The organism is Cryobacterium sp. CAN_C2 (assembly GCF_015751745.1).
GTDB lineage: Bacteria > Actinomycetota > Actinomycetes > Actinomycetales > Microbacteriaceae > Cryobacterium.
In genome coordinates this window covers 1-50,705 of record NZ_JADOUX010000022.1, presented here as the reverse complement: position 1 = coordinate 50,705, position 50,705 = coordinate 1, and the positions used below count along the sequence as shown (strand labels likewise).

The window sequence follows — 50,705 nt, the reverse complement described above, 5'->3', positions numbered from 1 at the left end:
CCGCCGAGAGATGCTCACGAGTCATGGGCCTTACCCTTTCCACACCCCGATTTGAGCTGTGTCCTCCAGACCTAACAGGCTTGGCGAGTTGTTGCGAGACCTCAACCCTACGTGTCAGGGTTGCCTGAAGCCAGCAGTTGATAGCAAGTTCGGCGTTTGACGTAGGGCGAGAATCAGGAATCATCACCATGCTCAGCCCGTCTGTGACCTGAGTGCTCGACGATAGTTTGGGCTGCTGGGTCGCCTCTGGTGACAGCGCGAAATCCTGCGCCATCACACCGGAATCGTAGGCCCGACAAAGGAACGACGAGAGCCCGCCCCCTCCAGGGCGAGCGCTCGTCGTTATGCCGTGCTGACCGCGCCCCATTCTGTCACCGTGACGATCCCCCCACAGATGAGGAAGACCATCACGATCAGCAGGGTGAGCGTCGCGAGGATACCGAGCTTGAGTCGCTTACGGCTCACGGCAAAGCGGATGACCACCATCGCCGCGTACAGCGCCACCACGATAACGAGTCCCGTCGTCGCGACCCCGGCTGGGCTGAGCCACTGCATAGCGAAGAGCAGGGCGCCGCAGAGGAGCGTGAGAGCGCCGCCCACCACAAGCCAGATAGCGCCCGTCGAGGTAGTCAGCGGTCGTTGATCGAATACTCGCTGTGACTCTGACACGATCGACACCCTCTCGTCTCGTCTTGCGCGTTATCCACGTTGCCACTCGCGAGAAGAAAGCGCCAGAGCCGAGAACGCATCCGCTCCATCTGCGCCCGTTCAAGTGCCACCCGGTTCTGGAGTAGTGCCCCGAACTGGGTCCAATCCAAAAAATAATAATTTGAATTTTCAACCCGGTTTGCCGTTGGCGTCACCGATGGTCCCAATCGACACCACGAGGCCCTCGTGGGCCACGGTCCCACGTGGCTTACGTCCGCGCACGAGGCCGTTCATACCCTCGAGGCGCATCAGCCGGTCGACCGAGACGGCGTCAAAAAGGGTGCGTTTGGGCGACAGCGCAGGTCGTCGAGGCACGAAGACCCAAGAAGTAACCAGGACACCCTGCGCGCGCAGGACCTCGCAGGTCACCTCGACTCCGTGGCCGTCGACTTTCATCCGAAAGATGAAAGCGACTATGGACGGTTTCGAGGATCAAGCTCCCCGTGCACGCCGCTCCCGGTTCGACCCGACAACGCCCGTTGCCCCCGGGCGGTGTCGTGTGCGGCCAACAACACCAGGTCGCGATTGCTGGATCGTTCGAGTGCTGCCGGGTCGAAGATCGCAGCAGGGCGGCCGAGCAGGTAGCCCTGCACCAGCGCGCAGCCCGATTCGGAGAGGGTGTCGAGCTGGTCAACGGTCTCCACGCCCTCGGCCACGACTTCGATATCGAGCTTCTGCGCAAGCGCGAGGATCCCCTGCACGAGGGCGACGGAGGACCGGGCAGGAATATCCATGATGAAGGTGCGATCGATCTTGATCTGATCGACCGGCAGGGAATTGAGCCACGCGAGCGTGGAAAACCCGGTTCCGAAATCATCGAGTGAGATCCGGATGCCGAGCTGGCGGAGCTCGGTGAGTCGTTCGACGACGCCGGGCAGGTCGATCAGTGCACGGCTCTCGACGACCTCGAGAATGAGGCGTCGGGGCGAGAGATGGTTTCTGGTGAGGGCGGCGCGCACCGTCGGCAGCAGCCGGGGGTCGACCAGCGTCGCGCTTGCGAGGTTGACGGCGACGTGCAACGGCTCGTCACCCGGTTGCGCCCAGCCTGCCAGCGCCGCGCACGCGTTCTCCATCGCCCACAGGTCCAGTTTGGTGATCATGCCGGTCTCTTCCGCGAGCGGAAGGAATGCGGCCGGCGCCAATAACCCCAGGCGCGGATGATTCCAGCGAATGAGTCCCTCGGCACCCACAACCCTGATGCCACCGGCGGCGGAAATATTGAGGACCGGCTGGAAGTGCAGGCGCATTTCGTTCCGGTCGATGGCGACCGAGAGCTCCGTCTCAAGCGACGGCTGTGACGAGGCGGATGCCGTTTCGCCGGAGACGGCGATCTGGTTGCGACCCGTCCTCTTCGCCTCGTACATCGCCGTGTCAGCCGAGGCGAGGAGCCGTTCACCGCGCCCGCCCTCACCCGTGTAGATGGCCACACCCACGCTCGTGGAGATACGCAGGTCCTGGCCGGCGAGATGAAAGGGCACATTGAGGCTGTCGACGATGCGTCCGGCCATTTCGAGCGCCGTCGACTGGCATGGCACATCGGTGGCGAGCACCGCGAATTCGTCCCCGCCGAGGCGGCCGATGGTATCCCCCGGGCGAACCTCGGAACGGAGGCGCGCGGCGACCTGGCGGAGCAGTTCGTCCCCAGCGCCGTGCCCGAGGTCGTCGTTGACCTTCTTGAAGTTGTCGAGGTCGCAGAACATCACCACGGTGCCCGTGCCGGCATGTGCCCGGTTCTCGCCGAGCGCCTGGTCCAGCCGCTCGGCGAACAGCACCCGGTTGGGTAAGCCGGTGAGAGAGTCGTGCAGGGACTGGTGCCGCACGGTTGCGAGCAATCTGGCATTTTGCAAGGCCGTTGCGCCCTGGCTGCTCACCCCGGCCATCCGGGTCAAGGCCGCCCGATGCACCTCTGGTGTGAGGTGACCCCGCCAAACGGCGGCCGCGATCCCCATCAGGAGATCGCCATCGAGCAATGGGACCACGACAACATTCGGGGCCCGAGTGGCGCCAAGTAACTGTACAAGGAGCGGGCTGGCCTCGTCCGCCCTGATGAGGACCGGTTCGTGGTTGGTCAGGAGTCCGATCAGCTCGGGAGTCGTCGAGGCCGGGATCGGCGTGGCGAGCAGCACCTGACGCTCATCCGGCTCAAAGCCGTCGCAGGCGACTGCCTGGAGCGACGCGAGGCCGGCGTCCCAGAGCAGGACCGCCGCGGCATCGCACTCGACGATAGTCGGCAGGGCGGCCGCAATGATGTCCGCAACGCCGCTCGTGCTGCCGGCGGTGGCCAGTTCGTTAGCCAGCGCGAGCAGCGCCGTCGAGCGGCTCTCTTCCCGGCGGCTGTCCTCGAGCGCAGTGAAGAGGTCCAGGGCTGCCGCCGCGTGGCTGGCGTAGGCCTCGAGCAGCGCCCGGTCCGCGTCCATGGGACGCTGCCCCCGCGGGTACAGGGCCGCGAGGCGCCCGTGAACCTGGCGAGTCGACGCCACGTCGACGACAACGGCGGAACTGCCGAGGCTGTCGCCCTCGAGCAGCCGCGGCGCGAGTTCCGCGGCTCGCTCATCGGTGAGACCCAAAAAATGCACGAGCGGCGCCCCGCCGTGAGTCGGCTTAACGACAAAGAGGTAGGACGGCGCGAGGACCGCTGCTGCCGCGCGACCCACGATTCTGGCGAGCACCTCGCCGATATCGTCGCTGCTGACGAGGTCCGCCTCAGCCAGCTGTATCCGCTGGACCTGTTCACGCAAGGCCGCGAATCCACGATCGGCCGCGCGCCTACCGCTGCGCCATGACCACCAGTGCAGTCGCCGGGACCACGTGAGGCGGTATACACAGGCCGGATTTCCATCCGACTGGCACTCGGCTTGAACGATATGCGCCGATTCCAGCCCGAAGATACGTGGCACGGCAGAGAACAGGCCCTGCGCATACTCGCAATCCAGCCTGGACGGAGCGTATCCGTCGTGGAGATGAAAGCTGAGCGTCGCATCCGTGGGACCGATGGTGACGAGCGCGAGCGAAGACGTCGTGCTGAATTTCGGGACCATCCTCGGGAGCTGGTAGTACACGGCGCGGGGTGATGCGAAAGCGCTCAGAAGTTGCGCAATAGCCGGATGGAACCTGTCCGCAGCGGCAGATTCGCCAATTTTGAACATTGTCCCCGGGCCGAGGGCATCCGTCACGGCCTCAAAAAGCCGGATGCGGGTGTCGTAGCCGATCCACATGGCTTCCTCTAACTCCTCGACCGACTGGGTGATCCCGGCCGCCGCGAGTACGTCAGCGACCGCTTGGACGCCACCGCGCTCACGGACGAAGCGCAGTACCAGCATCACCGTCGCGCTGGACGTCTCACGCGCTTCCGCAAGCATTGCAACCCCCATGTTGGTGACTATCGGCATCCCCGCCCGCGAGGTAACGAGCTAGTTTCGAGTTTCTTAAAGTGCGACCGCAAGATGGAACGAGTGAGGCAGGGAGAATCTCATTGCAGTTCTTGCCTTCCGCGCTGTACTTGATTCAGTATTTCATGGTCTCGGCGTCATCGTGGTGGTGATTGAAGGCAACGACCGAGATGTCGGCGCGGGAATCGCGCCGTACATGGCCGCCCAACCGGACTGGTTGTGGAGACTCACCTCCGCGGTGGTATGAGTCATCGGTGGCTGGCTGTTTGATAACAGTCCTCCTATTTCTTCCTTGCTGAGTGGGCCCCGTCTTTTTGCCAAGGCGATGCCGCCACGTTGACGTTCGCGGATCAGCGATCGCTCGAACTCAGCACATGCTCCCATGACGTTCAGGAGCAGGGTCGCCATCGGGTTGTCGTCTCCCGTGAAGGAGGGCTGCTCTTTCACGAATGCGACCCGGACCTTCTTGGAGGTGAGCGGCGCACGATCGAACGGAGGTCGTCGAGATTGCGAGCAAGGCGGTCCATTGAGTGCACGAAAACGGTGTCGACGTCTCTGGCGAACTTGATCATCTCGTCCAGCTCGGGTCGGTTTTTATCTTTGTCTGACGCCTCTTCCTCGAACACCCGGTCGACGTCGATGCCATCAAGCTGGCGGGTGGTGTTCTGATCGAGGGTGCTGACTCGTACGTATCCAACTCGTTGACCCGTCACGGGGCTCTCCTGCCTGTTACGTCAGGTTGGATTAAAAAAAGACGGCTCGGGCTTTCTACCAATAAAAAATGACCCTATCTTGACAGTTCCAAATGCTGCCTCTTGACGTCCAGTTGGGGTGTACCCACCAGACACCCCTGTGGAAAACGACCAGTGTCGACTCCATGTTCACCAGATTCGACTCCCCCATCACTGTGATCACCCCGAGGGTGTGCGCCTGACGGGTCAGGCCGAGCGGGGGACGGTTTTCATGATGCCAGTCGGGTTGGCGAGCCGGGCACCGCTACACCCGCTGATCGCGGGATGTTGGTCGGCATCAGCTGGGCTGACCCCGGCCAGAGCGCAGGTACTGCCAGTGCCGGAAGCGAGGCGAGTACGAGTGCGTCGGTGCCGGCGATGGCAAGGAGTAGGCCCGTCGGGCTGGCCGCGCAGAATGCCATGTTGCACCGGGAGGTGCCCGCTCACGCCGGCTCGGCGGCCGGTGTCGACTTTGAGATGAGCGTGAGGCGCGGCATCGATCGCCCCGCCGGCATCGACGATTACATCGTCGCAGAGCTCGACTGCCATTTGCAGTGAGTCGTGGCCTCCGACGAGTCCAAAGAGGCCATGGCCAACACCTCCCTGGGTCCGGTCAAACGCAAAACGACATCGTCCGTTATATCGACGGGTTTTACAACAGTCGCCGGCGGCAGTCCTCGATCGGGCAGGTCAGCCCCGTGGACTTCGAGATGCAATATTCATCACAGCTGGCGGAAGTTCGAATCGCCGCTTAACCCGTGTCCACGAACCGGGGTCAAGGCCAGACCCACCACGAATTAGACAAGCGCGACCACAAGGCTGGCCTCGAGAACTGCGATGTTCACCGGACGTGGCTCCGCAGTCCGATGCGACTGGTGCAGGCGTCCAAGCACCTCGGGGGCGTTGAACGGAGCCCACGATCACCGCTGTCAGAAAGATCACAACTATGACCGCCAGCACAACGACCAACCGCCAGGCGATGACGAGCACCGCGAACCCACCCGGCCGTCACGCGTAGTGGTAATAACCGTTCGAGTCCCGTTCGACTCAGGTCAGACGCGTTCAGTTCTTACGCTTGCCCTTCTTGATCTTCACCGTCTCCTGTACCCGCCTCCACAAATCGCCGTATGCCTGCGCAGCCGGTGAGCGGTTCGCGTAGACCGCCACGGGCGCCCGCTCGGCGCCCATCCGTTCGATCTGCACCGTGGCGGGAACGACGATGTCGGTCACTACCTTGCGCGTGAGGGGCAACTGCTCGACCGTGTCGCGGTGCGACCTCTTGCGGCGGTCAACCATCGAAAAGAACCCGATGATCGGCGCCTTCGAGACGGATGCGGCCACGAACTCCATCACCTGATCCAGCGACCGCATCGACAGGGGCGACGGCACCAGCGGCACTACGACGACGTCGGCGGAGTACACGGCGTTCTCCGCGACCAGCGAAGAACCTGGCGGGCAGTCGAGGATGACCACATCGTAGTCACGGTGGATCTGCTCGAGGATCTTCGCGATCCGCTGCTCCGACTTCTTCGCGTGGTCGAAGACGAGGTCGAGATCGCGGTAGCTCGCATCCGCCGGCAGCACATCGAGATTGTCATAGGTGGTCGACCGGATCGCGGCTGTCACCCGGCTCTGGCCAGCGACGAGCGAGCCCACTCCACCCTTGATCTTCGGCTTCACCTGCAGCAGGAACGTCGTGGCGCCCTGCGGATCGAGATCCCAGAGCAGAACCCGGAACTCTCTCGCCGCTTCAAACGCTAGGCTCACGGCTGCCGTGGTCTTGCCGACACCTCCTTTGGTGCTGAAGACCGCGACGACTTTCACGCCGGCTTCGACGAATTCAGTGCAGAGATCAATGCGGACTTGTTCAGGCGCGAATACCCGGCGATCCTCTGCGCCTTCGCTTTTTCACGCAACTCGATCAGAGTGGGCGCGGCGGGCCGGGGCGAGGGCAGCGGCGGGGTGAACGGAGACTTCTTCGCCACGGACTTCGCAGCCGATCGGGTCGCGGTAGAGGCTCTCGCGGTTTCCTTGGCAAGTCGACGGGCGGCTTTTTCCTGCTTCGCCGCCAGCTTCTCGGTCTGCTTGGACAATCCTGCCGCCTTCTTGCGCAGCTTCTTGCTCGAATCGCGCACAGCCTTGTGCGCCGCCTGCACCGATTTCTCGGCGAGAGCCAAAGCCTTCTTCGCCTTTTTCTCGGTGGTTTTCTTCTTATCTGTCTTCGTCTGCGCCATCCTGCGCACCTCCAATGGGTCGATTAGATAACCTGGTCATTTCCTCCACCATAGTGATCCCTTGTCATCGATCGCGTGAACACAAGGTGAGCCGCGTCGTCTCGGAGTAAAATCCCGACCATCGAGCCGATCCGCTACCGCGACGGGACAGCCGCGCGGCGTGGTTGAACGAAGGGCATCTATCCAACTGGGAAACTCAGCTGCCCGCGACGTTGCCAATCCAGCTAAGAGGAACCCCTCCGGTCGGCAAGTTCTTACGGTCCTCGCCGAAGGCCGGATTGGCCTTCCCAAATGCTGTTACCGTCGCGTGCTTGCGCAGTGATTGTTTCAGTGCCTGTACTCCGGAAACAGCCAAGAGGACGCTCACCGCAAGCAAAATGATTCCACCCGCCACGAGCCCCAGTGAACCAGCAGAGTTCGCCACTGTCATCAATAGATACACGCCTAACGGAAGCGTCAACCATGCTCCAACGAAAGATAGCGATCCAAAAACCACGAGGACGTTCCCACGTCGAAGACCACGGATTCGGAGATCATCGGCTAAAGCCAGCTCCTGTGCCACTTGTGAAGCTTCCATGAATGTCACCTCATATTCGTCGCGCAGGGGTGAAGCTCTCCGGCGCAGGTGGGAAAGCGTCGGCGCATCGCCAAGATTGATCTATTACTTGTCCCAGTGCCGAGCAAGACCGATAGTGCAACCACATCGGCTAAACGACATGAGAACATCTGAGTTTCTTCTTGTCGACGCTCGTTGAAAAGTAGATTAGTAACGCTCGCGGAAAAGTAGATCACGATGGTTGTCTATTCTGCGGTGATCTCGGCTCTGGCGGACGGCACGGTCGTGATTCGGTTGCCCTGGAGTCGATAGCTGGTGCCTGTGAGCGAAATGGCGTCGGCGTGGGCAACGATGCAGTCGATCACGGCTGCTGCGACAGCGTTTAAGAAACAGTCCCAACAAGCCGAATGAGTCGAGAGGGATTTATCCGAAAAATCAGAATGCGACAAGCGACGTCCGCCACGAGGAGATGACTGCCCGCCAGCGTTCGCAATCCGATTTCCAGCTCATCGTGTGCTCTGCGTCGAAGTCCTCGAGGTTGACGACGTCGGGTCGGGTGACGCCGGCCGGATAGGTGTCCATGCAGGGGGTGTGCCAATCGCGGTCGCGGGATCGGGACGGGCGTCGCCCGGCGGAGACGGTTGTCCTTCCCTCACACCGGCCTTGACCTGGGCGTTGAGCGACTCGATGGAGCCTAGGGCTGCCATACGATGTCGACCGAGATCTCCACAGCCGATGTCGTGCCTGTGTTTTCGAGCCAGTGCGTGGTGTGCCTGTCTTCGGGCCAGCCCGGTCCGGGCCCGTACTCCTCAGCCGCGCCGTTTCGGTGGTCGGTGATCGTTCCCTGCAGGATGCAGACCATGCCCGGCCTACCCACGTGGTCGTGAATCGGGCCGAAGACGCCTCCAGGTTCGATGGTCACCTTGCGCATCCGGAGCTGGCGCCCCGCCATGCCCGCAATCTCGGGGCCGAGGTCGACTGCGGCAAGCAGTTCGATCGAGACGCCTTTCGAGTCCGGTGCCGCCTGTTCGTCGCTCATGGCATAATTCTCTCTCGATAGACCCGGCGTGCAGACGCGGGGAAAACATTTTTCACCTCGAACGCCAAATCGTCTACCGGCCCCACTGTCAACAGCAGACGCCGGCCCCGCCAACGCAGCCACGTCACCAGCTGATATCCCTATCGCGGTCGAAGCTTCTCCAACTGTCGACCGACGTTCTGTCGACCGAGGTTCTGTCAACCGACGTTGGCTGCCTATAGGAATGCGCTGGGTCCTGGCGGGTTTCGGAGTGTTGCGCCGGTCCAAATCAGGGCCGGCGTCAACGGAGGATGTTCATCCCTCGTTCGGGTTGCATTTGCCGCCCGTCCGGGTGTGGACGCGAAGCTGGCGTGGGAGGGGTGCGACTGTCATTCCGCGCCCTTTTTATGAATATCAATGAAAGGTAGTCGCATGTCCAGCACAGATTTTTCCCGGCGTCGGTTCCTGAGCGCTGCAGCGGCCGCAGCGGCCCTGGGGGCCGCCAATTCCCTTCTCCCTCCCTCTGTGCAGGCAGCGATGGCGCAGCCGATTCGGCCCGGCGGGATGAAGGCCATCAAGCACGTCATTGTGCTGATGCAGGAAAACAGGTCCTTCGACCACTACTTCGGATCCCTGCGGGGAGTCCGCGGCTTCGCGGATCAGGCGGCGCTGCGCTTGCCCAGTGGCACATTCGTTTTCGAACAGGCCACGGTCCACGGTGAGGTCCACGGTGAGACCGTATTGCCGTTCTCATTGCGCAAAGCTGCAGAACTGGCCGGTCGCCCGGCCTCGGATATCCAGTATCTGGGCGCGTTGGATCATTCCTGGGCCGGGACGACCGCGGCTTGGGGCAACGGGTGGTACGACAAGTGGATCCCGTCCAAGAGCCCGTCGACCATGACGTACTACGAGCGTGCGGATATCCCGTTGCAGTACGAGCTGGCAGATACCTTCACCATCTGCGATGCCTACCACTGCTCCATCAACGGGTCCACGAACCCGAACCGTAACTATCTCTGGTCCGGAACGGTGGGTAATGAACCTGGTTCCGCGTCCCGCGCCGTCACCAACGCCGCCTATAGCTATGACCATGCCGGCTACGACTGGACCACCTACCCGGAACGGTTGCAGGAGGCCGGGGTGTCCTGGCAGATTTACCAGGATTGGGACAACTTCACCGACAATGCGGTGGAGTACTTTCAGACCTTCAAGAAGATCGGCCACAAGATGCTCGCCGCCGTGGACGGTCACCTGCGCACCACGGAAGAGTTCTACGACAGCCTTGCGGCTCGGACCCCGGCCGAGCAGCAGCGGCTGCTGGGCCAACTCAGCCAGGGCCGTGAGCTACTCAGCGAGGTGGAGAAGTCACTGTTCGACAGGGCAATGTGGCGCGGCAATCCGGATACTCTGTTAGATCGGCTGAGAGCTGATATTGCTGCGAACAAGCTACCCGAGGTCAGCTGGATTGTCCCTTCAGCCGCGGACTCGGAGCATCCCGGAGCCTCTACCCCGGTGGGCAGCGCGAACTTCGTCTACCGGCTGCTCGACACCATCGCCAGCGACCCGGAGACCTGGGCGACGACGGCCATCTTCCTAAACTTTGATGAAAACGATGGCTACTTCGACCATGTCCCACCACCGGTTGCGCCGCGACCGGAGTCTGGCAGTGGCGATGACTGGTTTGGCGGCTCGCCCATCGGCTTGGGCCCACGGGTGCCGATGACCGTCGTCTCACCGTGGACCATTGGCGGCTTCGTCAGCTCAGAAGTCTTCGACCACACGTCCGTGATCCGCTTCCTGGAAAGCTGGACGGGGGTTGAGGAGCCGAATATTTCCGCGTGGCGGCGCACAGTCTGCGGCGATCTGACCAGCGTTTTTGACTTCACCACGGTGGGCACACAACCCCAGGTGGATCACCCGGGCCCGGTTCCCGCCGCTACTTCCCGCTGGCTTCCCACCCCGCCGGCGGCCCAGGCCGCACCCTTCCAGGAATCCGGTAGCCGTCCGGCTCGCCCGTTGCCCTACTGCCCGCAGATTTCCGCCCAGGCACGTCAGGACGGCAGCGTGACGCTGGCACTGAAGAACACCGGTCCGCGCTCCACACACTTCACGCTGTACGGCTATGCGAACGAATATTCCGTGCCGCAGCACTTCGACGTGCAGAAGCGACGGAGCGTTGACGTTCCGGTCAAGAACGGGACGTTCGACCTCGTCGTCTCCGGGCCAAACGGTTTCCAGTACGCGCTATCGGGCACGTCCGCTGGCGCTGCTGTGGGCGTGGACGCCAGCATTACGGAGAACCGGACGACGAGCGACGTGGAACTCGCAGTCAGCAACACCGGATCCGTTGCCATCACGCTGACGCTCACGTCCCTGCAATACGTCAGCCACGCCCAGATCGAGGTCCTGCGGCCCGGACAGCAGAAGAAGCTCCGCTGGCCGGCCCCAAACGGCTGGTACGACGTTGACATCAGCACCACGGAGGACGCGACCTTCCGCCGCCGCCTGACAGGACGGGTCGAGAACGGCGCGGCCGTGCTCTCGGTCCACTCCTGAATCCGTGCCCGAGCTGCTCGGTGATGAAAACATTCGTCACGCGGGGCGTTCGTTCCGCGAGTGTTCACCAGAGGGGCGCGCTTCGGCAACCAGAATGGTGCGCCTCAAACCTATGGTTTGTGACGTTACAAACGAATTCGAATTGAGCGGAGCTCCCGATGTCCTTACGTCATGTCCTGGCCACCCTGGGCCTAATTCCCGCCTTGATGGCGCCTGTCGCGGTGCAGGCGGCCGCAGCCGACGATTCTGGCTTGCGACCCCAGCAGACCCACTTCGATCTGCAGGCCCACCGGGGTGGCATCGGCATGACCACTGAGGAATCGCTGGAGGGGTTCGGCAAGGCCATGCGTCTGGGTGTCACGACGCTGGAGCTGGACACCCAAATCACCAAGGACGAAAAAGTAGTCGTCAGCCACGACCGGCAGATCAGCCCGTCAAAGTGTCGCGACACGGCACCTGTTACGTCCGCCGACCCGATGTACCCGTACGTGGGTAAATTCATCAAAGATCTGACCCTGGCTCAGATCAAGACGATGGATTGTGGCTTCCAGCAGCTGCCCGGCTTTCTCGACCAGGAGCAGATAAAGGGCTTCCGGATGGTCGAGCTGAAAGATGTGTTATATCTGGTCAAGAGCTACCACGCTCAGCAGATAAAGCTCAACATCGAGACGAAGGTCGAGGCCGGTGCTCCCGAGCAGACTGCACCGGTAGGTCTCTTCGTCCGTCGGGTCTTCGAGGAGATCCACGCCTCCGGGATCGAGGACCAGGTCACCATCCAGTCCTTTGCCTGGGGGGCACTGAACGAAATGCACAGCCTCGCGCCGACGTGGCCTCTGGTGGCATTGACCAACCGCGACTTTCTGCAGGTCGGTCAGCCCGGTGCCTCGCCGTGGCTCGGCGGCGTCGACGCAGACACCTACGGCGGCGATCTCGTCACGACGGCTGCCGCCGCGATTCCCGGCGGCCTGACCGCAGTATCACCCAACTATGGGTTCCCCCAGAATGGCAAGGTCGGCGACCCCGGGTTCCAGTTCTACCCCGATCAGCTGATGGTATCTGCGGCACACGCCCGCGGTCTCAAGATCATTCCGTGGACCTGCGATGATCCGGCCACAGTGAAGGAGCTCATGGACCTAGGTGTCGACGGCATCATCACGGACTACCCGAATCGGGTTCGGCAGATCATGGCCGACCGCGGAATGAGACTACCGAAGGCATACGAGCCGCGCTGAGCCTCGATAACCTGACCCGACGAGAAACCGGCCAACGTGATCGAGGGGCGGTGGGGCATGTGGTCGAGACGGTGAAGTTCACCGCACCGGCCGCCGCTTGTGCGAGGTTCCACTGATCACGAGAACCTGAGGAAAACCGATCGTGCGTTGGAGCAAATCGGCTTCAGGTCAGCGGCAGCTTTCGCGCCCTGCGGGCGGGTGCACCTAAACTTGCTCGGTGCAGTTCTCTTTGTGGTTGGCCCTTCTCGGCGCGGGTACCCTGATCAGTTTCACGCCCGGCGCGGGGGCGATCAACACCATGAGCAACGCGATCAATTCGGGGTTTCGGCGCTCCATCTGGGGCATTCTCGGTCAGCAGGCCGCGATTGTCATTCACATCGTGATCGTGGCGCTCGGTGTGGGGCTGCTCGTGGCCAGTTCCCCGCTCGCGTTCAACATCATTCGCTACGCGGGCGCCGCCTACCTCGTGTATCTCGGCATCCGTCAATTTCTCGCCAAACCGGGCCTCGACGCCGAGAGCGTCCACGCGCTTCGTAATGAGCCACGCTGGTCGATGTTTCGACGCGGGCTGTGGGTCAACATGCTCAACCCCAAGGCGATCGTGTTCTTTCTGGCGTTCCTGCCCCAGTTCATTCGGGTCGACCAGCCCATGCTTCCGCAGTATCTGATCGCCGCCGCGACCGTCATCGTTATCGATGTTCTGGTGATGTGGTTCTTCTTCGCCGGAACGGCGCACTCGTTTCAGCGCTTCACCCGCAACGCTCACGGTCAGCGCGTTCTGAACCGAATCTTCGGCGTATTATTCATCGGCGTCGGCGTGCTGCTCGCCGTCATCCACTGAGACCTCGACTCCAAGCCACTTCGGCACCCGGGCTTTCAGAGTCTGGGCAGGTGCCGTTCGTATACCCGGAACATTCACGCGACGCGTAGCGTTGCATCCAATATGTCGGCTCGGGCCGGCATCACAGACCTCGAGGAGAACAATGAATACGGAACGAGCAATTCTGGCCAGCGGCTGCTTCTGGGGAGCCCAGCAACTGTTGCGCAGGCGCCCAGGTATCCTATCGAGCCGGGTCGGTTACTCGGGCGGTGATACCCCGAACGCGACCTACCGTCATCACGGCGACCACGCCGAGGCCGTCGAGATCGACTTCGATCCTGCCGTGATCAGCTACCGCGAAGTACTCGAGTTCTTCTTTCAGATTCACGACCCGTCAACCAAGAACCGGCAGGGCAACGATGTTGGCCGCAGCTACCGTTCCGCCATTTACTACACATCGCCGTCACAGAAGCAGGTGGCTGAAGAGACGATAGCGGATGTCGACGCCTCCGGCATCTGGCCGGGCCCGGCTGTCACCGAGGTTGAGCCGGCCGGTGACTTCTGGGAGGCCGAAGACGACCACCAGGACTATCTGGAGAAGTACCCGAACGGGTACACCTGCCACTTCGTGCGCCCCGCCTGGCAACTGCCGAGCCGAGCGGATGCATCCACTAACTGATCCCGCGGCCACGCCCGATTCACCGTCGTTGATACGGCGTCCCGAGGCGCCGGCGCGGCGGTGCCCAGCCGCTCACCATCATGATCGTCGGACCAACGGTGCCGGATTGGTGCACACTCCGGGAACCTCCGGTCACCGAAATGTGAGCGGGTGGCCAAAAATCGGGTCACATGACCTCAATTCGGTTCACTCGGCCGGGGTGATCAGCCTCACGCCCCGAGGGCCCCAACGCCCTCGCCAAGCAGTGGCAACCGCCGCACGCTCTCGAACTGCCGCACTCCCCCGTCGATCGGGTCGGTGAAGCTCAGTTCGCTGGCCAGAAGCTGCAGGGGTCGCTGGAAATCGTGCACCGGGACATCAAGAACCACGGGGTAGAGCGGGTCGTCGGTGATCGGTATACCCAGGCCCAGCATGTGCATGCGCAACTGGTGGGTGCGGCCGGTGCGCGGTGACAGCCGGTAGCTGCCCTGGTCGCCCTGCTCGGACTCGAGTTCGATCAGCGTCTCGGCGTTGGCCGGGGCGTCGGGCACGACCTCGCCCTGCCACTGGCCAAGCCGCGTGGCGAGGTGGTTCCGCACGGTGACGGGCAGTTCGAGACCGGGCCGAAGCGGGGCCAGCGCCCGATAGGTCTTGCCGACCTCTCCGCGTTGAAACATCGACTGATAGCCCCCGCGCCATCGCCGTTCGGTAGCCAGAATCAGCAGTCCGCTGGTGACGCGGTCGAGCCGGTGCAGCGGAGAGAGTTCGGGCAGCCCGAGCTGGGCGCGCAGGCGCACCACAACGCTCTGCACGACGTGCCGACCGCGCGGAATCGTCGACAGAAACGGCGGCTTGTCGATCACGACGATGCGCTCGTCGCGATAGATCAGGTGGATGGGCCCCGGTACGACAACCTCGTCGGCGAGGTCGCGGTGAAACCAGACGAAGGTGTGCGGTCGGTAGGGGTCGCGGCCGAACACTGGCGCGCCGGTTTCGTAGACAAAACGCGCGTCGCCGAGAAACCCGGGGACGTCCACGGACTCTGACAGCCGTTCGTGGAGCCAGGCACCCATAGTCGGCCACGGCTGCGGCTGCGCGCGCTCGGGAGTGCACACCCACGCAGCGTCGAGCCCGTGTCGCTGTAGGAGAGGAGAATGCGGGGGCACCCTTCGATCGTACGTTGCCTCACCGACAGCGTTGGCAGCCGGTGCAGCGTGTGTGTGAGCAGACCCGAGTGTACGGAGAACTACTGGCGAAGACTGGGTTGGGGTCATCGACTGGGAGAATCGGGTCATGACGACTTTCCCTATTAGTGGCACTGCCGGAGACCTTCTACGACGGGGCAGGCCTCTGGAATGGTTCACGCTGGGCTGGAAAGTGGTCGGGGTGATCGTGCTCGCCACAATCGCGATCACGGCATCGTCCGTGGCCATGGCCGGATTCGCCATCGTCTCTTACGCCGTCCGGGAATCCATCCATATTTTCCACGGGGAGGAGTAGCCGTGTCGGAGTGGTGGCAGGTTGTCCTCAGCGTTATCGCCGGTCTGATCGTGGTCTGGCTGGTGCTTGTTCTTATTCTCTGGCTCGAGCAACGCAAACATCCGGGTCGTGCGTCGCTCGTGGACCTTCTTCGTCTCGCCCCGGACGTGGTCCGCCTGCTGAAGCGGCTCGCCTCAGACCGAGCCGTGCCGATCGGGGTCCGGATCTGGTTGGGCGTGCTGCTGGTGTATCTGATCTCTCCGATCGACCTCATTCCAGACTTCATCCCGGTGCTGGGGTATGCCGATGACGCGTTGGTCGTCGCGAGCGCTCTCCGCTTCGCGACCAGGCGGGCGGGCAGCGACGCCATCACGAAACACTGGCCGGGGACCCCGGCCGGTCTGGCAGCCGTGCTGCGCCTGGCAGGGTTGGCCGCTTCCTGACAGTTCAGTCTTCAGTGTAAAGTCAGTAGATGCTGACTATTGCTTCGCGGGTGCACGTGATGAATCGATTGGGCCGAGCAATGGCCGACCCCACCCGGTCACGGATTCTCCTTGCTCTGCTGGGGGGTCCCGGATATCCGGGCACGCTCGCCCAAGACTTGGAGCTGACTCGGTCGAACGTCTCGAATCACCTGTCGTGCTTGCGCGGTTGCAGGATCGTCGTTGCCATCCCCGAGGGTCGGTCGACCCGGTATGAGATCGCCGACCCTCATCTGACAAAAGCTCTGACCAGCCTGGTTGAGGTCGTCCTCGCCGTCGACGATGGGGCCGCGTGCACCGACGACACCTGCGGCGTGCCGCTGTGCTGCGGGGCCGGCGCATAACCGCGTCGCCAGAGCTGATCGGGTTCGGTCTTGACTCCCTCGTTGAGGTGCTGTCCGCGGCCGCGGTGGCATGGCAATTCTCCGGCCCCGACCCTCAGCCTGGCTGAAAGGGGTGCCGGCCGGAAACTAGGTTCCGCCACGGCCATCGCGGACTCGAAACAAACCCTGATTTACTCCTATCTCTCGGCTGCGCTCCTGATCGGGCTGCTGCTGAACACCCTGCTCGGGTGGACGTGGGCCGACTCTGGTGCAGCGTTGGTGCTCGTCGTCTTCGCCATCCGGGAGGGCCTCGAGGCCTGGCGAGGCGATGCGTGCAAGGCCCCCGTGTCAGCCCTGACCGGCGAGCGGACCGTGGAACACGACGACTGCTGCGGCTGACCAGAAACTTCAAAGGGGCATCTGCTGGTGCTATCTGTGGCTGTGGCTGTGGGCGAGACGGCAGGAGTCGGTGCCGGGCAGCGCCGCCAGGCGCACGCCGGTCGCATTGAAATGGTTCACCGCCTGAGACTGGGTGACCGAACGTCGGATTGGCGCCGCTGGGTGCCAACGATCTACCTCTACCCACAGTTCGAGGGCGTCCCCGCCCCGTCCTAACCAGCCCGCACACGCATCTGCGAGGTCAGCGGATAGTACCGCTCCAGGGATTTCGAGCCGCGATCGCTTTCACAGTCTCACCGCGCGGTGATGGGGCGCTCAATTTAGTCCTTTGGGGGTTGGGTGGAGCAGTGCCGGGCACTCGAGCGTGCCTTGGACAAGCCGGAACGGTGGGTACTCGTCACGCAGCAGAGATGTGCAGGCGAGCACCCGATATATCCCGCGATTGATTCCCATGATCAGGTTGAACAGACCAAAACCGTACACCTTCGTGAACAACAGGAAGAGGGCGACGATGAACACCAGCAGGGCCAGCAGCCCGCCCACGGGTTGACCGTTGCACGCCGCCGACGAACCGCCGGCCAACACCGCCACAATGACCGGGTGCGGCAGGGCGAGCAGCCGCGACGTGACCAAGACCTTCCAGCGGGACAGCCGCTCCGGGTAGCGAACGTCGAATGTCACCGAGAAGGCGTTGCGACCCGGCGCTCACGAGCACCCCCAGGATGAGAAGCAGCATGTGGACGGTACTCATTTTCAGGCGGGGTGACTCCTCTGAAATTGTAGTGGTCATGATGGTGCTCCTTCGGTTCGGTGGTGCGTGGGGGTTGTGAGTTCGGCGTAGCCGGTCTTGCGCCCCCGCATCGTCAGAGCCCCGCCGTGACGGGCGACGGCTTGAAGCCCTTGGCGACCAGAAAGACGCCGAGGGAGAACTCCCAGCTGGCCAGCAACAGCGCGCCGACGCCCGACAGCAACGACGACGGACCCCAGAGCCCGAACAGCGTGCCGACCACCGACGCGATCAGAATCGGCGCCCCGATGAAGCCGAGCACGGGAAGAACCCGCGGAACCAGCCGCGACCGATACATCAGTGAACCGAGCAGCAGGGCGTTCAGCGCGGGGATGAAGCCCTGGCCGAGCACCGTCGTCCAGGTGTTCAGCGCGAGCAGGGCCTTCCCGGTGATGATGGCATCGGCCCCGGCCCCGGCCTGCCGCAGGCTCACAATGGCCATGAGGGCCACGACTCCGGCGAAGACGGTGGCAGCCTCGAGGGTTCGCGCCGCGACGAAGCCGAGCGCGACTCCCTCGTTCCGCCGCCGGACCACCGGGTACAGCGCAACGGCAGTGCCGATACAGCCCAGGGCCACGATGATCTCGAGCACGACAGCGATGATAACGGCGGTGTCGGGGCCGGCACGGATGATGTAGCCGGGGTCGGTGCGCACCGCCGCGTAGAGGCCAAGGGTGGGGATGGAGATGAAGGTGACTCGGTAGCAGATGCCCGCGGCGAGCGCGGACTTTCGCAGCGAGGTCATTCGAGGGCGATAGTTGTGGTTGACACGATGTTCTCCTTCTACGGTTCGTCGATCTGAGTGACCGGCACGAGTGCCAGTCCGGTGTCGCGCAGCTTCTGCAGCACACCGTGCAGCGCGGCCTGATCGTGAATCAGGCCATTAATGAGGGTGGTTCCGTCGCTCTGCGGGGCGAGGGTGAGCTCGTCGAACCAGGCGACCCAGCGCGGGCCGAGGTGCCCCCTGACACAGATCTCGAACCGGTGCGGTTCAGGGCCGGCTCCTGTCACGATGGGCTCCTGTCACGATGGGCTCCTGTCACGATGGGCTCCTTGGTTTCGGTGGTGTTTGAAACCTAGAAGCCGGCATGGTGAGCGGGCACCACCACGTGTGGTGATTATTGTGGTGAACCTAGGCGCTGCAGGGCTTTACGCCGCGTGCGTTACCCGCGCCTGAGCAGGTTGAGCTCAGTGGCCCGGCGCACCGCCGCACGACGGCTGGTGACGCCGAGCTTGGCGTAGATTTTCTTCGTGTGCGTACGAACAGTGTTCAGCGACACGACCAGTTCGCGGGCGATCGCCGGGCCGGTCAGCTCGGTCGCGAGCAGCCGCAGCACGTCCACTTCACGCGGGCTCAACGGCTCGATCAGCCTCTGCCGCTCGGGCGCGCTGCGCCCCCTCTCAGCGGATGCGAGCAGTCGCCTTACAAAGCGCGGCGCCATCCCCTGCTTCGTCGCGGCCCGCAGCAGCGCGACCATCGGCGCACCCTCATCGACGAAGAGCCGCACGTAGCCCTCCGGCTCGGCGAGCTCCAGCGCCCGCCCCAGCGACTCGAGCGCGGCAGTGTGGTGCCCGCGGAGATGCTCGGCGAGCGCCTGCACCACCAGAATCTCGATCACACTCCCCGTCCGCTCCCCCGCGTGGGCTGCTTTTAGCAGCCGCGCCAACAGCGGGATCGCCTTGGTGAGCACGCACTCGTCGCGCCCCGCCGCATACTCAGCCAGCAGCACCCGGGCCAGGGTCAGGTGCTCATACTCGCGCAGGTACGACAGCTCGTCATCAGCGCGCAGTCCTCGCTCCCGCGCCCAGGCCAGCGCCTCGCCCAAGCGACCCGATGCCGCCCACACCCCCGCCCGCACGGCCGCCACCGGCCGCACATTCGGAAAGAAATCACCCACATACACCCGCTCGGCTTCGTCGAGAAGGTCAACTGCGGCATCCGCTTCGCCATCAGCGAGGAGTGTGCGCGCCATGGCGACCCGCCACCGATACGGATTCTGCGGCAACCCGCCCGGCTCGCCGAGCTCGTTACTGACGCGCAGGTGCTCGCGGGCGGCATCGACGTCATCGCGCTCGCGACAGACCTCGGCCAGTCCGACGTGCATGTCGGCTGCCCCGCGCAAAGCAGAGCCGCCGGGCGCTGTCGCAGACGCCAAACCCCGCTGATAGGCAACCTTCGCATCGCCCAACCGGCCCTGTGTCACGCGGATGTCACCCAGCGCGACGGAGCACCCGGCCACGTCCGAGAGGTGCCCGGCCTGCCGCAAATGCTGCACCGCAGCAGCCCACCACTCGTGCGCCACCGCGAGATCGCCGCTGGCCCAGTGGGCCAGCCCCAGCATGCCGGAGGCCGCTCCGCGCTCGGCGAGGTCGTCGGCTCCGACCAGCTCGAGCGCTTGCCGGGAGTACGTGATGGTGGCGGGCGCATCGTCGAGCGCCCACGCCTGTGCGGCCCGATAGATCGCGATTTTGCTGAGGATGCTGCGCTCGGCGGGGTCGGTTCCACCCTGCCCCAGCAGACGCTCGGCAACCTGCAACCGGGCCTCGACGCTCTCGGTTTTGCCGGTCATCAGCAGGGTCCCCGCGTACAGAACGCTCAGCGGGGGTCGGGCGGCGAGCAGGTCGTCGGGCAGGGCCTCGAGCCAGTGCAGCAGGGTGACCTCCTGCCGGAGTGCGCCCAGCGCGGGCACGGCACGTTCGATCAGGTCGGCGGCGCGCTCAAAATGTCCGCCGGCCAGGGCATGGCGGATCGCCTCGTGCGGTTCGCCGTTCTGCTCGTACCATTCGCTCGCCCGCGTATGCAGCTCAGGAATCAACTCGGGCTGCTCATCGAGCAGTCGCGCACGGAGCACGTCACCAAACAGGTGGTGGTAGCGATACCACTGGCGGCGGTCGTCGAGCGCGACCAGAAACAGGTTTGCGCGCTCAAGCGCCTGCAGCCTGGCCCGGCCGCCGCCGTGGCCGGTCACGGCATCGCACAACGGGCCGGTCAGCCGACCCAATATAGAGGTGTGCAGCAGAAAGTTTTGCACCCCATCGGGCTGGCGCTGCAGAACCTCTTCGAGCAGGTAGTCGACGATATAACGGTCGTCGCCGGCAAAACCGGCGATGAACCCGGCGAGGTCGTCGCGGCCCTGCATCGACAGTGCCGCCAGCTGGAGGGCGGCGATCCAGCCTTCGGTGCGGCCGTCAAGCGCGGCCACGTCGGCGTGGGTCAGCGTGAGCCCCATCACCTCGCCGAGGTACTCCTGCGCTTCGATGGCGCTGAAGCGCAGGTCGTCGGCGCGAATCTCGAGAAGCTGACGGCGCACTCGCATCCGTGCCAGGGGAAGGGCCGGGTCGGAGCGGCTCGCGATGACCAGATGTACCTGTGGAGGCAGGTGCTCGACCAGAAAAGCCAGGTCGCGCTGCACGTCAGGCGACTCGATGACGTGAAAGTCGTCGAGCACCAGCACGACCTCGATCGGCAGTGACTGCAGGGCGTTGAGCAACGGAACGACCGCTGGCTCGAGCGCCAGCCCGGTTGCTTTGTTCAACGCGGCAACCAGATACGACCAGAACACAACCGGGTCATTGTCGCTCGCGTCGAGCGTGACCCAGGCCACGGGCCTGGGGTCAGCAGCCAGCCACTCGGTCAGCAGGGTCGTCTTGCCGAACCCCGCCGGAGCCGACACGAGCAGCAGTGTGGCCTCGCCGGCGAGGCGCTCGTTCAGCCGGGTGCGCTCGACCAGGCCGTGTCGCCGCTGGGGCAGGTACAACTTGGTCTCGAGCAACGGGCCTGCCATGACCACCTCACTTCAACCGGCCGGGGTGGTCACAGCGTAGTAGCTTGTCGCTTCGCGCAGCGGATGCCGGGCTATGCTCCCCGTCAGCCCTTGGGGATGCCGTACTCGGCGGCGCTGGCGAATTCGATGCCGACGAATGCTTCGCCACCGACGACGTGGGCGTCGTGGCCCGGCGGAATAGCGTATGAGTCGCCGGCGATGATTGTGGCGGTGGCGCCATCATCGAGCACGGTTTCCAGCGTTCCGGACACGCAGTAGCCCACGTGTTGCAGCTGGCAGGACTCGGTGTGCACGACGGGCTTGATGCATTCGGACCAGGACCAGCCGGGTTCCATGCGCAGGCGGCCAATCGTCTATTCGCCGAGGTGGTTGACGCCCAGATTGGTCTTCTCGGGTGTGCGGCGTTCGTCGGGGGTGTCAAACGACTTGACGTGCATATGGCTCATGGTGTCAGACATGGGATCCTCCTTGTCGTGGAGGGCCAGCGGATTATGGGTCCGGGCACGTGGCCCAGCAGGCATCGACGGACTCAACGCCCAGAATAGTCGCCCCTCGGGATTCGGTAAGGGGTCGCGACGACTTCTTGCGCGTCATTTCCCGTGATCCGCTCGGCGCACTGAGCTATCGACATAACTTTATTATTCGAGAGCATTCGTCAATTCATCAACTCAGCAGCCTTAAGGCCAGGTGAACAAGAGGCCAATAGACCCGCCGCAGTGCACGATTTTTCGAGCCCACCAAATATGTTCGATATGGAATGTTTTTATGCCCGACGATCGGTGGCCTTCCGACGCCACCTCGTCGCGAAGAGAGGTCACAGTGCGTACACGTAACTCGAGATCAGTAGCGATATCAGCGGTTGTCCTCGGCGCTCTCGCCTTGAGCGGATGCAGCGCCCCCGAGGCGACCTCGTCGAAAGAAGCCCCCGGCACACTGATCGTGTACACGAACTCCAACTCAGATGGCCGTGGTGAATGGATCACAGAGAAAGCCGCTGAAGCGGGTTTTGCCATCGAGATAGTGGGACTCGGCGGAGCCGATCTCGCCAATCGCATTGTCGCGGAGAAGAACAACCCGGTCGGTGACGTTGTTTTCGGCCTCAACAACATGTTCTTCGAGACCCTCAAGGCTGAAGAGACCATCACTGCCTACAAGCCGTCCTGGGCGAGCGAGGTCGATGCCAACGCCGGCGACCCCATGGACGGCGCATTCTGGCCGCTCGTGGAGCAGGCCATCGTGACCGTGTACGACACAAATAAGGTGGCAGCATCCGCTGTGCCCAACGATGTTGCGCAGCTGCACAGCGAGGCCAAATACTCCGGCCGTTACGAGGTCAACCCGAGCCTGGGGCAGGCGACACCGCAACTCGTCCTCTCGGGAATCGTCGCCAACTATGCAAGCCGGAGTGGCGACCTTGGTGTCTCCGACACAGGTTGGAAAGAAGTTGCCGACTACTACGCGAACGGCTCCCCCGCCGTTGAAGGCACCGACCTCTACGCACGAATTGCTCGCGGCGAAGTGGATTATGGTGTGCTCCCGAGCAGCGGCATCACCAGTCGCGATGCTGAATATGGCACAGCGACGGGCATCGTGCCCCAGTCTGATGGCTATGCCTATGTGACCGAACAGATCGCGCTCGTTGCCGGCGGAAAGCGCCCGACGCAGAGTCAAAAATTCATCGACTGGTTCGGAAGTGCCGACGTGCAGGGACAGTTCGCGCAGCAATTCGCTGCCTACCCCGTGAATGAGGGCGCTCGGGCAGCGGCCCTTCCGGCGGTCGTCGAGCTGATCGAATCTCTCCCCCGGCAAGACATCGACTATGCCGCCGTGCGTGAGCACATCGGCGAATGGGTCGAGAAGACCGAACTCGAGTACCTTCCCTAACGAGTCGGCGCAGGCGTCTGCGGGTACACCCGCATACGCCTTTTCGATACCGAGCATCGAACGCGGGGTGATTCCCCGAGGAGCCCCAATGATCAAATACGACAAAATAGAAGTGACGTTCGGCGACCACAAGGCCATCCCCGAGCTCTCGCTCCATGTGGCCGAGGGCGAGTTCTTCACCCTGCTCGGGCCATCCGGCTGCGGCAAGACGACAGCGCTGAGAACCCTCGCCGGCTTCATTGAGCCCACTGGCGGCGAAATCTATATCGACGGCACGGCCTCGACGCGGGTGCCGAGCGAGAAACGCCGCATCGGCATGGTGTTTCAGAACTACGCCTTGTTTCCAAGTATGACTGTCGGGCAGAATATCGCCTTCGGCCTGACGGTTCAAAAGATGAGCAAAGCGGATACGAAACGGCTGGTCACCGAAATTGCCGGCCAAGTGCAGCTGTCGACCGACCAACTCGACAAGAACGTGTCTGAACTCTCCGGTGGGCAGCAACAACGCGTGGCCATTGCCCGTGCGCTGGTTCTCAAGCCGCGCATCCTGCTGCTCGACGAACCGCTCTCGAACCTCGATGCCAAACTCAGGGTTCAACTGCGCGAGCAGCTGAAAGACCTGCAGCGCGACCTCGGCATCACCACGGTATATGTGACCCACGATCAAGAAGAAGCACTCACCATGAGCGATCGCATCGCCGTGTTCAATCGGGGCGTCATTGAGCAGATCGGCACGCCAGCAGACATTTACGATCGCTCCCGCACCGAGTTTGTGTGCACGTTCATCGGTGCGATCAACCGGCTCGCGGCCCACACCGTGCGTGAACTCGTTGGCGGCGGCGCAACAGATCTCGACCCGAACAAGACCAGCTACGTCAGGTTGGAGAAGGTCTCGCTCAGGCCCTCGTCGAATTCGGCGAGCCTGCGCGGGTCGGTGCAGGAACGCGCCTACCACGGTGCCTACAGCACTTACACGCTCCGTTCCGGTGAAAGCACGATCCGGGCGATGGTGATCGAGGATGGTGCCGCTCCCCTGCCCGAGGGATCATCGGTCACGGTGCACATCGACCCGTCGTCGATCCTGCAGTACTGAAACGGAGCAGCTTATGCGCACTTCGCTGCGGACCATGTTCCGCTCACCGCTCGTCATCGTCGTCTCCCTGGCAACACTGTGGTTCATCACCGCCTTTCTGGTGTTTCCCAATGTGAATCTGCTGATGTCCACCTTCTTTCCCAACGGCCAGTTCAGCGGGCGCTCGGTCGAGAAGCTGCTCAGTTCTGAGCGAGCCATGCGCAGCCTGTGGCACAGCTTTCTTCTGGCCTTCACCCTGTCGATCACCGTCAATGTCGTCGGTATCTTCATCGTTCTGGTGACCAAGTATTTTCAGGTGCCTGGGTCCCGGGTGCTGTGGCTGGGCTATGCGACAACGCTCATCTACGGTGGAATCGTGCTCGCTGCCGGGTACAACTTCATCTACGGTCGCTATGGCTTCATCACCAGCGCCGTTCGCAACTGGTTTCCCGACGTTGATCCGAACTGGTTTTCAGGATTCTTCGCCGTCGTCATCGTGATGACCTTCGCCACGACGACCAACCACATGCTCTTTCTCTCGTCGGCGTTGGCCAAGCTCGACTATCAGACCATTGAGGCGGCCCGAATCATGGGGGCCTCGACGTGGAAGATTCTCTGGCGCATTGTGCTGCCGGCGCTTCGTCCGATGATCTTCGCGGTCACGGTCCTGACCTTTCTCACCGGGTTGGGCGCACTGACCGCACCGCTCGTGCTCGGCGGCACTCAGTTTCAAACGATTGCACCGATGATTTTGAGCTTTTCGCGCAGCTCAAGCTCCCAGGATCTTGCGGCCCTGCTCGCAATCATTCTCGGGCTGGCGACCATCATCATTCTCGCCACCATGAACCGGCTCGAGAAGTCTGGCGTGTACTTTTCAGTGGCGAAAGTCGCGACGCCGCTGCAGAAGCAGCGCATCCAGAGCCGATGGGGCAGAGTCGGGGTGAACGTCGCAGCCTGGCTGCTCTTCATCGTCTATTCGACGCCCGTACTCCTCATCATTGTGTTCTCCTTCGTTGAGTCAGCGAGCATAGTCACCGGCACCATCACGTGGGATTCGTTCACATTGCAGAACTACGCGACCGTTCTGGGCACCCCCGCTGTGCTGCGCCCGTTTCTGGTGAGCGTCGTGTACAGCGCTCTGGCCTCGGTCATTGTTGTGGGAGGCCTGCTGTTCGTGGCCCGGATTCTGCAGAAGTATCGAAACCCGTTCACGTCACTGCTCGAGTACCTGTTGCATATTCCGTGGATTCTGCCAACAATTCTGATCGCCCTGGCTTTGGTCATGACGTTCGATCGCCCGGCGCCGGTCGTGGGCGGGCAGGTGCTCACGGGAACGGCTCTGCTCCTACTGATCGCCTACATCATTGTCAAAGTGCCGTTCACGCTGAGGCTTCTGAAGGCCGGTTTCGCCTCGATCCCTGACTCGTTGGAGGATGCCGCGCGCATTTTGGGAGCAAAGTCTCTCTTCACCTTTCGGCGCGTGCTGGTTCCTCTGGTTCTTCCCGCTGCTGCTGCGGTGACCGCGCTGAACTTCAATAGCCTGCTCGACGACTACGACGCGGCCGTCTTCTTGTACCACCCACTGTACGAGCCGCTGGGCATCGCCATCAAGGCGAGCACCGAGGGAGAGAACAACCTCGATTCGATGTCGATCACCTTCGTCTACACCGTGCTCTTGATGCTGATCATGAGCCTGACCATGTATCTGGTCTACGGGCGTTCAGCGGGTAACGGAAGGCAGTCGGGCCAGCGTTTCGGCAGCCCGCTGGGCGCGCCCAAACGACGGTTCTGGCACGCCGGGCGCTGACGTTATCGTGCCGAGATCGTTGGCGGCACGGCATCCGCTGCTTTTGGGCTCATTATTCTGGTGGCAGAACAGCTCTGGGTTCGTGCACGTGGTGTGCGCTACGCGCCGTTGAACCGAATGACGGTCTGCGGCCCGGCAAACACTCCGCGCACGTACGCTGGAGACATGACCCTGACGCCGCGCGTATACATCATTCATGAGAACCCCGACTGGTTGCCGCCGTTCACCGCTGCGTTCCTGGCCGAGGGTGTTGACGCAGAAGAGATCCTGCTGACGAAAGGCTCGATTGACCTCGACACCGAGCCGGCGCCGGGCGTCTACTGGTCGCGCATGAGCGCTTCGGCGCACACCCGCGGCAACACGCACTCCAAGGACTTCACCCGGGCCTACCTCTGCTGGCTCGAGCAGTCGGGCCAGCGCATCGTCAACGGCGGCGACACGATCAACTTCGAGGTCAGCAAGGTTCAGCAGCACCGCGCCCTCCGCACGGCGGGATTCGATGTGCCCACGACCGTGGCGGTGTTCGGCCGCGACGGCCTGCGCGAACGCTCGCGCGAGTTCACCCTGCCGTTCATTACCAAGCACAACCAAGGCGGTAAGGGTCTCGGCGTGCGCCGGTTCGACTCCTACGACGCGTTCGACGCGTATCTCGCCTCGCCAGAGTTCGAAGAGCCCGTCGACGGCATCACCCTGCTGCAGGAGTACCTCGTCGCCGAGCGCCCATTCATTACTCGGGTTGAATTCGTTGGCGGTCGCTATGTCTACGCCGTGCGGGTCGACATCTCAGCGGGCAGCTTCGAGCTGTGCCCAGCGGATGCCTGCCTCGTCGCACCCGGCGACACTCCCGGCGACGCTCCCGGCGACACTCCCGGCGACGCCCCGGCGGCCCCGTTCTCTCTGCGGGAGGGCTTCGACGGCGACCCGCTGATTGCCCGGTATGAGGCGTTCCTCGCCGAGCAGGGCATCGAGATCGCCGGCGTCGAGTTCATCGAGACCGCTGACGGCCGCCGCGTGACCTACGACGTGAACACGAACACCAACTACAACCCCGACGTCGAGGCCGCCGCCGAGTTGCCCGCCGCCCGCGCGATCGCCCGGTTCCTGGGCAGCCTGCTCCCCGCACGCGTGCCCGCCTGACCCGCTTAGACCACGGGTAGTCGAGTGTCGGAGGCTCGGGGCAGATTGGGGCCCGGAGGGAGGCCACAAGGACTACCCAACCGACGTCGGTCGACCCGCCCCAGTCGTATCGCAGCCCAGCCCTCTCGCCGGGCAAGATTGTGCCCTCGGGGCCGATGCTCTTTGTCGGTGGGCAGAACGGAACCGACAACACCGGCGTTTTGCTCGAGGGGCTCAAAGCACAGACCCCGCACGTCATGCGCAACGTGCTCGCCGGAGCCGGCGATCGTGCGCATCCACCAGTGCCCTAGAACAGCGGCCAAGGAACGGCCGGCATCTCGCCGTGTGGGGCCGGAAACCGGGCGTCGGACCGCAATCGGGCGCAACGTGCGGCGAGAGCAGCAATTTCTTCGTCGCTGAGCAGCTCTGTGAGGGTCTCGCCGAGCTCACCGGCCAGGTGCTCGCTGACGCGGTCGATCCCAGCGAGCTCATCCGCGGTGAGATCGTCGCCCAGCCAACCCCACAGTACGGTTCGAAGTTTGTGCTCGGCGTGAAAAGTGACGCCGTGATCGACTCCGTGACGGTGTCCGTTGGCCATCGCAAGAATATGGTCGCCCTTGCGATCGGCGTTGTTCACGACCACGTCGAACACGGCCATCCGGCGCAACGCCGGCGAATCCTCGTGGATCAGCGTGACCGGACGACCCTTCTCATCCGTACCCTCAAGCACGTGGCGCCATCCGGCTTCGGGAACGGCATGCGCTGAGACCAGGTCAACGGCGTCCTGTGCTGGGTCGGCGTCCTGCCACAACTGCACCATCCCCCGGCCCATCGGGCCGTCGCGCAGCCACGTGAGCGGCACGACGTTCCAGCCGAATGATTCAGACACCAAGTACGCCGCGGCCTCGCGGCTGGCGAGATTTCCATCGGGAAAATCCCACAGCGGTTGCTCGCCGGCTATCGGCTTGTAGACCACCTGTACGCCCCCGATCTTCGCCAGGAACGTCGCATTGGAGGCTATTCTGATTCGCCCCGTGAGCTCAATCGTGCCGTCGTCCAGGTCGGCCGGGGCGATCATCAGTCGGCGGGTTTCGTGCAGTCGTGCCCGCTTGCGTCGATGGGGTTTCCGCAGAGCAGGCACATGGGCCGGCCCGCCCCCACGACCTCGCGGGTTCGCTTCGCGAATGCCCGAGCGGTGCCGACGGGCATCCGTACCAATAACACTTCTGCTGGCTCCTCGGAATCCGCTTCAAACGCCTCGTCATCGCTCTGCTCAAACCGGTACGCCTCAATCACGACCTGCACGGTGGAAGGGTCCCAGGCCAGGCTCATGCCGCTGGTTCGGAACTCCTCTTCAACGGGCTGCTCGAGTGGATCGTTGTCGACGAGTTCAACGGGAGTGGTGGTCGGGATGCTGAACGGGTTACCCTCAAAGTTGCTCAGTTGGTCGAGGATCTCGTCGATCTTCTCGGCGAGGAGAGCCGATTGTTGTTTCTCGAGGGCGACACTCACGATCTGGGCTCCGGTGCGCGCCTGCAGGTAGAACGTGCGCGCCCCCGGCAGACCGACGGTGCCCACGACGACGCGATCCGGCCAGGCGAACTCATGCACGATTGTAGGCATACGACTATTTTACGCGCGCGATTTGTGCGTCGACTGATGCCCGGCCCCACCACCGACCGGGGCGTCCTCCGAGCGGATGCTCGCAGCGAGCCAGGAGAGATCGGCGGAATCGGTGTTGGTGGCGTGCACGCTCGGGCGGTTGGTGCCGTAATGCACGATCGAGATCGACGCGGGGCCCACATTGATGCGCTGGAACAGGTCGAGGTGCATGCCGAGCGCGTCGGCCAGGATTGACTTGATGATGTCACCGTGACTCACTGCCACCCAGACGGCTCCGGGTCCGTGCTGCGCTTCGAACGCCGCGTCGAACCGCCGAATTGCGGCGACCGATCTGGCTTGCATTGCCGCCATCGACTCGCCGCCGGGAAAAACGACTGCTGACGGCTGGTTCTGCACCACCGGCCACAGGTCGTGCATGGCAAGATCGTTGAGGGCTCGGCCCTGCCAGTCACCGTAGTCGCACTCCGTGATGCCCTCCTCGATCGGCGTCACCGGGGAGCCGGCTTGGTGATCGAGGATGAGTTGCGAGGTCTGCCGGCAGCGCTCGAGGGGGCTCGAGACCACGCCGACCAGCGGTACCACGGCCAGGCGCTCACCGGCACGGGTCGCCTGGTCAACCCCGATCTGGTCGAGCCGCACCCCAGCCATGCGTCCGGCGAGGATGCCATCGGCATTCGCGGTGGTGCGACCATGTCGCACAAGAATAACTGTAGCCATGCCTACAGCCTAGGCATCCATTTCGGCGTTGCTGCACACAGAGACCGCCGACGATTGCTGGCACCCTTCGGTCGCGACGGCAACGAGTGGCAGGACACCCACCGTCACGAAGCGCTCGAGAGTGCATCTCACTGCCCGGATCGGATTCGGATGAACCAGCCAATCCGCGGGAGGGTTCTCAGGGGCACAGCCGCGGTAGGAACCGAATCAGAGCGGATGCGACAGCCCGTCAAATGTCAGCTCACGACCCAGGATGTTCTGGGCCGCACGGTGGCCAGAGCGCAGCGCCGCCGTCACCGTTGCGGGATCTTCCGTCCAGGTCGCCTCGCCCGCGAGGTGCAGCACACCATCGACCGGAGTGGCCAACCGGTCGTGGTCCGCGGGGGTCGATCCGGGCTTCATGTACGCGTACGACCCGCCGGAGTAGGGATCGTCCTGCCAGCGGGTGATCAGCACGTGCTCAGGACGCTCAACCCGCTCCCCGTAGAGACCGCGCAGGGCTTCCAGCACCGACGCGGCAATCCGGTCGTCGTCCCACTCTCGCGTCTGAATGGCGCTCGGCCCCGCCGCGAAGGTGAGAAGCGTCGGTACCCCGTGCAGGTCCGTCAGGTCGTACCAGGAGTGCCACCACTCGCCGGCCGTGCCCTGCTGGCGAATCGCGTAGACATCGTCGTCCCAGAACCTGGTCGGGAAGCGCAGAAACACCTTCTCGAAGTTGTTCATCTCGAAACCGGCGATGGCGCTGGCGAGCCATTCGGGCAGAGCGGGATCAAAGACAAGGCCACCGGACTTCAGAACGCCGATCGGAACGGTGACGACGACCTGGGCCGTGGTGAACTCACCCCGGGTGGACCTGACGGTGGCTCCGTTGTCCGACCACTCGACGCGCGTGACCACGTGCTCAAGCCTGACGTCGAGCCCCTTGGCCAGGTTCGCCGCGAGCTGGTCGAAGCCGTCGGGGAAGACGACCTCCTCACCCGCCACAGTGTCGTCATCGAGGCCGTGCGCATCAACGTCCCCGGCCCACACTCCGTACTGCTCTTCGGAGCGGTGCAGCAAGAACTCCCGCACGCGCTCGGCGCGGTCAGCATCCCAGTGCAGCCTGGCACGGGTCGAATCGATGGCTTCCTGGTACGAACTCCCCAGTGCGGAGGCGTCGATTGTGACCGACAGGTGCTTGCCGAAGTCGCGAACGTCGTCGGCGAACCCGTGGATGGCCTCATCGCTCAGGCGCTCGCCGGTTGGCCCGTAATACGCGATGGGGCGCCCGTCTGGCTGGTAGCTGCCGACAGTGAACTCGACCGTGCGCAAACCGAAGTAGCCCACCACATCGGCCAGCGGGTTGTCATCGACGCCGTGAATCCACGAGGCGCCACGGTCGCTGATGAAGCCGTCAGAGCGCTCGGTCCAGGTGCGGCCGCCGATGCGATCGCGCGCCTCGAGTACAACGACACGCTGCCCGGCCTGCGCCAGCAGCCGTGCGGCGGTGAGTCCAGAGACGCCCGCACCGATGACAACGGTGTCAAAGTTCTTCATTGGCTCAATGTAGCAACCCGCCCCCGGATACGACAAAGCCTGACGTACAGCCCCGCGGAAAAGCCCCGCCAAGGCGCGCGGCGGGCGGGCGGGCGGAGCGTTGTCAACAGTGTGCGCCCCATTTCATACAGCTGCCCGCCCTGTCCGGCCCGGCCCGGCCCCCCAGTCGAACTGCTGATTAGTCCGGGCGCAGGCTCCGCGACGCCCACCCTACTCACGCGAATCGCCGGTTCGGAAGCACCCGTTGACGATACTCGGGGTATTTTCGGCGCAGGACCGCAGCCGGCGTGATCGGGTGTGGGAACGGCGAGCCGAGCATGCTGGTTTCGAGTAATGGGCTGTGGCTTCGCGGCGACGGCCACGAATCATGACTCGAGAGCGCGCGTCCTACCCAGGTACATCAGTTCCCAGAGGGCCTTGGTTTCGGTGTGTTCCTCGACCAGCACGTCGTCGAGGTAGCGGCGCAAGACGAGGGTTCCGGCGAAGCGCAGGTAGGCGGCGTCGAACCTCATCAGGCGCGCGAGCACCTTCGCGGCCGGCGGAACGACGTCGATGAACCGGGTGCGCAGCAGCGTCTGCTCCCGCTCGAAGGTGATGGTGAAGCGGTCCGGGCCGGCGCGGTAGTCGTAGGTGAGGGCATCCGCTACCGGTTTGCCGGTGGAAACGTCGATGCCGATGCGATCCGTGCTGACGGCCACCTTGGTGCCGTCGTCGGCAACCACAACGCCGTCACGGGCGAGGTGCAGGATCGTCAGCGGCTCATACCCGTAGGCCTTTTCGGCGGTGATGTGAGCGGCGATCAGACTGTACGGCCCGACCTGCGCGCGGCCCCAGTACCAGTTGTGCATGAGTTCGCGCATGGGAGCATCGCCCCAGTTGTGGTCGTGATAGCCGATGCCCGTGGCTCTTTCGACCTGCCCGTCGACCGAATATTCCGCTTCGACACGCCCGTTCGGCACCGCCACAAACCAGGCGAACGTTTTCTCGACCCCGTTGCGGGCAAACATTTCGTACCCGGTCGCGGGCCGCCAGGCCGGTACCGTGCCGGCGAGCGTCACGGTCACCGTGACGTTTTCAATGGATGCCGCCACCCGGTAGGTCTGCAGGTCACCGCTGAAACGGTTCTCACCGATGCGCACGTCGCAGCCCTCGGCGGAAGCGCTGAACTGCGTGGCGTCGGCTGCGAACGTTGTCTCGAACGACCTCCCGTCGGGCAGGTCGAGGTTGATGGTCACGAACGGAGCCAGCCGGGTGTTGGGCGTTGCCGGGTTCTTCGTGTAGAAACCGACGACGAGCTTGGCACCGTTATCGAGATTTGCGTCGAAATACCACCACTCATACGACCCACGACGGTTCGGGTCGGTGCGCAGGCCGTCTTCGAACACCTCCGCCCGAAGCGGGTTGAGGCCGAGCCGCGCGAAGTCAGCCGAATCAGAGGCCAGGCGCACGCCGGTCGCGGGGCGGACACTCGTCGTGATCATGACTCTCCTTTTACCGATGACCTAGGTATACACCGCCACTATCCGAGGCACCAGATCCTGCGGTTCAGCCTGTATGGATTGCGACGGCGCTGCCATCAGTGAAATAGGTGCAAACATGGTCAATCGTAATCGAAATCGAAATCGTAATCGTGGTCGTGGTCGACGCGATGACGCCGCGGTTGGCCAGGCGGGTGTCGGTACCTCACGTGTTGTCCGTGATGACGACGCCAGCAATGAGTAATGGCACACCCGAACACATGCTTTCTCACGTCACCTACCCGAATAAGGGTGAAAAATACGCTGGCCCTGGGCATAAAAATGCGGTCGGACCTGATGAACAGGGCCGACCGCATTCGGTTAGCGAATTTCGCTTTTACGCATCACGCAGGTGGAAGCGGGTTCAACATCGGGCGTCCTCAGCGAACACGAGAAGCACGACGTTGTCCACGGTCAGGGCGAAGGACTAACCCTGCTTGACGCTGACGAGGGCTCCATCGGGATCGTAGTGGTTGTTTGCAAAGTCAATCTTCGTTGTGGTCGGAGCAATCACAGCGCAGTCCGCCAGACGAGAATCATGGCCGAAGGTATTGTCGGTGATCGTCGCCCCTGCGATCGGGCCGTAGGACTTTTCAGCGATGTTCACGGTGCAGGCTCCACCATTGGCGAAGTTGCCGGTGAATGTGAAGTCAGAGACCTTTCCACGGTCCTGGGTGATCTGTACAGCGGCACTGTGCGAATCGGTGAGCCGACTACCGGTCACGGACACGTTGTTTCCGGCCTGGATCTGAATGCCATCGTCGTGGCTGGGTGATCCGCCCTGGTTCGGGTCATTGCTGTAATGCATGTGGTCGTGGATCCAGGAGTCCTGAATACGCACGTCGCTGCCGGTGATGTGGATGCCATCGATCACGTTGTTGATGTTCAGGCGAGTGGCGGTGAAGTTGTAGCCGTAGATGCCATTGGCATCGGGCGACGCGGTGGTCGGGGACAGCTCGGTGTCGGTGACGACAAGGTTGCTGAATCCACCCAGGTTGTTGATGAGCGCTCCGGGGCCGTTCATGGTTCCACCGCGAATGATGGAATTCTTGATCGTGACGTCGGGGGCGCTGATCTTGACCAGGCCATGGATGTCGAGGCCGTCGAGCACGGTACCGGCCTCGGTGACGTTGATGTCGCCCTCGTGCACGGTGAGCGCTGTTCCGGCCGGGACACCAGTGTTGGAGTCACCGGGCACACCACTCGTTTCCGGAGCGGGCGCGGGTGCCGGAGCAGGCGCCGGAGCGGGCGCCGGAGCAGGCGCGGGCGCCGGAGCAGGCGCGGGTGCCGGAGCGGGCGCGGGTGCCGGACTCGTTGCGGAACGCTCAAAACCCGTAACCGCGAGGTTTAGGGTGACGTCAGCGCCGCTACTGGAGGCGGTGACCTTACCGTCCGTGTTCGAGTTCACGGGAACCGTGATGGTTTTCGTAGCGCTGGTGCCCGATGGTGCGGTGAAGGAATACGCTGATGCGTTCTCCGGGCCGACGGCAATTTTGACCTTGCTGCGGCTCTTGACCCCAGAGGTGGAAAACTTTATATCAACGGATTTCAGTTCTGACGGCAGCGTGTCCAGTTGAGTGGACACGCTTCCCCCGGCCGGAATATCGATGGAGGCGCTGGTCTTGTCGAAAGCCGTGGTGTCGGCACTGGCCGGAGCTGCGGCGAGGCCGGAGAGGGCGATGACGGATACCGCGAGTGCCGAAAGAATAGCTAGTCGTGGACCCGCGTGCGGGGTGCCATCGGCGACAGTCTGCGGGGTACGAGTTGAATTTTGGTTGTTCGTTGGTGTTGGGGTGTGTCTAAAAGCCATAAGTTAGTTACGTATATTCCCTGTTATGCACAAGTTCGGAGCGTGCAGGTGATCGGCTGTAGGGAGCCACAGTGTACCCAAGAAGCATTACTCACTAATGGTGGGCACACAAATCGAGTCGACACTTTTGCGCAGTACCCGGCGGGCGCGCTGTTTCAAAAAAGCGGCCGGACCTGCGTTAACAGGGCCGACCGCTTCGAGTCTGGGATTTAGCGCTTACGCTTCTCCCGCACGCGCATGCTGAGGTTGATCGGGCTTCCCTCGAAGCCGTAGATCTCACGCAGGCGGCGTTGGATGTAACGACGGTAGCCCGGGTCGAGGAAGCCGGTGGTGAACACCACGAACGTCGGTGGGCGGCTTGAGGCCTGGGTGCCGAACAGAATGCGCGGCTGCTTGCCACTGCGCACGGGGTGCGGGTGGGCCGCGGCGAGCTCGGCCAGGAAGGCGTTGAACTTGCCGGTGGCGATGCGGGTGTCCCACGACCCGAGCGCGAGTTCGAGGGCCGGAACCAGCTTCTCCATGTGGCGACCGGTTTTGGCCGAGATGTTCACGCGCGGGGCCCAGGCCACGTGGGCGAGGTCCTGCTCGATCTCACGTTCCAGGTAGCGGCGACGGTCGTCGTCGATCTGGTCCCACTTGTTGAACGCGAGCACGAGCGCACGGCCCGATTCGATCACGAGGTCGATAACACGGATGTCCTGCTCACTGATGACCTCGGTCACGTCGAGCAGCACAACGGCGACCTCGGCCTTTTCGAGGGCAGCGCTGGTGCGCAGCGAAGCGTAGAAGTCGGCACCCTGGGACAGGTGCACTCTGCGGCGAATACCGGCGGTGTCGACGAAACGCCACACCTTGCCGCCGAGTTCAACCTGCTCGTCAACCGGGTCGCGGGTCGTGCCGGCGAGCTCATTGACAACAACGCGCTCCTCCCCCACGACTTTATTGAGCAGGCTGGACTTGCCGACGTTCGGGCGGCCGAGGATGGCTACGCGGCGCGGGCCGCCGACCTCCTGCTTGGCAACATTGGAGATTTCGGGCAGTACGAGCAGAATCGCGTCGAGCAGGTCGGCAACACCACGACCGTGCAGGGCGGAGACCGGCCATGGCTGACCGAGGCCGAGCGACCACAGGCTGGCCGCTTCGGGCTCCTGGCGCACGTCGTCAACCTTATTGGCGATCAGGAAGACGGGCTTGCCGCTCTTGCGCAGCATGCGCACGACGGCCTCGTCGGTTGAGGTTGGGCCCACGTTGGAGTCAACGACGAACATGACGAGGTCGGACAGGTCGATGGCGATCTCGGCCTGGGCGGCGACGGACGCGTCGATGCCCTTGGCGTCGGGCTCCCAGCCGCCGGTGTCGACCAGGCTGAACTTGCGCTCGTGCCATTCCCCCTTGTAGGCCACGCGGTCCCGCGTGACACCGGGGGTGTCCTCCACGACGGCCTCGCGGCGGCCGAGGATACGGTTGACCAGCGCCGACTTACCCACGTTAGGACGACCGACGATCGCTATAACCGGAACGGCCGGCAGGTACTGGATGGCGTCGGGGTCGTTCGTGACGGCCTGAAGCACGTCGAGGTCTTCCTCGTCCAGGTCGTAATTGTCGAGGTCCGTGCGCAGGGCGGCGGAACGCCGGGTGGCAAGTTCCTCATCGAGGTTGGCGAGTCGTTCCGCCAGCTCGGTGTCGAGCGCTGTGCTCGTGTCGTCGTATTCGTTACTCATTCAAAGCCCGCTTCGTGCGTGTGTGTATGACGTCGATGACCGCTTCAACGGTCTGCTCGAAGTCGAGATGGGTGGAGTCGACGGTTATCACACCGTCTGCAGCGCTCATGAAATCGACAACCTGTGAGTCAGCGCGATCACGCGATCGCAGCTGTTCTGCCACGGTTTCAGCCGATTGGGTCGTTATTTCCGCAGAGCGTCTGGCCATTCTAGCCTCCTCCGATGCCGTGAGTAGAATGCGCACCTCGGCCTCGGGGGCGACGATGGTGGTAATGTCGCGCCCTTCGACCACGACGCCCGGTCGATCCACGTTCGCGGCGAGGCTGCGAAACAGCTCGGTGAGTGCGCCCCGCACCGCGGGAACACGAGCCACAGCGCTGACCGCAGCGCTGACCTCCGGCGAGCGGATGGCGTCGGTCACGTCGGTCTCTCCCACAGTGACGAAGTATTCGTCTGGATCGGTACCGATCGAATAGTCGAAGTCTTTCAGGAGCGCGGTGACGGCATCCGCTTCGGTCGTATCGGTGCTGCGGTCAAGCACCAACCAGGCCAGCGCACGGTAGGCGGCGCCGGTGTCAAGGTAGGCGAAGCCGAGGCGGCGTGCGGCCGCACGGCTCACGCTCGACTTGCCGCTGCCGGCCGGCCCATCGATGGCGACAAGGGTGGGGAGAGAGTGACGTGCCATGCGGCTAACCAGCAATCCGCCAGCCGCGGGCGGCCAGCTCTTCGGTGAGGCGCGTGACGGCCTCGGGCAGTACAGAGATTTCGGCGAGGCCGATCTGGGCGCCCGGCGAGTGTTCCAAGCGTAAGTCCTCGAGGTTAACGCCGAGCGCGCCGATGTCATTGAGTAGCGCCGCGATTTGGCCTGGCTCGTCGTTGACCATGACGACCATCGAGGCGAACCGGCGGTCCTGCCCGTGTTTGCCGGGCAGGCGGGCCACCCCGGCGTTGCCGCCGGCGAGTTCTTCGGCGACCTTACGCTGCGCTCCGGGCGCAGCCGGGTCTTCGAGGGCGTCGATGAACCGGTCGAGGTCGTCGCGGAAGGCCAGCAGCACATCGCGCACCGGGCCCGCATTGGCACCAAGAATCTGCACCCACAGGTCGGGGTCGCTGGCCGCGACGCGCGTCACGTCGCGCAGGCCCTGACCGGCGAGGTTGAGCGAGGAATGCGCGGCCCCGGTGAGGCGGAGGGCCATCAGGGTGGAGATTACCTGCGGCACGTGCGAGACGAGCGCGACGCCGAGATCATGTTCCTCGGGGGTCATCTCGACCAGGATGGCGCCGAGGTCGAGAATGAGATCATCGATCGCACCGGCCTGCTGATAGCTGATTGCGTCGTGCGCGGCCACCACCCACGGGCGGCCGATAAACAGGTCGGCGCGGCCGGACAGCGGGCCGCCCTTCTCCCGACCGGCGAGCGGGTGCGACCCAATGTAGCGGCTGATATCGGCTCCACGCTCCCGCAGTTCGGCGAGCGGGGCGAGCTTGACGCTCGCTACATCCGTCACGATCGCGCCCGGGTAGGTCTCGAGTTCTCTGGCAACGATCTCGGCGGTGACGTCGGGCGGCACGCACACCACGATGAGCTGCGGCAGGTCGCCGGGCCGGGCGGCGCGGCCGGCGCCATAGTCGATGGCGATGCGCAGGTTGGTCGGTGAGGCGTCAGCGAGGATCGTCTCGATCTGGCGATGGCGCAGGCCGAGGCCCACGCTGGTTCCGAGTAGGCCGACGCCGACGATACGCACCGGGCCGACGAGGCGGCTTTCAGCCATGGTTCAGTCCCTGGTCTCAGTCATTGATCGGTGTCGCTGGTACGTTAGTTGGCGTCGGGCCGCGCACTCGGCGCCTGGCGGGACACGGTGAGCAGCTGGCCCAGTTCTTCGCGGGTCAGTTCACGCACGGCGCCCTGCTGCAGGGTGCCGAGGTTCAACGGTCCGAACTGGCGACGCACGAGGTCGACCACGGGATGACCGACGGCGTCGAGCATCCGTCGTACGATGCGGTTGCGACCGGAATGCAGGGTGAGCTCGACCATGCTGGAGCCGCCGCCGGGAGGGCTCGTGAGGACGCGCGCCTTGTCGGCGTGGATGGGGCCATCGTCGAGTTCGATGCCGCTCTGCAGCTGGCCAATGGTCTGCGGCGAGACTCGGCCCTCGACCTTGGCGATATAGGTCTTCGAGACGCCGAAGGAGGGGTGGGCGAGCACGTGCGCGAGGTCACCGTCGTTGGTGAGGATGAGCAGGCCGCTGGTCTGGGCGTCGAGGCGGCCCACGTTGAACAGGCGTTCATCGAACTGGTCCGTGAATTCGCGCAGGTCGGGGCGTCCGCTTTCGTCCTGCATCGAGGAGACGACGCCGACCGGCTTGTTGAGCATGAGGTAGCGGCGGGTGGTGTCGAGCTGCACGGCCACGTTGTCGACGGCGACCTGGTCGGTTTCGGGGTGCACACGGCGGCCGAGCTCGGTGACGACTTTGCCGTTCACGCGCACGCGCCCGGAGGTGATGAGGTCTTCGGAGACACGACGGCTGGCGACGCCGGCCGAGGCGAGCACCTTCTGCAGGCGCACGCCGTCGGCCGCGGCCTCGGGATTGAAGTTGGGGTCGCGAGCGGCGTCCGGGGGAAAATTGTCGTAATTGGTCACAGTAGATCCTCGAATCCATCGGTGCCGCCGTCGAGCAACGGCGAGAGGTGGGGTAACTCGTCGAGCGAGTTGATTCCGAGCTGGGTGAGCAGCAAGTCTGTGGTGGCGTAGTTGATCGCGCCGGTGTCACTGTCGGTGAACGCCTCGGTCACGAGGCCGCGACCGAGCAGGGTACGCACGACGGAGTCGACGTTGACGGCGCGAATGCTCGCGACCTGGCCGCGACTGATCGGCTGTTTGTAGGCGATCACGGCAAGGGTTTCGAGGGCCGCCTGGCTGAGCCGGCTGGGATTCTGCGTGAGCACAAAGTCGGTCACGAGCTCGTCGTGCGTGGCGCGCACGTAGATGCGCCAGCCGCCGGCCACCTCGCGCAACTCAAAACCGCGGCGAATGGTTCGGGAACCGTCGGGCGCGGCAATGCCGTTGAAATCCGCCACGAGCCGGGCAACGGATGCCGACACCTCTGTGATCGGCCGCCCCACGGCGGTTGCGAGGTGCACGAGGCCCTGCGGTTCGTCGGCGACCATGAGCACGGCTTCGAGCTGCCGGTCGAGGGTGTGGGCCGGTGTTTCACCGGCTGCGGCATCCGTTTTCGGGGTGCGTGGCCGCGTGTCGGTGGCCTGGTCCTTAATTGTCATAGTCGGCCCCCAGTGACGCCAGGTTTTGATCGGACCACGAGTCGGTGCTCCAGCGTAGGGTGAGCTCGCCGAGGGGCTCGATTTGGTCGAAGGAGACGGCACCGTGGCGGTACAGCTCGAGCACGGCAAGAAAGCGGGCGATGATGACGCCCTTCTGGTTGGCACCGGCGATCAGCTGGCGAAACGAGACCGGCTCCCCCGGCTCGAGCATGGCGACAACGTAGGCGGCCTGTTCGCGAATGCTGACGAGCGGCGCGTGCAGGTGGTCGAGGCCCACAACGGGCAGCTTGCGGGGTGCGAGGGCGACGGCGGCCACGGCGGCGAAGTCGGCGAGTGAGAGCGTCCAGACCAGCTCAGGGGTCTTCTGACGGTACTTCTCTTCGAGGCGCACCGAGCGCACGTGGCGGCGGGTCTCGGTGTCGAGCTGACTGTTGAACCAGGTCGAGGCTTCTTTGAAGGCGCGGTACTGGAGCAGACGGGCGAACAGCAGGTCGCGGGCTTCGAGCAGGGCCACGTCTTCGGCCTCGACGAGCTCGCCCTGCGGGAGCAGTCCGGCCACCTTGAGGTCGAGGAGCGTCGCAGCGACGACGAGAAACTCGGTGGCCTGGTCGAGCTCTTCGGCGGCGTCGAGGCCGCGCAGGTAGGAGATGAACTCGTCGGTGACCTGGCTGAGCGAAATCTCGGTGATGTCGAGTTCGTGCCGGGTGATCAGTTTCAACAGCAGGTCGAACGGGCCCTCGAAGTTGCCGAGGGCGACCGAAAACGCGGGCTTCTCGGCCGCGCTAGGCGACTGCGCCACGGTGGATCAGTTCGCGGGCCACCTGTAGGTAGGCCTTGGCGGCCGCGTGCTCGGGCGCGAAGTCGGTGATCGGCACCCCGGCCACGCTCGCGTCGGGAAATTTCACGGTGCGACCGATGACGGTTTCGAGAACACTGTGTCCGAACGCGTCGACGACGCGCTCGAGCACCTCGCGGGAGTGCAGGGTGCGGGAGTCGTACATGGTGGCGAGAATGCCGTCGAGTTCGATGGCCGGGTTGAGGCGGTCGCGCACCTTGTCGATGGTTTCGATGAGCAGGGCAACGCCGCGCAGGGCGAAGAATTCGCACTCAAGCGGAATCAGTACGCCGTGACTGGCGGTGAGCGCGTTCACGGTGAGAATGCCGAGCGAGGGCTGGCAGTCGATCAGGATGACGTCATAGTCGCCCGAGACCTTGCGCAGCACGCGCGCCAGAATCTGCTCGCGGGCAACCTCGTTGACCAGGTGCACCTCGGCGGCGGAGAGGTCGATGTTGGCCGGAATGACGTCGAGTCCCTCGACCAGGGTCGGCTGAATCGCGTCTTTCGGGTCGACCTTGCCGTTGAGCAGCAGGTCGTAGATGGTGGTGACGTCGTGCGTGGGCACCCCGAGGCCGGCCGACAGGGCGCCCTGCGGATCGAAATCGATTGCGAGCACCCGGCGGCCGTAGCTGGCCAGGGCAGCACCGAGGTTGATGGTCGTTGTGGTCTTGCCGACGCCACCCTTCTGGTTGCAGAGGGAGATGATGCGGGCGGGGCCGTGGCTTTTGAGCGGCTCCGGTTCGGCGAACTCGTGTTTTTCGCGTCCGGTCGGACCGACCGGTATGTCGTCGAAACCGGGAAGCGAAATTCGCTCGCTCAACTTACGCGTCACTGGCCCGCCCTTGATTTGTCCTGCACCCATCACTTGGTCGATTGTAGCGAGTGGAACGGCCGGTCGCCGAAAGGATCGCCGCGCTCCCCCTCGCGAGAGCGGAAAAATTGTTGCTTCACGGCTGCTGACGCAACCATGTACCCGCTCGCGCGGACCTATCAGCGGGCTCGGGGGTGGGACAGTGTGTACATGTCGCGCAGGGTGTCTGCGGTGACCAGGGTATAGATCTGGGTGGTGGCGACCGAGGAATGGCCGAGGAGCTCCTGCACCACCCGCACGTCGGCGCCCCCGGAAAGCAGGTGCGTCGCAAACGAGTGCCGCAGGGTGTGCGGCGACACGGGCACTGTGAGTCCGGCGCGTTCGGCCGCGGCGCGAATGATCAGCCAGGCGTTCTGCCGGCTGACCCGTTGGCCGCGCAGGCCGAGGAACAGGGCCGGCGTGGATCGTCCGCGCACCGACAAGATCGGCCGGGCCCGCACGAGATAGTCCGAGACGGCGGCGCGCGCAAAGCTGCCGACCGGCACGATGCGCTGTTTATCACCCTTGCCGGTGAGGCGCACCGAGTCGAACATCTCCACGAGCACGTCGTCGACGTTGAGATTGACCACCTCGCTCACCCGCGCTCCGGTCGCGTACAGCAGTTCGAGTAGGGCTTTGTCGCGCAGGCGCTGCACATCGTCGCCGTCGGTCGCCGCAAGCAGGGCGGTAACCTGATCGATCGAGATCGCCTTGGGCAGGCGCAGGGCAAGCTTGGGAGGTTTGGTGTCGTGCGCGGCATCCGCTTCGACCAGGCCCTCATCGAGTAGAAAGCGGTGGAATCCGCGCACGGTGGAAAGTATTCGGGCGACCGACGCCGCTGTCAGCGGCGACTCCGGGCGCTGGCGGAGATGCTGAACGAACGCTGAGATGTGCTGCCGGGTGACGGCCCGCAGGTCGGCGATCGGTCGCGGCGGGGCGGCGGCACTCGTGGCGGCCGTGGCGGCGGTCGGGTCGGCGGTCGGGTCGGCGGTCGGGTCGGCCGCCAGCCACGCCGTGTACAGCCCGAGGTCGCGACGGTAGGCGGCGACGGTGTTCGCGGCGAGGCCGCGTTCGACCGCCACGTGCCGCAGATAGGAATCCACCGCCGTAGCGATCGCCATCTTCAGACCAGGCGCTCTCAGGCCGTGATGTTTCGATTAAGCGAATGCCGCGGCCACGGCAGGTCCGCCGGCGCGAGTGTGCTCCACCCGCGTGAACGGGCCACCTGGGCGGACAGAACGCCGACGATCAGAATCGGGTTCGCGATTCTTCGCGCCATGACGGCGTCGACGCACTCGTCGAGCGGTACCCAGCGCAACTCGATATCGGCTTCCTCGTCGGTGCGGTCGAACGCAGCAACCGCAGAGACGCTCCGGGCGAGGTACACCCTAATAGCCTCATTGCTGCCACCGGGCGAGGTATAGAACTCGGTGAGCAGCGCCCACTCGGAGGCGACAACATCCGCTTCTTCGGCCAGCTCGCGCTGGGCACCGACAACGGCATTCTCACCGGTCACGTCGAGCAGGCCGGCCGGTAATTCCCAGCCACGCAGGCCGGTCGGGTGCCGGTACTGCTTGATCAACAGCACCCGGTCGTGTTCATCGAGTGCGAGCACAGCGACCGCGCCGGGGTGGTCGAGGTACTCGCGGGTGATGTTCGTGCCGTTATACGCGAACGAGTCGCGGCGCACGTCCCAGATGGCGCCGTCGTAAACGACGTCGCTCGCGGTCAACTCGACCGCCAGTACGTCATCCTGCAGGAGGCCATCAGGCACTGAGTTCTTCTTTCACCTCGAACAACCGGCTGGCCTGCTGGCGGTCGAGCGCTGCTTTGATCAGACCGCGAAACAGCGGATGAGCGTGGTTCGGTCGTGACCGCAACTCCGGGTGGGCCTGCGTGCCGACGTAGAACGGGTGCTCGTCGCGCTTGAGTTCGACGTACTCGACCAGGTGACGGTCGGGCGAGGTTCCGGAGAACCAGAGGCCGGCGAGGGCGATCTGGTCGCGGAACGCGTTGTTGACCTCGTAGCGGTGGCGGTGACGCTCGGAAGCCTCGTTGGCGCCGTACAGTTCAGCGACAAGGGAACCTTCGGCGAGGCTGGCCGGGTAGAGGCCGAGGCGCATGGTACCGCCGAGGTCGCCGCCGGCAATGATCTCGACCTGCTCTTCCATGGTCGCGATGACCGGAAATTCGGTCTCCGGATCGAACTCGCTCGAGGAGGCACCGGGCAGGTTGGCCTTGTTGCGGGCGTATTCGATGACCATGCACTGCAGGCCGAGGCACAGGCCCAGCACGGGAATTCCGTTTTCGCGAGCGAATTTGAGGGCGCCGAGCTTGCCCTCGATGCCTCGGATTCCGAAGCCGCCGGGCACGCAGATGCCGTCGAGCTCGCCGAGCAGGCGGGCTGCTCCCTCGTCGGTTTCGCAATCGTCGGAGCCGATCCACACTATTTTGACCTTGGCCTGATTGGCGAATCCGCCGGCTCGCAGCGCCTCGGTGACCGAGAGGTAGGCATCCGGCAGGTCAATATACTTGCCGACCAGGCCAATCGTGACCGCGTGCTTGGGGTGACGGACAGCTTCGAGGAGGTTCTCCCAGCCGGTCCAGTCGACGACGTCGGCCTCGAGGCCGAGGGCGTTGACGATGTACTTGTCGAGGCCCTGGTCGTGCAGCATGGTGGGGATCTCGTAGATCGATGCGACATCGACAGCGTTGACGACGGCGTCTTCTTCAACGTCGCACATGAGCGCGATCTTGCGCTTGTTGGACTCGGAGACGGGCCGGTCGCTGCGCAGCACGAGGGCGTCGGGCTGAATTCCGATGGAACGCAGGGTGGCGACGGAGTGCTGGGTGGGCTTGGTCTTCTGCTCGCCGGCCGCGCCGAGGAACGGAACAAGCGAGACGTGCACGAAGAAGACGTTGCCGCGGCCAAGTTCGTGGCGCACCTGGCGGGCCGCCTCGAGGAACGGCTGCGACTCGATATCACCGACGGTGCCGCCGACCTCGGTGATGATCACGTCGGGGCGCATCTCCGCGATCGCCTGCAAGCGCATGCGGCGCTTGATCTCGTCGGTGATATGCGGAATGACCTGCACGGTGTCGCCGAGGTACTCGCCGCGGCGTTCCTTGGCGATGACCTGCGAGTAGATCTGCCCGGTTGTCACGTTGGCCGATTGGCCGAGGTTGATGTCGAGAAAACGTTCGTAGTGCCCGATGTCGAGGTCGGTCTCTGCACCGTCGTCGGTCACGAAGACCTCTCCGTGTTGGAACGGATTCATCGTTCCCGGGTCGACGTTGAGATACGGGTCAAGCTTCTGCATGACGACTCGCAGGCCGCGTGCAGTGAGTAGGTTTCCCAGGCTGGCCGCCGTCAATCCCTTACCGAGCGAGGAGACCACTCCCCCGGTCACGAAGATGTGCTTCGTCGTGCCGTTGGGGTTGTTCTGGCCGTCTGACCTGTCCGCAATTATATTTTCCACCACGGGCTTCAATGCTATCACTTGGATTTTGTCACTTACTGTTCGGTGGAAGTTCGGTCGGAGAGGACTGCGCAAGGTCGAGCAGTTCCCGGGCATGTTCGAGGCCGCTCTTCGAGTCGGGCAAACCCGAGAGCAGGCGGGCCATTTCGGCGGCACGGTCGTCACCGCGCAGCTGGCGCACGCTCGACGCGGTGACGGAACCGTCGCTGTCTTTGACAACGCTGAGGTGGTTGCCGGCGAAGGCGGCGACCTGGGCGAGGTGGGTGACCACGATCACCTGGGCGGTCTCGGCGAGTCGGGCGAGTCGTCGGCCGATTTCAATCGCGGCGGCGCCGCCGACGCCGGCGTCGATCTCGTCGAAGACGAAGGTCGGCACCGGGTCGGTCGCGTTGATGACGACCTCGATGGCGAGCATCACCCGGGACAGTTCTCCACCGGATGCCCCGCGCGCCAACGCTCTCGGTTCGGCGCCCGCGTGCGGTTGCAACAGCAGGCGTACGAGGTCGCTGCCGGTGACGGTGAACTCCGGGCCGAGTTCGACCGCCACGTGGAGCACGGCATCCGGCATCGCCAGCGCGCCGAGCTCGGCGGTCACCCGGGCACCGAGCTGCACGGCCGCCGCTGCGCGTAACGCGGTGAGGGCGGCGGCTCGCGTGGTGACCAATTTGTGGTCGGCATCCGCTTCGGCCGTGAGCGTTTCGATGCGGTCCGAGTCGGAGTCGAGTTCGAGCAGCCGCGTGCGGCCGGTATCGAGAAACTCGATGGCTTCCCCGAGGCCGCCCGGATATTTGCGGGCGAGGATGCTCAGTTCGGAGCGGCGTTCCTGCACGATTTCGAGTTCGCGGGCGCCGTCGGCGTCGAGGCCGGCCAGGTAGCTGGAGAGTTCGGCGGCGATGTCGGCGACGACGAAACCGACATTGGCAATGGCGGCGACGAGGGGTGGCAGGGCCACATCGTGGACGGCGACCCGGTCAAGGGCGCGCCGGGCGGTCTCGAGCAGGGCGACGACGTCGGGCAGATCGTCGGGATTGTCTTCGGCGGAGATGAGCTGGCGGGCCTGTTCGCCGGCCAGACGCAGTTCTTCAAGGTTACCGAGGCGCTCGGCGCGTTCGCCCAACTCGGCGTCCTCGCCGCGTTGCGGGGCGACCGTTTCAATCTCGGCAATCGCGGCGCGCAGGTCGTCGGCCTCGCGGGCGCGCAGGTCTTGTTCGGTCTGGAGCCGGTCAAGATCGGCCTGGTTGGCCTGCCAGCGGTGGAAGGCGTGCTGGTAGTCGCCGAGCACGGCGGCGAGGTCGGAGCCGGCAAAGCGATCGAGGGCGTCGCGCTGGGCGGCGGCGGAGCGCAGGCGCACCTGGTCGCTTTGACCGTGCACGACGACGAGGTCGTTGCGCAGGTCGCCGAGCACGCTCGCGGGCGCGCCGCGGCCACCGACCATCGCGCGACTGCGCCCTTCGCTTGAGACGGAGCGTCCGAGAATGAGTTCGGGGCCGTCGAGGTCTCCCCCGGCATCACGCACCCGGTCCGCGACAGCGCTGGCGGGGTCAATGACCCAGCGACCCTGTACGAAACTCTGCTTCTGGCCCTGACGTACGGTGCCGGCATCCGCTCGATCGCCGAGCAGCAGTCCGAGAGCGGTGACCACCATGGTCTTACCGGCGCCGGTTTCGCCGGTGACGGCGGTGAATCCGGGGCCGAGCGGTAGCGTCGCCTCGGCAATGACGCCGAGGTCGCGAATGAATAGTTCGTCGATCACTCGCGGCCTCGATCCCTGGGGACCGGCCGCGCCGACCATCCGATGCGCGCGATCACTCGCGGCCTCGATCCCTGGGGACTGGCCGTGCCGACCATCCGATGCGCGCGATCACTCGCGGCCTCGATCCCTGGGGACCGGCCGCGCCGACCATCCGATGCGCGCGATCACTCGCGGCCGACCGGGCCGCGCCAGCCGGTGACGGGCAGGTTGAATTTATTGACCAGGCGGTCGGTGAAGGGGCCGATATGCAGGCGGGCCAGGCGCACCGGCACACTGGAGCGTCGCACGATCACGCGGGCTCCGGTCGGTAGATCGTGGGTGCGGCGTCCGTCGGCGCACAGCACGGCGCGGGCGCCGGTACGCGAAAGAACCTCGACGGCGAGCGACGATTCCGGGCCGACCACCAGCGGCCGGGCGAACAGGGCGTGGGCGCTGAGGGGAACCAGCAGCAGCGCTTCAACGCCGGGCCAGACAATCGGGCCGCCGGCCGAGAACGAATAGGCGGTCGAGCCGGTCGGGGTGGACAGCACGACGCCGTCGCAGCCGAACGAGGACAGCGGGCGACCGTCCACCTCGACGACGACCTCAATCATGCGTTCACGGCTGGCCTTTTCGACGGTGACCTCGTTGAGAGCCCAGGTTTCGTAGACGACCTCGTCGGCCACCTTGACCCGGACCGATAGGGCGAGGCGTTCTTCGACCTCGTAGTCCCCCTTGAGGGCGCGGTGCACGGCCTCACCGAGGTCGTCGCGCTCACTCTCGGCGAGAAATCCGACGTGGCCGAGGTTGATGCCGAGCAGTGGGGCCGAGCAACCGCGCACGAGTTCCGCCGAACGCAAAATGGTGCCGTCACCGCCAAGCACGATGACCAGTTCCAGCTCAGCGGTCAACACGCTCTCGCCGAGAATCGCGATGTGCCCGTTGAGCTCGGGCGAGGAGGCGAGGAGATCGGCCCGTTCGTCCACGGCGAGCACCGGCACAGCGCCGCTGGCGATGAGCTGCTTGCAGACCGTCGCGGCGGCCTCAAGCGAGTCGGCGCGACCGGTGTGGGCCACGATGAGAAAGTACCGCGGGGTGTAGCTCAACTCGTCACGCTCCCACCAGTGCTTCGATCCGGTCCATCCATTCTGTCGGATTTGTGCCGGCCGTGGCGCTCATCCAGCACAGATACTCGTGATTTCCGGCCGCCCCGATGATGGGTGAGGCGATGACGCCGCAGACTTTCAGGCCGAGGTCCCAGCCGGCCCAGAGCACGCCAGCCACGGAGTCGGAGCGCAGTCCCCTGTCGTGCACGATGCCCTCACGAATGCCGCCACGGCCCACCTCGAACTGCGGTTTGATCAGCAACACGAAATCGGCGCCCGGCGCAGCCGTGGCCACGAGGGCTGGCAGCACAGTGGTGAGCGAGATGAACGACAAGTCGGCCACGACAAGGTCGGGTCGGGTGTCGATTCCAGATGCCCCGGCGAGGGTTTCCGGGGTCGCATAGCGGATGTTGTAGCCCTCGACCAGCTTCAACCGCGGCTCGGTCTCCAGTTGCGCGGCGAGCTGGCGATGTCCGACATCGGCGGCGATGACCTGGGCGGCACCGCGTTCGAGCAGTACCTGGCTGAAACCGCCCGTGCTCGCGCCGGCGTCGAGCGCCGTGCGGCCGGTGACGGTGAGGTTGAATGCGTCGAGGGCGGCGTTGAGCTTGTGGGCCCCCCGGCTGACGTAGTGGTCGGTCGCAGCCACATCAAGAACGGCGTCCGCTGAGACTTTGGTGCTGGCCTTCACGACCGGTACGCCGTCCACCGTGACGAGGCCGTCGGCAATGAGTTTGGCAGCGACCGTTCGGGAGCGAACCAGCCCACGATCGGCCAGGGCGGCGTCGAGGCGGCAGGCGGGCATCCGTTCTGGGAGGACATCAAACGGGTCAGCGTCGTTCAGGACAGCGTCGTTCAGGACAGCGTCGTTCAGGTCAGCGTCGTTCAGGTGCTCAGGCATGGGTGCGTCTGTTTCATGGTCGTGTGGGTTTTTCGGCGCGGGGGCCTCAGCGCCATTCATGCCTGGCCCGCCTGGTCGGTATCAGCTTCAACGTTGACATCAGCGTCTTCGAGCTGTGCGCGCAACCGCTCCTGCAGCTGTCCGAAGGCCTTGGCGCGCTGGTCGAGCGGCTGGCTCTCGATGTCGGCCAGTTGCGCGGCGAGATCAACCGGTACGGGATCGGGCATGACGGGCTCGGGGTTCACACTGTCTAGGCTACTGCGCGAGATAGAGTCGCTCCGGAACGTTGAGTCCGTAAATCGCCCGTCCCGATCGGTAGATCGCTGCGCAGGCGGCGCGCAGCAGGTTGATACCGCCGTCGCCGTCCTTGACGATTTGCACGTCGTTACCGTTGATGCGCACGCTCGCGCCGTTCACCGTGGCGGTCGAGCCATCCTTGGAGAACACGGTTTCCGGGTAGGGCTCGTGCAACTGCTGGAGGTTCTCAATAATGAATGCCGGCCTCGACTCTTTGTCGGCGGCGAGGGCCTGCTTGGCCCGGTCGATGCCGGTGAGCACGAGCACAGCGGGGATTCCGGCCCGATTGGCACCCAGGATGTCGGTGTCGAGTCGGTCACCGATGAAGAGCGCATTTTGCGCGCTGAAACGGCGCGTGGCCTCCAAAAAGATGGCTGCTTCGGGTTTGCCGGCCACGAGCGGCAGTCGGCCAACGGCGGTATGAACGGCGGAGACGAGCGTCCCGTTGCCGGGTGCGATGCCGCGCGCGACCGGGATGGTCCAGTCCGTGTTGGTTGCGATCCACGGAATTCCCATGCCCACACCGTCGGCGTTCAACGCGAACGCCGCCTCGGCCAGGTGCACCCAGCCGACCTCCGGCGCGAAGCCCTGAATCACCGCGGCCGGCTTGTCGTCGGCCGAGCGGGTCACCACGAATCCGGCCTTGACGACCTCGTCAACGAGCCCGGCGCCACCAACAACGAGGATGCTCGCGCCGGGAGCCACCTGTTCCGCCAGCAGCCGCACGGCCGCTTGGGGGGAGGTGACAACATCCGCTGCCTCCACCGTCAGCCCGAGCTGAGTGAGGTGGTCGGCGACCGACTGATCGGTGCGCGAGGCGTTGTTGGTGATGTAGCCCACGCGAATGGTCTCGGCGGCACGGTTCAGGCTCTCGACTGCAAGGGGAATCGCCGCCTGGCCCGCATACACCACACCGTCAAGATCGGCCAGCAGAACGTCAACGCCGGCCAGCGGCGTCGCCGACTCAGGCTTTCGGCGATGCAGCATCCGGCTCCGTCTCGGTGTCGATGGATACGGTGTCGATGGATACGGTGTCGTCATCTCCGGCGTCAGCGGCGAAGTAGGCGAGGGCGTCGTCGTCGTCGTCTTCCATCTCTTCGATTTCGATGGTTTCGTCATCGTCGCCGGAGGCACCGATGGCGGCGTCGGCGCGGGAGGCCCGCTCGAGCCACTCGTCGGCTTCGCCCTCACGTCCGAGTTCGGTGAGCACCTCCGCGTACGCGGCAAACAGCTCGGGGCTGTAGGAGAAGGCCGTGTTGGGGTTGAGCTGCGGAATTTCGAGCTCGACGAGCGCAGCATGCGTTTCACCGAGGTCCAGGCGTGCCCCCGACATGGCGATGGCCAGGCCCACCTGCACGGCGGGGGGCAGCGTGCTGCGGTCGACCGAACGGCCGAGCTCGAGGGCACGGTCGGGGCGGCCGACGCCACGTTCGCTGTCGACCATGAGGGGCAGCTGGTCGTTCGAGCCGGAAATACGACGGTAGGTGCGCAGTTCGCGCAGGGCCAGGGCGAAGTCACCGGTGGCGTACGCGGTGATCGCGAGGCTTTCGCGCACCACACCGATGCGGCCGGCCCGGCGGGCGGCGCTCATCACGTGCTGGTGGGCGAGCTGCGGGTTTTCGTCGATGACGCGGGCGGCCATGGCCAGGTGGCGTCCGACGGTTTCGGCGTTCTCCTTTGTCAGGGTTTTGAGTTCGTTGCGTGCAATGCGGTCAAGGTCGTTGGCCGAAATGTCGTCGGGAAGTTCCGGGTCGTCGTGACGCGGACGCACCGAACGCAGCTCGCGCTGCATGCGCTGCTCTTCGGTCATCTCCTCTTCGACGACGCGCGCATCGCGGTCGTTACGAGCCGGGGCACCGTCGCGCGTCCACAGTTTCTTACCGGCATCGACCCGCGGCGCACCGGCACGGTTAGGCGAGCCGCCGCGCTGGGTCCACGGCTTGCTGTCGTTGTCGGAGCGCGGCCGGTCGCTGCTGGGCCGGTCGCTGCTGGGCCGGTTGCTGCGCTCGGGGCGTGCCCCATCCTTGTCCCAGGGTTTGCGGTCCCCGCCCTGCCCGGGATGGTCCGAGTTGCCGCGGTACGGAGCACGATCGTTGCCGCCGGACGGACGGTCCGAGTTACCCCGGTACGCCGGACGCTCGCCCTGAGCGGGACGGTCAGAGTTACCCCGGTACGGAGCACGATCGTTGCCGCCGGACGGACGGTCCGAGTTACCCCGGTACGCCGGACGCTCGCCCTGAGCGGGACGGTCAGAGTTACCCCG

General features: G+C 64.4%; 51 protein-coding genes and 1 pseudogene. 15 read left to right on the top strand and 37 right to left on the bottom strand.

Features of this window, described 5'->3' with window-relative positions:
- Window positions 1–342 precede the first annotated feature (342 nt).
- The 4 genes and pseudogenes from IWX77_RS14895 to IWX77_RS14880 all read right to left on the bottom strand — a co-directional run.
- On the bottom strand, window positions 343–669 hold the full coding sequence (locus IWX77_RS14895) for a hypothetical protein (protein WP_196845319.1): 327 nt from the start codon (window positions 667–669) through the stop codon (window positions 343–345).
- Between the two features lie 168 nt (window positions 670–837).
- Window positions 838–1,104, bottom strand: coding sequence for a hypothetical protein (locus IWX77_RS14890; protein WP_196845318.1), 267 nt, complete (start codon window positions 1,102–1,104; stop codon window positions 838–840).
- Between the two features lie 17 nt (window positions 1,105–1,121).
- On the bottom strand, window positions 1,122–4,067 hold the full coding sequence (locus tag IWX77_RS14885) for a putative bifunctional diguanylate cyclase/phosphodiesterase (protein ID WP_196845317.1): 2,946 nt from the start codon (window positions 4,065–4,067) through the stop codon (window positions 1,122–1,124).
- Between the two features lie 333 nt (window positions 4,068–4,400).
- Window positions 4,401–4,810 (bottom strand): annotated as a pseudogene (locus IWX77_RS14880) (recombinase family protein); the annotation flags it as partial.
- Window positions 4,811–5,206: 396 nt separating this feature from the next.
- Between IWX77_RS14880 and IWX77_RS14875 the strand changes: the two are divergent.
- The gene (locus IWX77_RS14875; RefSeq protein ID WP_196845316.1) at window positions 5,207–5,386 is read left to right on the top strand and encodes a hypothetical protein; all 180 of its coding nucleotides are present in this window, start codon (window positions 5,207–5,209) and stop codon (window positions 5,384–5,386) included.
- A complete protein-coding gene (locus tag IWX77_RS17485) occupies window positions 5,383–5,583 on the top strand; it encodes an IS3 family transposase (RefSeq protein WP_366145583.1) in 201 nt (66 codons plus the stop codon). The genes IWX77_RS14875 and IWX77_RS17485 overlap by 4 nt, the downstream gene beginning before the upstream one ends.
- A 307-nt stretch (window positions 5,584–5,890) precedes the next feature.
- Here IWX77_RS17485 and IWX77_RS14870 read toward each other — a convergent pair whose 3' ends face one another.
- From IWX77_RS14870 to IWX77_RS14850, 5 genes are all read right to left on the bottom strand, one after another.
- Window positions 5,891–6,652, bottom strand: coding sequence for a ParA family protein (locus tag IWX77_RS14870; protein ID WP_196845315.1), 762 nt, complete (start codon window positions 6,650–6,652; stop codon window positions 5,891–5,893).
- On the bottom strand, window positions 6,649–7,062 hold the full coding sequence (locus IWX77_RS14865; protein ID WP_196845314.1) for a hypothetical protein: 414 nt from the start codon (window positions 7,060–7,062) through the stop codon (window positions 6,649–6,651). The genes IWX77_RS14870 and IWX77_RS14865 overlap by 4 nt, the downstream gene beginning before the upstream one ends.
- Before the next feature lie 196 nt (window positions 7,063–7,258).
- Window positions 7,259–7,639: a hypothetical protein gene (locus tag IWX77_RS14860; protein ID WP_196845313.1), complete on the bottom strand. Its 381-nt coding sequence runs from the start codon at window positions 7,637–7,639 to the stop codon at window positions 7,259–7,261.
- Between the two features lie 414 nt (window positions 7,640–8,053).
- Window positions 8,054–8,200, bottom strand: a complete 147-nt coding sequence (locus tag IWX77_RS14855) for a hypothetical protein (RefSeq protein ID WP_196845311.1) — start codon at window positions 8,198–8,200, stop codon at window positions 8,054–8,056.
- Between the two features lie 112 nt (window positions 8,201–8,312).
- A complete protein-coding gene (locus tag IWX77_RS14850; protein WP_196845309.1) occupies window positions 8,313–8,657 on the bottom strand; it encodes a cupin domain-containing protein in 345 nt (114 codons plus the stop codon).
- Between the two features lie 411 nt (window positions 8,658–9,068).
- Between IWX77_RS14850 and IWX77_RS14845 the strand changes: the two genes are divergently transcribed.
- From IWX77_RS14845 to msrA, 4 genes are all read left to right on the top strand, one after another.
- Entirely contained in the window at window positions 9,069–11,192 is a 2,124-nt protein-coding gene (locus IWX77_RS14845; protein WP_196845307.1) for a phosphocholine-specific phospholipase C, read from the top strand.
- 158 nt (window positions 11,193–11,350) lie between these two features.
- Complete coding sequence (locus IWX77_RS14840; protein ID WP_196845305.1) at window positions 11,351–12,424, top strand: glycerophosphodiester phosphodiesterase family protein; 1,074 nt, start codon at window positions 11,351–11,353, stop codon at window positions 12,422–12,424.
- A gap of 217 nt (window positions 12,425–12,641) precedes the next feature.
- Window positions 12,642–13,265, top strand: a complete 624-nt coding sequence (locus tag IWX77_RS14835) for a LysE family transporter (protein ID WP_196845303.1) — start codon at window positions 12,642–12,644, stop codon at window positions 13,263–13,265.
- Between the two features lie 142 nt (window positions 13,266–13,407).
- On the top strand, window positions 13,408–13,923 hold the full coding sequence (gene msrA, locus IWX77_RS14830) for a peptide-methionine (S)-S-oxide reductase MsrA (RefSeq protein WP_196845301.1): 516 nt from the start codon (window positions 13,408–13,410) through the stop codon (window positions 13,921–13,923).
- Between the two features lie 209 nt (window positions 13,924–14,132).
- On the opposite strand, the gene IWX77_RS14825 is transcribed toward msrA, so the two are convergent.
- The gene (locus IWX77_RS14825; RefSeq protein ID WP_297412862.1) at window positions 14,133–14,939 is read right to left on the bottom strand and encodes a pseudouridine synthase; all 807 of its coding nucleotides are present in this window, start codon (window positions 14,937–14,939) and stop codon (window positions 14,133–14,135) included.
- A gap of 256 nt (window positions 14,940–15,195) precedes the next feature.
- Between IWX77_RS14825 and IWX77_RS17240 the strand changes: the two genes are divergently transcribed.
- The 4 genes from IWX77_RS17240 to IWX77_RS14810 are packed head-to-tail and all read left to right on the top strand — an operon-like array spanning window position 15,196 to window position 16,585.
- Window positions 15,196–15,402 carry a hypothetical protein gene (locus IWX77_RS17240; protein ID WP_297412864.1) on the top strand — a complete coding sequence of 69 codons (207 nt, stop codon included), beginning with the start codon at window positions 15,196–15,198 and terminating at the stop codon, window positions 15,400–15,402.
- A gap of 2 nt (window positions 15,403–15,404) precedes the next feature.
- A complete protein-coding gene (locus tag IWX77_RS14820) occupies window positions 15,405–15,824 on the top strand; it encodes a YkvA family protein (protein WP_297412865.1) in 420 nt (139 codons plus the stop codon).
- 29 nt (window positions 15,825–15,853) lie between these two features.
- On the top strand, window positions 15,854–16,207 hold the full coding sequence (cmtR, locus tag IWX77_RS14815; RefSeq protein ID WP_196845296.1) for a Cd(II)/Pb(II)-sensing metalloregulatory transcriptional regulator CmtR: 354 nt from the start codon (window positions 15,854–15,856) through the stop codon (window positions 16,205–16,207).
- A gap of 30 nt (window positions 16,208–16,237) precedes the next feature.
- Window positions 16,238–16,585, top strand: coding sequence for a hypothetical protein (locus IWX77_RS14810; protein WP_442784483.1), 348 nt, complete (start codon window positions 16,238–16,240; stop codon window positions 16,583–16,585).
- Between the two features lie 315 nt (window positions 16,586–16,900).
- Here the strand turns inward: IWX77_RS14810 and IWX77_RS14805 are convergent, their stop codons facing one another.
- The 5 genes from IWX77_RS14805 to IWX77_RS14785 all read right to left on the bottom strand — a co-directional run bounded on the left by IWX77_RS14805 (window position 16,901) and on the right by IWX77_RS14785 (window position 21,492).
- The gene (locus IWX77_RS14805; RefSeq protein ID WP_196845294.1) at window positions 16,901–17,266 is read right to left on the bottom strand and encodes a hypothetical protein; all 366 of its coding nucleotides are present in this window, start codon (window positions 17,264–17,266) and stop codon (window positions 16,901–16,903) included.
- Window positions 17,267–17,448: 182 nt separating this feature from the next.
- Complete coding sequence (locus IWX77_RS14800) at window positions 17,449–18,117, bottom strand: DUF4386 domain-containing protein (protein WP_196845293.1); 669 nt, start codon at window positions 18,115–18,117, stop codon at window positions 17,449–17,451.
- Window positions 18,118–18,155: 38 nt separating this feature from the next.
- Complete coding sequence (locus tag IWX77_RS14795; protein ID WP_196845291.1) at window positions 18,156–18,383, bottom strand: hypothetical protein; 228 nt, start codon at window positions 18,381–18,383, stop codon at window positions 18,156–18,158.
- A 152-nt stretch (window positions 18,384–18,535) separates the two neighbouring features.
- Window positions 18,536–21,157, bottom strand: a complete 2,622-nt coding sequence (locus IWX77_RS14790) for a LuxR C-terminal-related transcriptional regulator (RefSeq protein WP_196845289.1) — start codon at window positions 21,155–21,157, stop codon at window positions 18,536–18,538.
- A gap of 83 nt (window positions 21,158–21,240) precedes the next feature.
- Entirely contained in the window at window positions 21,241–21,492 is a 252-nt protein-coding gene (locus IWX77_RS14785; RefSeq protein ID WP_327012229.1) for a hypothetical protein, read from the bottom strand.
- A 544-nt stretch (window positions 21,493–22,036) separates the two neighbouring features.
- On the opposite strand from IWX77_RS14785, the gene IWX77_RS14780 reads away from it, so the two are divergent.
- The 5 genes from IWX77_RS14780 (at window position 22,037) to IWX77_RS17235 (ending at window position 27,347) form a co-directional block, all read left to right on the top strand.
- Window positions 22,037–23,041, top strand: coding sequence for an extracellular solute-binding protein (locus IWX77_RS14780; RefSeq protein WP_297412867.1), 1,005 nt, complete (start codon window positions 22,037–22,039; stop codon window positions 23,039–23,041).
- Window positions 23,042–23,129: 88 nt separating this feature from the next.
- Window positions 23,130–24,134, top strand: a complete 1,005-nt coding sequence (locus tag IWX77_RS14775; RefSeq protein ID WP_196845287.1) for an ABC transporter ATP-binding protein — start codon at window positions 23,130–23,132, stop codon at window positions 24,132–24,134.
- A gap of 13 nt (window positions 24,135–24,147) precedes the next feature.
- Window positions 24,148–25,920 (top strand): ABC transporter permease, encoded by a 1,773-nt coding sequence (locus tag IWX77_RS14770; protein WP_196845286.1) that lies wholly within the window; start codon window positions 24,148–24,150, stop codon window positions 25,918–25,920.
- Between the two features lie 165 nt (window positions 25,921–26,085).
- On the top strand, window positions 26,086–27,057 hold the full coding sequence (locus tag IWX77_RS14765; protein ID WP_196845285.1) for an ATP-grasp domain-containing protein: 972 nt from the start codon (window positions 26,086–26,088) through the stop codon (window positions 27,055–27,057).
- Window positions 27,058–27,212: 155 nt separating this feature from the next.
- The gene (locus IWX77_RS17235) at window positions 27,213–27,347 is read left to right on the top strand and encodes a hypothetical protein (protein ID WP_297412870.1); all 135 of its coding nucleotides are present in this window, start codon (window positions 27,213–27,215) and stop codon (window positions 27,345–27,347) included.
- Here IWX77_RS17235 and IWX77_RS14760 read toward each other — a convergent pair.
- The 22 genes from IWX77_RS14760 to IWX77_RS14655 all read right to left on the bottom strand — a co-directional run.
- On the bottom strand, window positions 27,344–28,114 hold the full coding sequence (locus IWX77_RS14760) for an SCO1664 family protein (protein ID WP_196845284.1): 771 nt from the start codon (window positions 28,112–28,114) through the stop codon (window positions 27,344–27,346). The two genes, IWX77_RS17235 and IWX77_RS14760, sit on opposite strands and share 4 nt — an antisense overlap.
- Window positions 28,114–28,659, bottom strand: coding sequence for a DUF3090 domain-containing protein (locus IWX77_RS14755; RefSeq protein ID WP_196845283.1), 546 nt, complete (start codon window positions 28,657–28,659; stop codon window positions 28,114–28,116). The genes IWX77_RS14760 and IWX77_RS14755 overlap by 1 nt, the downstream gene beginning before the upstream one ends.
- A gap of 9 nt (window positions 28,660–28,668) precedes the next feature.
- Window positions 28,669–29,376, bottom strand: a complete 708-nt coding sequence (locus tag IWX77_RS14750) for a histidine phosphatase family protein (RefSeq protein WP_196845282.1) — start codon at window positions 29,374–29,376, stop codon at window positions 28,669–28,671.
- Between the two features lie 207 nt (window positions 29,377–29,583).
- Window positions 29,584–30,912, bottom strand: coding sequence for a flavin monoamine oxidase family protein (locus IWX77_RS14745; protein WP_196845281.1), 1,329 nt, complete (start codon window positions 30,910–30,912; stop codon window positions 29,584–29,586).
- 365 nt (window positions 30,913–31,277) lie between these two features.
- Window positions 31,278–32,393, bottom strand: coding sequence for a hydroxyneurosporene dehydrogenase (locus tag IWX77_RS14740; protein WP_196845280.1), 1,116 nt, complete (start codon window positions 32,391–32,393; stop codon window positions 31,278–31,280).
- Between the two features lie 463 nt (window positions 32,394–32,856).
- Window positions 32,857–34,239 (bottom strand): hypothetical protein, encoded by a 1,383-nt coding sequence (locus IWX77_RS14735; protein ID WP_196845279.1) that lies wholly within the window; start codon window positions 34,237–34,239, stop codon window positions 32,857–32,859.
- A gap of 209 nt (window positions 34,240–34,448) precedes the next feature.
- Window positions 34,449–35,960, bottom strand: coding sequence for a ribosome biogenesis GTPase Der (gene der, locus IWX77_RS14730; RefSeq protein ID WP_196845278.1), 1,512 nt, complete (start codon window positions 35,958–35,960; stop codon window positions 34,449–34,451).
- A complete protein-coding gene (cmk, locus tag IWX77_RS14725; protein WP_196845277.1) occupies window positions 35,953–36,645 on the bottom strand; it encodes a (d)CMP kinase in 693 nt (230 codons plus the stop codon). Before cmk ends, der begins: the two co-directional genes overlap by 8 nt.
- A 4-nt stretch (window positions 36,646–36,649) precedes the next feature.
- A complete protein-coding gene (locus IWX77_RS14720) occupies window positions 36,650–37,732 on the bottom strand; it encodes a prephenate dehydrogenase (RefSeq protein ID WP_196845276.1) in 1,083 nt (360 codons plus the stop codon).
- A gap of 44 nt (window positions 37,733–37,776) precedes the next feature.
- Entirely contained in the window at window positions 37,777–38,526 is a 750-nt protein-coding gene (locus IWX77_RS14715) for a pseudouridine synthase (protein WP_297412878.1), read from the bottom strand.
- 71 nt (window positions 38,527–38,597) lie between these two features.
- The gene (scpB, locus tag IWX77_RS14710; RefSeq protein WP_196845274.1) at window positions 38,598–39,239 is read right to left on the bottom strand and encodes an SMC-Scp complex subunit ScpB; all 642 of its coding nucleotides are present in this window, start codon (window positions 39,237–39,239) and stop codon (window positions 38,598–38,600) included.
- Window positions 39,229–40,038 (bottom strand): segregation and condensation protein A, encoded by an 810-nt coding sequence (locus IWX77_RS14705; RefSeq protein ID WP_196845273.1) that lies wholly within the window; start codon window positions 40,036–40,038, stop codon window positions 39,229–39,231. Before IWX77_RS14705 ends, scpB begins: the two co-directional genes overlap by 11 nt.
- Window positions 40,022–40,939: a ParA family protein gene (locus tag IWX77_RS14700; protein ID WP_196845272.1), complete on the bottom strand. Its 918-nt coding sequence runs from the start codon at window positions 40,937–40,939 to the stop codon at window positions 40,022–40,024. Before IWX77_RS14700 ends, IWX77_RS14705 begins: the two co-directional genes overlap by 17 nt.
- Window positions 40,940–41,067: 128 nt before the next feature.
- The gene (locus tag IWX77_RS14695) at window positions 41,068–42,048 is read right to left on the bottom strand and encodes a site-specific tyrosine recombinase XerD (protein WP_196845271.1); all 981 of its coding nucleotides are present in this window, start codon (window positions 42,046–42,048) and stop codon (window positions 41,068–41,070) included.
- A 17-nt stretch (window positions 42,049–42,065) separates the two neighbouring features.
- Window positions 42,066–42,701, bottom strand: coding sequence for an NUDIX domain-containing protein (locus IWX77_RS14690; protein ID WP_196845270.1), 636 nt, complete (start codon window positions 42,699–42,701; stop codon window positions 42,066–42,068).
- Window positions 42,694–44,406, bottom strand: a complete 1,713-nt coding sequence (locus IWX77_RS14685; RefSeq protein WP_327012230.1) for a CTP synthase — start codon at window positions 44,404–44,406, stop codon at window positions 42,694–42,696. Before IWX77_RS14685 ends, IWX77_RS14690 begins: the two co-directional genes overlap by 8 nt.
- Window positions 44,407–44,437: 31 nt before the next feature.
- Window positions 44,438–46,159, bottom strand: a complete 1,722-nt coding sequence (recN, locus tag IWX77_RS14680) for a DNA repair protein RecN (RefSeq protein WP_196845268.1) — start codon at window positions 46,157–46,159, stop codon at window positions 44,438–44,440.
- A gap of 164 nt (window positions 46,160–46,323) precedes the next feature.
- Complete coding sequence (locus IWX77_RS14675; RefSeq protein ID WP_196845267.1) at window positions 46,324–47,244, bottom strand: NAD kinase; 921 nt, start codon at window positions 47,242–47,244, stop codon at window positions 46,324–46,326.
- 4 nt (window positions 47,245–47,248) lie between these two features.
- Window positions 47,249–48,049, bottom strand: a complete 801-nt coding sequence (locus tag IWX77_RS14670) for a TlyA family RNA methyltransferase (protein WP_196845321.1) — start codon at window positions 48,047–48,049, stop codon at window positions 47,249–47,251.
- A 152-nt stretch (window positions 48,050–48,201) separates the two neighbouring features.
- Window positions 48,202–48,390, bottom strand: coding sequence for a hypothetical protein (locus IWX77_RS14665; protein WP_196845266.1), 189 nt, complete (start codon window positions 48,388–48,390; stop codon window positions 48,202–48,204).
- A gap of 10 nt (window positions 48,391–48,400) precedes the next feature.
- The gene (locus IWX77_RS14660; protein ID WP_196845265.1) at window positions 48,401–49,429 is read right to left on the bottom strand and encodes an HAD-IIA family hydrolase; all 1,029 of its coding nucleotides are present in this window, start codon (window positions 49,427–49,429) and stop codon (window positions 48,401–48,403) included.
- Window positions 49,407–50,705: hypothetical protein (locus IWX77_RS14655; protein WP_196845264.1), on the bottom strand; the 1,299-nt coding region annotated here is incomplete at its 5' end. The genes IWX77_RS14660 and IWX77_RS14655, both read right to left, overlap by 23 nt.

Bases quoted from the DNA above. Each gene is read 5' to 3' on its own strand.
- msrA (WP_196845301.1), top strand. From the start codon at position 13,408: ATGAATACGGAACGAGCAATTCTGGCCAGCGGCTGCTTCTGGGGAGCC.
- IWX77_RS14670 (WP_196845321.1), bottom strand. From the start codon at position 48,049: ATGCCCGCCTGCCGCCTCGACGCCGCCCTGGCCGATCGTGGGCTGGTT.
- IWX77_RS14785 (WP_327012229.1), bottom strand. From the start codon at position 21,492: ATGGAACCCGGCTGGTCCTGGTCCGAATGCATCAAGCCCGTCGTGCAC.
- IWX77_RS14760 (WP_196845284.1), bottom strand. From the start codon at position 28,114: ATGATCGCCCCGGCCGACCTGGACGACGGCACGATTGAGCTCACGGGG.
- IWX77_RS14720 (WP_196845276.1), bottom strand. From the start codon at position 37,732: ATGGCTGAAAGCCGCCTCGTCGGCCCGGTGCGTATCGTCGGCGTCGGC.
- IWX77_RS14700 (WP_196845272.1), bottom strand. From the start codon at position 40,939: ATGGGTGCAGGACAAATCAAGGGCGGGCCAGTGACGCGTAAGTTGAGC.
- IWX77_RS14885 (WP_196845317.1), bottom strand. From the start codon at position 4,067: ATGCTTGCGGAAGCGCGTGAGACGTCCAGCGCGACGGTGATGCTGGTA.
- IWX77_RS17235 (WP_297412870.1), top strand. From the start codon at position 27,213: ATGCTCTTTGTCGGTGGGCAGAACGGAACCGACAACACCGGCGTTTTG.
- cmk (WP_196845277.1), bottom strand. From the start codon at position 36,645: ATGGCACGTCACTCTCTCCCCACCCTTGTCGCCATCGATGGGCCGGCC.
- IWX77_RS14695 (WP_196845271.1), bottom strand. From the start codon at position 42,048: ATGGCGATCGCTACGGCGGTGGATTCCTATCTGCGGCACGTGGCGGTC.
- IWX77_RS14850 (WP_196845309.1), bottom strand. From the start codon at position 8,657: ATGAGCGACGAACAGGCGGCACCGGACTCGAAAGGCGTCTCGATCGAA.
- cmtR (WP_196845296.1), top strand. From the start codon at position 15,854: ATGCTGACTATTGCTTCGCGGGTGCACGTGATGAATCGATTGGGCCGA.
- IWX77_RS14790 (WP_196845289.1), bottom strand. From the start codon at position 21,157: ATGGCAGGCCCGTTGCTCGAGACCAAGTTGTACCTGCCCCAGCGGCGA.
- IWX77_RS14855 (WP_196845311.1), bottom strand. From the start codon at position 8,200: ATGGACACCTATCCGGCCGGCGTCACCCGACCCGACGTCGTCAACCTC.
- IWX77_RS14750 (WP_196845282.1), bottom strand. From the start codon at position 29,376: ATGGCTACAGTTATTCTTGTGCGACATGGTCGCACCACCGCGAATGCC.
- IWX77_RS14845 (WP_196845307.1), top strand. From the start codon at position 9,069: ATGTCCAGCACAGATTTTTCCCGGCGTCGGTTCCTGAGCGCTGCAGCG.
- IWX77_RS14740 (WP_196845280.1), bottom strand. From the start codon at position 32,393: ATGATCACGACGAGTGTCCGCCCCGCGACCGGCGTGCGCCTGGCCTCT.
- IWX77_RS14770 (WP_196845286.1), top strand. From the start codon at position 24,148: ATGCGCACTTCGCTGCGGACCATGTTCCGCTCACCGCTCGTCATCGTC.
- IWX77_RS14775 (WP_196845287.1), top strand. From the start codon at position 23,130: ATGATCAAATACGACAAAATAGAAGTGACGTTCGGCGACCACAAGGCC.
- IWX77_RS14875 (WP_196845316.1), top strand. From the start codon at position 5,207: ATGGCAAGGAGTAGGCCCGTCGGGCTGGCCGCGCAGAATGCCATGTTG.
- IWX77_RS14865 (WP_196845314.1), bottom strand. From the start codon at position 7,062: ATGGCGCAGACGAAGACAGATAAGAAGAAAACCACCGAGAAAAAGGCG.
- der (WP_196845278.1), bottom strand. From the start codon at position 35,960: ATGAGTAACGAATACGACGACACGAGCACAGCGCTCGACACCGAGCTG.
- IWX77_RS17240 (WP_297412864.1), top strand. From the start codon at position 15,196: ATGACGACTTTCCCTATTAGTGGCACTGCCGGAGACCTTCTACGACGG.
- IWX77_RS14660 (WP_196845265.1), bottom strand. From the start codon at position 49,429: ATGCTGCATCGCCGAAAGCCTGAGTCGGCGACGCCGCTGGCCGGCGTT.
- IWX77_RS14890 (WP_196845318.1), bottom strand. From the start codon at position 1,104: ATGAAAGTCGACGGCCACGGAGTCGAGGTGACCTGCGAGGTCCTGCGC.
- scpB (WP_196845274.1), bottom strand. From the start codon at position 39,239: ATGACAATTAAGGACCAGGCCACCGACACGCGGCCACGCACCCCGAAA.
- IWX77_RS14800 (WP_196845293.1), bottom strand. From the start codon at position 18,117: ATGACCTCGCTGCGAAAGTCCGCGCTCGCCGCGGGCATCTGCTACCGA.
- IWX77_RS14765 (WP_196845285.1), top strand. From the start codon at position 26,086: ATGACCCTGACGCCGCGCGTATACATCATTCATGAGAACCCCGACTGG.
- IWX77_RS14860 (WP_196845313.1), bottom strand. From the start codon at position 7,639: ATGGAAGCTTCACAAGTGGCACAGGAGCTGGCTTTAGCCGATGATCTC.
- IWX77_RS14745 (WP_196845281.1), bottom strand. From the start codon at position 30,912: ATGAAGAACTTTGACACCGTTGTCATCGGTGCGGGCGTCTCTGGACTC.
- IWX77_RS14840 (WP_196845305.1), top strand. From the start codon at position 11,351: ATGTCCTTACGTCATGTCCTGGCCACCCTGGGCCTAATTCCCGCCTTG.
- IWX77_RS14735 (WP_196845279.1), bottom strand. From the start codon at position 34,239: ATGGCTTTTAGACACACCCCAACACCAACGAACAACCAAAATTCAACT.
- IWX77_RS14755 (WP_196845283.1), bottom strand. From the start codon at position 28,659: ATGCCTACAATCGTGCATGAGTTCGCCTGGCCGGATCGCGTCGTCGTG.